This window comes from Serratia montpellierensis (genome assembly GCF_020858655.1).
In the GTDB taxonomy this organism is placed as follows: Bacteria; Pseudomonadota; Gammaproteobacteria; order Enterobacterales; family Enterobacteriaceae; genus Serratia; species Serratia montpellierensis.
Genome location: NZ_VOSN01000005.1, coordinates 328,451 through 386,121, shown reverse-complemented (window position 1 = coordinate 386,121; position 57,671 = coordinate 328,451). Strand labels below are relative to the sequence as shown.

Genomic DNA, 57,671 nt, shown 5'->3' with positions numbered 1-57,671 from the left:
CTCGCCGGAAATGCGCGGATGGCGCCAGCCCATGTACAGCGGATCGTTGAGGCGCTGCGGGTTGTTGGTGCCGACGTCCAGCACCACCGGCAGGGTGTAGGCCGGGCTGATGCCGCCGCAGGCGGTGTACAGCGACAGCTTGCCGATGGGGATACCCATGCCGCCGATGCCCTGGTCACCCAGGCCGAGGATACGCTCGCCGTCGGTGACAACGATCACTTTGACGTTCTGCTTGGTGGCGTTTTGCAGCATGTCATCGATGCGATCGCGGTTCGGGTAGGAAATGAACAGCCCGCGCGCGCGGCGATAGATATCGGAGAAGTGTTCGCAGGCCTCGCCGACGGTCGGGGTGTAGATGATCGGCATCATCTCGCTCAGGTGCGAGTCCAGCAAGCGATAGAACAGGGTTTCGTTGGTGTCCTGAATGTTGCGCAGATAGATGTGCTTGTCGTTATCGTTCTTGAAATCCTGGTACTGGCGGTAGGCGCGTTCCACCTGTTCTTCGATGGTTTCCACCGCTTCCGGCAGCAGGCCGTGCAGGTTGAAGTGGCTACGTTCTTCCTCGGTGAAAGCGCTGCCTTTGTTCAGCAGCGGAAATTCCAGCAGAATCGGGCCGGCGTAAGGGATGTAGAGCGGGCGTTTGCTTTCGTATTCTAGTTCCATCAGTTTTACTCTTCACGTATCAGATAACTTTATTGCCGACGATCCTAAGAGATAAAGAGAAGATGTACAGCATTTGTTGCCAGATGATGAACCAGGTTGGCGTAATTATCGACAATCAAATGATTTTTTAACTAAAGAAAGTTTCTCTGGCGGCGTTGGGGCATTGTATTTGGCGGGCGGGGCTGTTAACGGCGGAACCGGATGGCCCCGCCGTGGTGCGCTTAGAAAGCGGCGCGGCTGACGTTCTGGCAGCCCAGCGACGCCAGGGTCGCGCGGGTGGCGTCCCACTGGCTGACGATCGCGTCCTGCGGTTCGGCCAGCACGGCGCGGCGGATGTTCAGGCAATCGCCACCGGAGAGGTTCAGCAAGATCAGCGCGGCCTGCAGCGGCGGCAGGCTAGGGTTGAAGGCGGCGTTTTCCGCATAGCGGCCGGCATAGATAATGCCGTCTGTCGTTTCCAGCGCCACGCCGCTGTGGGCGTTGCTGTAAGGCGCGTGACTCCGGTTGGCCGCCGCCAGCGCCGCCTGCGTCAGCGCATCGTTCAGCGCCAGCTGGTGGCCGTGATTGACTTCATCCATCAGCAGCGAAGCGACATCCAGATCTTTCGGGCCGAAGGCGTCCGGCAGATAGTCCGCCAGCGTGGCCGGCGCGCGGCCCGGCAAACGGATTTGCAGCTCGCCGCCGCTGTTCAGCTCATTCATAAACTGGCGGCAGTGGCCGCACGGCGTGTAGTTGACGGTGACCGAGGCCAGCGCTTTTTCGCCGCGCAGCCAGGCGTGCGTCACCGCACTTTGTTCCGCATGCACGGATTGCTGCAGCGGCGCGCCGCTGAATTCCATATTGGCGCCAAAATAGAGGTTGCCGCTTTGCCCGCGTGCGATGGCGCCGACGTGGAAGTGTGATATTGGGGTTAACGAGCAGGCCGCCGCCAGCGGCAGCAGCGCGAATGCCAGCGCGTCATCGTCCAACTCGCAGCCTGAGCGGATCGCCGCCGCTTGCTCGGCCGTGAACATTGCCGGGAAGTCAGGCGCGTCCAGATAGGGCAGCAGGGCGGATTGCAGTGTCGCGGGCAGTGCGCTGAAAGCGGTGTGAAAACGCGGATGCATAGAAGGTCTCTCTACAGGTTAACGGGATGACATTCTAGGCAGGCCAGAGACATTAAATTGTGACTTATGTCTCTTAATTGATGAAATTAATGCAATGAGATACATAAATGCGAGATGTATCGCAAGTTTCACCCTGTTCAACCGAACAGGTGCAGCAGCACCGGGAACAGGAAAGGTGCCAGCAGCGAGGTGATGATGCCGCAGATTACCAGCGCCAGCGAGCCGAAAGCGCCTTCCTGGTAGTCCATCTCCGCGCAGCGTGCGGTGCCCAGCGCGTGGGATGCGGTGCCCATCGCCAGGCCACGCGCCGAGTGGGTGGTGATTTTCAGCAGGTTGAACAACGTATGGCCGAACACGGCGCCGAGGATACCGACGAAAATGACGCAGACCGCGCTGATCGCCGGAATACCGCCGAGCGAGTCCGCGACGGCCATGGCGATTGGCGTAGTGACCGATTTCGGCAGGATAGAGGCGGCGATTTCCGGCGTGGCGCCCAGCCACAGGGCGATGGCGCCGCCGCTGATCATGGCGGTCAGGCTGCCGATGAAGCACACCGCGATAATCGACTTCCAGCGCGCGCGGATCTGGTGCAGCTGTTCATACAGCGGGAAGGCCAGCGCGACGACCGCCGGCTGCAGCAGATCGTTGAGGATTTTGCTGCCCTGAAAGTAGCGCTCATAGGGGATGCCGGTGAGCAGCAGCAGCGGGATGATCACCGCCATGGAAACCAGCAGCGGATTGAGCAGCGGCATGTTCAGCTTGCGCGCCAGCCAGCGCGCGGCGAAATAGACCGCCAGCGTCAGCGGCAGCGACCACCAGATTTCATGGATCATGGGTTGCCCTCCGTGTCGTCGGGCTTACCGGCGATGCGGCGCTCGCGGTGAAAATAGTGTGAGGTATAGCCGACTACCACCAGCACCATCAGCGTGCTGATGAGGCAAGAGATGACCAGCGGGCCAAGATGCGCGACGATCTGATCGTAGTATTTCATCACCCCGACGCCGATAGGCACGAACAGCAGCACCATATAGCGGATCAGCAAATGGCAGCCGGGTTTAACCCATTTGGCCGGCATAATCTGGGTCGAGAGCAGGGCGAACAGCAGCAGCATGCCGAGAATGCTGCCGGGAATGGCGAACGGCAGCAGCGCCGCCACTGCATTGCCGACGAACAGACACAGGTAGATGAGGAGCAGGGCTCTCAGGTATTTCCAGCACAGTGTGAGCACGTTGGCCATTGTCTTTCCCCGTTTAATTGCTGCATTCATCATACAATTAAACTGTGAGCCATGCCACAGATCGCACCATGAATTATCGCTATGGGTGCCATACCCGATCGGCGGGTTGACAGCCCGCAATGGCTGCCACGCGCGGGTTCAGCGCGTGTCTTCGGCCGCTGCCGCCGCGTGTTCTGCCAGCCGGTGGCCGAGGAAGAAAAACAGCAGGCTGAGCAGTGCGGCGACGATCAGCATCACGAACATCAGCGGCGGCGCGGCATAGCTGAGCAGCACCCCGCACAGCACCGGGTTGATGGCACCGCCCAGCGCGCTGAGGTTCTGTACCCCATAGTAGCTGCCTTTCAGGTGCGGCGGCGCGATAAAGTCGATGAACATGTATTCCACCGGGATCACGATGATTTCGCCGAGGGTAAACACCGCCATCGCCGCCAGCCACAGCCAGACCGCCTGGCCGGCCATCATAAAACCGAGCAGCCCGACGATGAAAAACAGCGTGCCCAGCGCCAGCCAGCGCAGCATGTTTTCCTGACGCATGCCGCGGCTGAGCAGGTATTGCAGAGCGATGACGATGCTGGCGTTGACGATCATCACCAGCCCGATGATTTTGTAGGCGAACTCGGCGCTGGAGACGGTGATCAGGTATTGCGACAGATAGCCGGTGAACTGACCGAACACGACGGCGCCCAGGGTGCTGCCGAGGGTGAAGTAAATCAGCCGCCGATCGCTGCGCAGGATAGTCACCGTCTGGCGGAAGTTGGGGAGCGCTGTGGGGGCGGCGGCTGGCGTTGCGCGCTGTTCCCGACCGCGCAAGCGCAGGCTTAGCGTCGCCACCGTCACCAGCGCCAACCCGCCCGACAGGTAAAACGGCAGCAGCGGGCTAAGCCCGGCCACCAGAACGCCGAGTGCAGAACCGATCGCCCAGCCGACGTTGACCAGCGTGTAGTTGATTGAAAAAGCCTTGATGCGCTGCTCAACCGGCAGCCAGTCGGCGAAGCAGGCTTTAATGGTGATGCTCAGCACCGAATAACAGGTATGCAGGATCGCCAGCACCACGATCACGCCGCCGGGGCGCGGGATCCAGGGAAGGGCGAAGAAGCTCAGCGCAAACAATAAAATCGACAGCAGGATCAGGCGGTTCTTGCTGAATTTGTCCACCAGATAGCCGCCGTACAGGCTGGCAAGGATGCCGAGGGTCAGGCTGACGCCCAGGATCACGCCCACGCTCTTCGGCAGCAGATGGAAATGCTCGGTGAGATAGATGGTAATGAACGGCAGCGTCACGCCGCGGCCGATGGTCAACACCAGCGAACTGGCCAGCAGCGTGTTAATCAGCGAGGGGAATCCCTTCATTCGAAGCCTGTTTATGCATACAGTTATTGGGCAATGCAGATAACATAGCGTATTTTGGCGAGGACGGAAGGGGGAAGCCGAAAATTAGTTTAAAAACAGAGGCTGCGTCGGCAGCCTCGTCAAAAACAGCATTATTTACCGTGTTCGGCCTGCAGCGTGGCGAACCACGGCTGCACGAAGTCGCTGCTGCTGCCCCAGCCGGGGATGATCTTCGCCAGCCCGGCGACGTTGACCGGCCCCGGCTGCGCCAGCAACAGCGCCTGCGGAATGACCGTCGCTTTGAACTGATAGCTGTCCGGCGTACTTTCCCCGGCGATCTTGTTGGCCACCAGGCGCAGGTTGACTGCGCCGATAAGCTTCGGATCCACCGCCACGCTGACCTGCCACGGGCTGCCGGCTTCGCGCATCAGCTGCAAGTCCTGGTTGGAGATATCGATGCTGTACAGTTTGATTTCGGTGCGGCCGTTCTCTTTCAACGCTTTGTAAGCGCCTTGGGTGAAGGCGTCCCAGGTGCCCCAGATGGCGTCTATCTTGCCTTTCGGGTATTTAGCCAGCACCGCGCCCACCTTGTTGGCGGTATCGCCCTGTACGTCGGATGAGACCGCGCCGATCGATTCCAGCTCATGAATGCCCGGATGCTGTTTCAGCAGCTGCTGATAGGCGGCCTGGCGGCGTTCCATCGGCGGGAAGCCGGCCACCCAGAGTTTGATGATGTTGGCCTGGCCGTTGAAATCCTTCACCAGCTGGCCGAAGGAGGCGTTGGCCAGTGAAGCGTCGTCCTGCTGCGAGACGGTAACGCCGGGAATGCTGCCGCTGACGTCGGTATCGAAAGCCGCGACGGCGATGCCGGCCGCCGCGATGCGTTTGACCAGATCGGTGGAATAGGGGGCTCGCCCCTGCGAAAGAATGATGCCGTCATATTTCTGGCTGATAGCCTGGTTGACGAAGTCCTGGAAGCGCGCGTCGGCGCCGTTGCTGAGGAAGGTGTCCACCTTGAAGCCCAGCTTGCGCCCTTCCTGAATGGCGCCCGCTAAAAATTGCGTGGTGTTGTCGTCGGATCCGAGGTTACGGATCACCGCGATACGCACCGGCCCCTGATGCTGAGCGATGGCGGCCGGCACGGCGGCGTTTTCCGCCGCCTGCAGCGGCAGGGCGGCCAGCAGGCTGAGGGCGAGCAGCGAAGTCTTGAAGTTTTTCATTATTATAGGCTCCAAAAAAGCAGGGAAACGATCCCGGTGAAGGTCTGTTATAGCAGTCTTTCTGTCTGGACGTCTATTTGTTGTTGCGGAGCATCATAGCGAGATGCGGCGGGCGAGGGAATCAGAGCGGTTATGACTTTTTCTTACTGCTTATAACGCCGGGTTTGAGGCATTAAAAAAGGGCCGAGCAAGCTCGACCCTCGATGTGACACGCCGGCGCAGTTACTTGACCTGCATGCCAGGCTGCGCGCCGCTATCCGGGCTCAGCAGGAAGATTTCTTTCCCGCCAGGGCCCGCCGCCATCACCATGCCTTCCGAAACGCCGAAACGCATTTTGCGCGGCGCCAGGTTGGCGACCATGATGGTCAGTCGGCCTTCCAGCGCTTTCGGATCCGGGTAAGCGGAGCGAATGCCGGAGAAGATCTGGCGCGATTCGCCGCCCAGATCCAGCTGCAGTTTCAGCAGCTTGTCGGAGCCTTCGACAAAGTCGGCGCTTTTTATCAGGGCGATGCGCATGTCTACCTTGGCGAAGTCGTCGAAGGTGATGGTTTCCTGAATAGGATCATCGGCCAATGGACCGGTCACCGGCTTGGCGGCGGCCATGTCTTCCTTCGAGGCGTTGACCATTTCGCTGACCTTGTCCAGATCGATGCGGTTGAACAGCGCTTTGAATGCGTTCACCTGGTGGCCCAGCAGCGGTTGCGGGATCGCGTCCCAGCTCAGCTCGGCGTTGAGGAACGCTTCGGCGCGTTCGGTCAGCGAAGGCAGCACCGGCTTCAGGTAAGTCATCAGCACACGGAACAGGTTGATGCCCATCGAGCAGATGGCCTGCAGGTCGGCATCGCGGCCTTCTTCCTTCGCCACCACCCACGGTGCCTGCTCATCCACGTAACGGTTGGCCAAATCGGCCAGCGCCATGATTTCGCGGATCGCGCGGCTGAACTCGCGGCCGGCGTAAGCTTCGGCGATGCTCTGCGCCGCGTCGACGAAGGTCTGGTACAGCGCCGGATCGGCCAGGCTGTCGGCCAGCTTGCCGCCGAAGCGTTTGTTGATAAAGCCGGCGTTGCGCGACGCCAGGTTCACCACCTTGTTGACGATGTCGGCGTTTACGCGCTGCACGAAGTCTTCCAGGTTGAGATCGATGTCATCAATGCGTGAAGAGAGCTTGGCGGCGTAGTAATAGCGCAGGCAGTCGGCATCCAGATGCTGCAGGTAGGTGCCGGCCTTGATGAAGGTGCCGCGCGACTTGGACATTTTAGCGCCGTTCACCGTCACGTAGCCGTGCACGAACAGGTTGGTCGGTTTGCGGAAGTTGCTGCCTTCCAGCATCGCCGGCCAGAACAGGCTGTGGAAGTAGACGATGTCCTTACCGATGAAGTGATACAGCTCGGTGGTGGAGTCTTTGCGCCAGAATTCGTCGAAGTCCAGATCGCCGCGCTTGTCGCACAGGTTCTTGAAGGAGCCCATGTAGCCGATCGGCGCGTCCAGCCAGACGTAGAAGTACTTGCCCGGCGCATCCGGGATCTCGAAGCCGAAGTAAGGCGCATCGCGGGAGATGTCCCACTGCTGCAGGCCGGATTCGAACCACTCCTGCATCTTGTTCGCCACCTGCTCTTGCAGCGCGCCGGAGCGCGTCCACGCCTGCAGCATTTCGCTGAAGGCCGGCAGGTCGAAGAAGAAGTGTTCGGAGTCGCGCATCACCGGCGTCGCGCCTGAAACCACGGACTTCGGATCGATCAGTTCCGTCGGGCTGTAGGTGGCGCCGCACACTTCGCAGTTGTCGCCGTACTGATCCGGTGATTTGCATTTCGGGCAGGTGCCCTTCACGAAACGGTCCGGCAGGAACATGCCTTTCTCCGGATCGTACAGCTGGGAAATGGTGCGGTTCTTGATAAAACCGTTTTCTTTCAGGCGGCTATAAATCAGGGTGGACAGCTCACGGTTTTCATCGCTATGGGTCGAATGGTAGTTGTCATAGCTGATGCCAAAGCCGGCGAAATCCTGTTGGTGCTCCTGGCTCATCTCCGCGATCATTTCTTCCGGTTTCACGCCCAGTTGCTGCGCTTTCAGCATGATCGGCGTGCCGTGCGCGTCGTCCGCGCAGATGAAATGCACTTCGTGGCCGCGCATTCGTTGGTAACGCACCCAGATATCCGCCTGGATGTGCTCGAGCATGTGGCCGAGATGGATGGAACCATTTGCGTACGGTAGCGCGCACGTCACCAATAATTTTTTCGCGACTTGAGCCATAGTGAGAACTTGCTTTCTGTAATGAATAAAAGGGCCTTCGATGTTAACCGATCGCGCCCTTCGCTGCTAGGGCGGTTTCTTGCAGGTTATACGCGCCAGCCGCCGGGCAGTTCTGATATGCTTAGCCGGAAGCTACCCATTCAAAATCAAGGAGCCGGGATGAACGCAAAATCCCCTGAGCAGACCAACCCCGAAGTTCTGCGCGCCCTGGTGACCGGTGTACTGGCCGCCTTTGAACACCCGACGTTGAAAAACAACCTGACCGCATTGAAGGCCATTCATCACTGCGCGTTACTGGACGATGTACTGCATATCGAACTGGCGATGCCGTTTGCCTGGCAGAGCGGTTTTGAGGCGCTGCAGGCGAGCGTCGGCCCCGAGCTGTTGCGCGTGACCGGTGCCGCGGCCATCGATTGGAAGCTGAAACACGATATTACGACGCTGAAGCGTGCCAACGGCCAGGCCGGTATCAAAGGCGTGCGCAATATCATTGCCGTCAGCTCCGGCAAAGGCGGGGTGGGGAAATCCACCACCGCCGTCAACCTGGCGCTGGCGTTGGCCGCCGAAGGGGCCAAGGTCGGCATTCTGGACGCCGACATTTACGGCCCGTCGATCCCCAATATGCTGGGCACCGAACATGAGCGGCCGACTTCGCCGGACGGTCAGCATATGGCGCCAATCATGGCGCATGGCCTGGCGACCAACTCCATCGGCTATCTGGTGACCGACGACAATGCCATGGTGTGGCGCGGCCCGATGGCCAGCAAGGCGCTGATGCAGCTGTTGCAGGATACGCTGTGGCCGGATCTGGATTATCTGGTGCTGGACATGCCACCGGGCACCGGCGACATTCAGCTGACGCTGTCGCAGAACATTCCGGTGACCGGCGCGCTGGTGGTTACCACCCCGCAGGATATCGCTTTGCTGGATGCCGCCAAGGGCATCGTGATGTTCGAGAAAGTGCATGTGCCGGTGCTGGGCATCGTGGAGAACATGAGCGTGCACATCTGCAGCAACTGCGGTCACCATGAGCCGATCTTCGGCACCGGCGGCGCCGAGAAGCTGGTGCAGAAATACCACAGCCGTCTGCTGGGGCAGATGCCGCTGCATATCTCGCTGCGCGAAGATCTGGATCGCGGTACGCCGACGGTGATCAGCCGCCCGGACAGCGAATTTGCCGAGATGTATCGCCAGCTCGCCGGCCGCGTGACCGCGCAGATGTATTGGCAGGGCGAGACGATCCCGACGGAGATTGCGTTCCGCGCGCTGTAATCGGCCTATGGCAATGCAAGAACCCGGCTTAAACGCCGGGTTTTTTTATGGGATACGGGCAGGGTTATGCAAATCCGCGCGGGTATAAGGACGTTCGATTTGCGCCAGCGTTTTGGCGATATGTTCCAGCAACCCCTGGGTGGGGGCCGGCTGCCGCTGCCCCATCAGTGCCAGCGGCAAGGCCAGCGCGATGGCCAAGTGTGGCCAGGAAAGGCGTGGACGAGCCTTAGCGCGTTGCAGCCACAGGAACAGGGCGCTGGCCAGGTAGCCTAAAATCAGCCCGCTGATCACCTCGGATACCGAATGAACGCGAATTTCCAGCCGTGACACGCCGATGGTGAAAGGCAATATCCATCCGGTCAGCAGCGCGAGGCTACGCACTGGATGGGAAAAACGGCCGGTCAACGCCCAGAGTAACGGCGGCCAGATGCTGGCGGCGAGGGCCGAATGGCCGCTGAATCCGGTGAAATCATAACTTGCGTTACCAATACCCCAGCCCATAAAGGCCAGTTTGGACAGGCAGACCAGCCCGCCGGTGAATCCGAAGATCAGCGCCCACTGCCAGCCTGCCGCGCGGGTGGTGGAAGACGTGAGCAGCAATAAAAACAGAATCAGCGCGCAGGGCAGCAGCAGCATGCTGTCGCCGAAAAAAGTCAAAAAATACCAATCCAGCACATCAATCTCCGATGAAGGGGCATGGGGGAGCATAAGTCAGCGCAGGAGTGTATCTTGTTAGCGCGCGTTGCCCTAGCCGTGAGATTCTTAAAATACGGCAGTACCGATAAGACGAGATAGCCCGAATTCGCCCGCCGTCGCGCAATATACAGTGGCGCAAACCCTGACGACTCCCTATAATTGTCGCGTTTTAGTTCCCCCCTTCACACTATGAAATCAGGTCTTTAATTTTATGACTGACAATCCGCATCAGTGCGTCATTATTGGTATAGCTGGCGCATCTGCCTCCGGAAAAAGCCTTATTGCCAGCACGTTGTACCGCGAACTCCGCGAGCAGGTCGGCGATGAGCACATCGGCGTTATTCCAGAAGACAGTTACTACAAAGACCAGACTCACCTGACCATGGAAGAACGGGTCAAAACCAACTATGACCACCCGAGCGCCATGGACCACAACCTGCTGTTTCAGCATCTGCAAATGCTGAAGGCCGGCAAGGCGATCGAGCTGCCGCTGTACAGCTACACCGAACACACGCGCAAGAAAGAAACCATCCATCTCGAACCTAAAAAAGTGATCATTCTGGAAGGGATCTTGCTGCTGACGGATATCCGCCTGCGCCAGGAAATGAACTTCTCTATCTTTGTCGATACGCCGCTCGATATCTGCCTGATGCGCCGCATGAAGCGCGACGTCAACGAGCGCGGCCGCTCGATGGATTCGGTGATGGCGCAATACCAGAAGACCGTGCGCCCGATGTTCCTACAGTTTATCGAACCTTCCAAACAATACGCCGATATCATCGTCCCGCGCGGTGGCAAAAACCGCATCGCGATCGATATTCTGAAAGCCAAAATCAGCCAATTCTTTGAATAATGCCGCTTAATGGCCGGAAATGTGTATTTCCGGCCGGTGGCCAACTATTTGCACCCCGGCGTAGACCTTTCGCCCGTTGTGTGGCAATTTTTGTTTAGTTATGCGTTTTGATGGAGAAGAAAGACATGAGACTGTGCGACCGCGATATAGAAGCCTGGCTGGATAGCGAGAAACTGGTGATTTCCCCGCGCCCGCCGCTCGAACGCATCAACGGGGCCACAGTAGATGTCCGTTTGGGCAATCAGTTCCGCGTGTTCAGTGGCCATACCGCGCCTTTTATCGATCTTAGCGGGCCGAAAGACGAAGTCAGCGCCGCGCTGGATCGCGTGATGAGCGACGAGATTGTCCTGCCGGAAGGCGAGGCGTTCTTCCTTCATCCTGGCGAGCTGGCCCTGGCGGTGACGTTCGAATCCGTGACGCTGCCGGACGATCTGGTGGGTTGGCTCGACGGCCGTTCTTCTTTGGCGCGCCTGGGGCTGATGGTGCACGTCACTGCGCACCGTATCGATCCGGGTTGGCACGGCCGCATCGTGCTGGAATTTTACAACTCCGGCAAGCTGCCGCTGGCGCTGCGGCCGGGGATGCTGATCGGAGCCTTGAGCTTTGAGCCATTGTCCGGCCCGGCGGCCCGGCCATACAACAGCCGCCAGGACGCAAAATATCGCGATCAGCAGGGCGCAGTAGCCAGTCGAATCGACAAGGACTAACGGCGCGGAATGCACCGTCGGTGTGGCGCTGACAAGAGGGTGGCATGAGAAGATTACTGACGACATTGGCGATTTTACTGGTGGTCGTGGTGGCGGGGATGTCCGCGCTGGTACTGCTGGTCAATCCGAATGATTTTCGCGGCTACATGGTCAAAAAGGTCGAGCAGAAGAGCGGCTACCAGCTGACGCTCGAAGGCGACCTGCGGTGGCATATCTGGCCGCAGCTCAGCATCCTGGCCGGCCGCATGACGCTAACTGCACCGGGTGCCAAAGCGCCGGTGGTGAGTGCGGAAAACATGCGCCTCGATGTCAAACTGTTGCCGCTGCTGTCGCATCAGCTGTTTGTGAAGCAGGTGATGTTGAAAAACGCGGTTATTCGCCTCACGCCCGACAGCGAAGAGCACTCGCAGGTGGACGCCCCGATCGCACCCGCCGGTAGCGGTACTGACGCGGCAGACGCGGCCTGGAAGTTCGATATCGATAACCTTCGGGTGGTGGACAGCCTGCTGATTTGGCAGCGTGCCGATAACGAACAAATCAATGTCCGGGATATCAATCTCACCCTGCAACAAACGGAGAAACGCCAGGCGCAGCTGGAACTTTCCAGCCGGGTCAACCGCGATCAGCGTGACCTGACCTTCAGCATGGCGGCCGATGTCGATCTGCAGCAGTTCCCACGCCAGATTGGCGCCAAAGTGACCCAGTTCAATTACCAACTGGCGGGCGCGGATATTCTGAACGGCGGTATTCAGGGAGAGGGTAATGCGCAGGTGGTCTATCAGCAGACGCCGGCGCAGATTGCCGTCAGTCAGCTGAACGTCAGCGCCAATAACAGTCAGTTGACCGGCGATATCAGCGCCACGCTGGGACCAGTGCCCGGCTATGTGGTGAACCTCAATTCGGCTAACCTCGATCTCGACGCGCTTTCCGGCTGGCAATCCAGCACCACTACCGCCGAGCAGCCCGCCGTGACTTCCGCGCCGGTGATCGCCAGCCAGGTTGACGATCGGCAGCAAAACCTGGAGGCGCTGCGCGATTTCACTGCACAGTTGAACCTGCAGGCGGCACAGGTAACCTATCGCGGTATGAACGTTACCCAGTTGGCCGTTGCGGCGGATAACCAACGCGGCCTGCTGACGTTGCGCAAGCTTGCCGGGCAACTGGCCGGCGGAGATTTCTCCTTGCCGGGAACGCTCGACGCGCGCGGCAATAAACCGGTGATAAGCGTGCAACCGGTGCTGAATCAGGTTGAGCTTGGCACGGTGCTCAAGGCATTCGATATGCCGCAGATGCTCACCGGCAAGTTCAGCATGAACGGGGATCTGACCGGCGATCGCCTCTCTTCACAGGCATTTGAGCGCCGCTGGCGCGGTACGGCGCAGCTGGCGATGCAGGATGCCCAGCTGCACGGTTTGAATATTCAGCAGCTGATACAGCAGGCGGTGGCGCGTAATGATAACAGCGTGCGCGGGCAAGATAGCTATCAGCGCTATACCGAAGTCAAAAGCGTCTCGGCGCAGGCCAGCCTGAATCAGGGCACGGTCAAACTCAGCGGCCTGACGGCGGATTCGCCATTGCTGGCGCTGACCGGCGCCGGTAGCATCAATATGCCGGGCAAACAGTGCGACATGGCACTCAACGTGCGCGTCACCGGCGGTTGGCAAGGGCGCGGCGAGCTGATTGAGCAACTGCAAAAAACGCCGATCCCGCTGCGGGTCTATGGGCCTTGGCAACAGCTGAATTATCAACTGCAGGTCGATCAAGTGCTGCGCAAAACGCTGCAGGATCGCGCAAAAGATGCGTTGAACAAATGGGCTGAAAAGAACAAGGATTCGCGCGAAGGCCAGGATCTGAAGAAGTTGCTCGACAAGCTGTAATTCCTCCTGACGCGGGCCGCATTGGGGCCCGCGTCAATATCGATGTTTCCCACGATAATTTCTCTCCGTTACCTTGATGAAGGTCATGAAGACTCGCGCGCAGTTTGTGCAGAGTAAGAGCCTGTTCTGCTAAGGCTATGCGCCTGAGCGCGAAAACATGACGAGTTGAGGAAACATGATAGAGCTTCTTATTGGCGCCGTAGTAGCGGCGGGCGTGGGCCGTTACATCATCAAGGGGTATTCCGCCACCGGCGTTTTGATGGTGGGCGGGTTACTGCTGCTCGGTATTAGCGCCCTGATGGGGAAAACGCTGTTGCCATCCGGCGCGGCGTCTACCGGCTGGCGCGCGACCGACATGATCGAGTACGTCAAGATCTTGCTGATGAGCCGCGGTGGCGATCTCGGCATGATGATCATGATGCTGTGCGGCTTTGCCGCCTATATGACGCATATCGGCGCCAACGACGTGGTCGTCAAGCTGGCCTCGCGCCCTTTGCAGATGATCAACTCGCCTTATCTGCTGATGGTGGCGGCCTATTTTGTCGCTTGCCTGATGTCATTGGCGGTCTCTTCCGCCACCGGCCTCGGCGTATTGCTGATGGCGACGCTGTTCCCGTTGATGGTGAACGTTGGCATCAGCCGTGGTGCGGCGGCAGCCATTTGCGCTTCGCCGGCGGCGATTATTCTGGCGCCGACCTCCGGCGACGTGGTGTTGGCGGCCAAGGCGGCGGAGATGCCGCTGGTGGACTTCGCGTTCAAAACCACGCTGCCGATCTCGATTGCCGCCATCGTCTGCATGGCCGTGGCGCACTTTTTCTGGCAGCGCTATCTCGACAAAAAGAACAATGAACAGCATCACATCATGGACGTCAGCGAAATCAACACCCACGCGCCGGGGTTCTATGCGATTTTGCCGTTTACGCCGATCCTCGGCGTGCTGATTTTCGACGGAAAATGGGGGCCGGAGCTGCACATCATTACCGTACTGGTCGGGTGCATACTGTTGGCGGCCGTGATCGAGTTTGTGCGCAGCTTCAGCGCCAAACAGGTGTTCAGCGGCCTGGAAGTGGCCTATCGCGGCATGGCGGACGCTTTCGCCAGCGTGGTGATGTTGCTGGTGGCCGCGGGTGTGTTCGCGCAGGGGTTGAGCACCGTCGGCTTTATCAGCGGATTGATCGGGCTGGCGCAGTCGTTCGGCACCGGCGGTTTGATCATGATGTTGGTGCTGGTGGTGATCACCATGCTGGCGGCCATGACCACCGGTTCCGGCAATGCGCCGTTCTATGCGTTTGTCGAACTGATCCCGAAACTGGCGGCGCAGATGGGCGTGAATCCGGCCTATCTGGTGATCCCGATGCTGCAGGCGTCTAACCTCGGCCGCACGCTGTCGCCGGTCTCCGGCGTGGTGGTGGCGGTTTCCGGCATGGCGAAAATCTCGCCGTTCGACGTGGTGAAACGCACGTCGGTGCCGGTGATTGTCGGGTTGGTAGTCGTGATCGTGGCGACCGAGCTGTTGGTTCCCCAGTAAAAGAAAGGCCGGGCGATGCCCGGCCTCAATGCTAAACCTCGTAGTCCTCCGGTGGGGGAGGCGGGGTGATCTTCACTTTCAGGATGCGGTGGCTGTTGACCTCCAGCGGTTCGAACAGATAGTCACCGATCTTGATTTGCTCGCCTTCTTGCGGCACACGCTGGCTGTGCTCCATCAGCAGCCCCGCCAGCGTGTGGTATTCGCGCTTGTCTTCCAGCGGCATCGGCAGGTACAGCACCAGATCTTCCAGCGGCATATAGCCGTTGGCAATCCAGCTACCGTCTTCGTTTTGCTGAATGTCATGGCGTGCGTCCACCTCTTCGCCAGCCTCCGGCAGATTGCCGGCGATGGTTTCCATCACGTCCGTCAGGGTGACGATACCTTCGACGGAGCCGAACTCGTCGACCACAAAGGCAAAGTGTGTCTGCGCCTGGCGGAACTGCTCCAGGGCGCTTAACAGCGTGAGCTGTTCCGGGAAGATCAGCGGTTGGCGTATCAGCGCGCGCAGATCCAGCGGCGCCTGCGCCAACTGCTGTTTGAGGACGTCGATAGTATGGATAACGCCCAGCGGTTCGTCGCTGGCGCTGCTTTCCACCACCACGATACGCGTGTGCTGATTACGCTCCAGCAATTGCGTCAGTTTCTCCTGCGGATCGTTCAGCTCGAGGTATTCGACGTCGTGACGCGAAGTCATGATGCTGCTGACCGTGCGCTGAGCCATGCCCAGCACGCGTTCGATCATGCGCCGTTCTTGCTGATTGAAGATCTCGCCGTTTTCGCTGTCGCTGTCCGCCAGCAGGTTGGCGGAGTGGCTGTCGACCTCCGCTTCTTCGTGTTTACCGCTCAGCATGCGCAACACCGCCTCGGCGGTACGTTCACGCAGCGGCCGCACCTTCGACAGGAAGCGGCGGCGGTTGAACTGCGCCAGTTGGTTCAAGGCTTCGATCATCACCGAGAAGCCGATCGCCGCGTAGAGGTAGCCTTTCGGAATGTGATAGCCGAAGCCCTCCGCCACCAGGCTGAAGCCGATCATCAGCAGGAAGCTCAGGCACAGGATGACGATAGTCGGGTGAGCATTGACGAAGCGCGTCAACGGCTTGCTGGCCAGCAGCATCAGACCGATGGCGATACAGACCGCGATCATCATCACCGCCAGGTGGTCGACCATGCCGACTGCGGTGATCACCGAGTCGAGCGAGAAGACGGCGTCCAGCACCACGATCTGCGCCACTACCGGCCAGAAACGCGCGCCTTTGCGTGTGCCGTGCTGCTCTTCATCCTTGCCTTCCAGCCGCTCGTTCAGCTCCATGGTGGCTTTGAACAGCAGGAATATCCCGCCGACCAGCATGATCAGATCGCGGCCGCTGAAGGGGTGCTCCGCAACGATGAACATCGGCTTGGTCAGCGTCGCCAGCCACGAGATGGAGGCGAGCAGCGCCAGACGCATCACCAACGCCAGCAACAGACCGACGACTCGAGCCTTATCTCTTTGTTGTTTTGGTAGTTTATCCGCCAGAATGGCGATGAAGACAAGGTTGTCTATACCCAGAACGATTTCCAGCACGACCAATGTGGCCAGGCCGGCCCAAATTGTTGGATCAGCGATCCATTCCATACGCCCAATTTCACCTGTAAGTTCTACGGCTTATGCCGCACGGGAATGATGGGCGCTGAGGCGGCAAAATTCAACTTTAATCAGAGGAAGTGAATGAAAACGGGGTATTTCGGCAGAAAAAGCATCCAATAATTTAAAGCACATTCAGGTGTATCTGGCATCACGGGGAAACGGTGTATGAGAATGCCAACTGGGCTGTTCATAAAAGACACATGCCTTAAACATCAATAATATCAACGTATTGAAATAGGTTTCTTATGCTATTATTTGCATGGCTCCAGCACGTTAGTAGTCTTATTCTGAAAACACCTAGCCATGGGTATCTAAGGCTTGTATCAGCAAGTCAATAGTATAAGAATCTTAGCCATATAAGCGAAGATAACTCGCGTTTTTTGGTTATAAGGGCATAGGTTCTCCTTGTTCTTCAAGCTGCGAAATACCAACGTGTGATGCGGGCTCTTTGTCATGTACAGAAGCGTGCTTAGCGTTCATTGGATTGCGTACAGGAATTTTTCATAACAGCGTTTTGGCAGCTATAAGCCAAGGGCGGTAGCGTGTCTGATAGCATTGCTTGCGCTGCCATGCTTTGCCTGAAATTCGCTGTTTATACTATATAAATCAGTTAATTGATTGTGGAAGTAGAAATGCAAAAAAGACTGAAAGCTGTGATCCCAGTGGCGGGTTTGGGCACTCGTATGTTGCCGGCAACCAAGGCGATTCCTAAAGAAATGTTGCCGGTGGTCGATAAGCCACTTATCCAATACATTGTCGGTGAGTGTGTCGCCGCCGGCATTAAGGATATCGTGCTGGTCACCCACTCTTCGAAGAATGCGATTGAAAATCATTTTGACACTTCTTTCGAGTTGGAAGCCGTGCTGGAAGCGCGTGTAAAACGCCAGCTGCTGGCTGAAGTGCAAAACATTTGTCCGCCGGATGTGACCGTGATGCAGGTGCGTCAGGGGCAAGCGAAAGGGCTCGGGCATGCGGTATTGTGCGCGAAACCCATGGTAGGGGATTCCCCTTTTGTCGTCTTGCTGCCAGATGTGTTGTTGGATGATGCAACCGCGGATCTTCGTACAGAAAACCTGGCTAAAATGATCCAACGCTTTGAGGCAACAGGGTGCAGCCAAATCATGGTTGAACCGGTGCCAGAGCAGGATGTGTCAAAATACGGCGTGGTTGACTGTGCAGGTGCGACGATTGCTGCGGGAGAAAGTGCACCGATGTCTGCCGTGGTTGAAAAACCCTCACGCGAGGAAGCGCCTTCTAACCTGGCGGTAGTGGGGCGCTACGTGCTTTCCGCCGCTATTTGGCCGTTGCTCGAGAAGACGCCTCCAGGCGCGGGCGATGAGATCCAGTTGACCGACGCTATCGCCATGCTGATGGATGAGCAAAGAGTGGAAGCCTTCCATATGAGCGGTAAATCACACGACTGCGGCGATAAACTTGGTTATATGAAGGCCTTTGTGCAATACGGTCTACGCCATGCCACAGAAGGTGAAGATTTCTCGCGATGGTTGAAGCTGGCCTTGAATAACAACTAACATGTGGCTGAGTACGTTCACGAGATTGAAGAGGACGAGCATGACGAAGTTGAAAGCTGTCATTCCTGTCGCTGGCCTTGGCATGCATATGCTACCGGCGACCAAAGCGATTCCTAAAGAGATGTTGCCGATCGTCGATAAGCCTTTGATTCAATATATTGTTAATGAGTGCGTAGCGGCAGGTATCAAAGAGATCATTCTGGTTACGCATTCATCTAAAAATGCAATAGAAAACCATTTCGATACGTCCTTTGAATTGGAAGCGATGCTCGAGGCACGCGTTAAGCGCCAGTTGTTGGATGAAGTCCAATCGATAACGCCGAAAGGCGTAACGTTGATGCATATTAGGCAAGGGCAACCTAAAGGGCTGGGTCATGCGGTACTTTGTGCCAAACCATTGATCGGAGACTCTCCTTTCGTGGTGCTGTTGCCGGATGTGCTGCTTGACGATGCCAAAGCTGATCTGAAAAAAGATAACCTGGCTCACCTCATTTCCCGCTTCGAAGAGACGGGTTTGAGTCAGGTATTGATCCAACCCGTGGATGAGCATGTTTTGCGCGACTATTCTGTTGTGGAGTGCCAGAACAATGCGTTGCGACAAGGTGAATCCTCACCCATTACCGCGATTATCGAAAAACCGGACAGCGGTGTTCAACTGAAATCCAACTATTCAGCCGTTGGGCGCTACGTGCTTTCAGCCGCTATCTGGCCCATTTTGGAAAAAACCGAGCCGGGTGCCTGGGGGCGCATTCAGTTGACGGACGCGATTGCCGAATTGCTGAAACATCAGACGGTAGAGGCCACTGAGTTGGTTGGCGAGTCGTTTAACTGCGGTGAGAAGATGGGCTACTTGCGGGCATTCGTGACGTATGGCTTACGCCATCCAACGCAGGGGAAGGCCTTCCGTGAGTGGGCGGAGCAACTCTCTCTGTAGAGTTCATCAATTGCCCCTATGAGTCTGGTTTGGAGCGATACGCGGCCGGCCTCCGCCATGTATAGGCAAAAACGACGGTGCTGATGTTGCTCTTTTTATTTAAGAACTATGCAATAATACTCCTAGGCCTTAAGTCTAACAAATTTGCATTCAACGCTTGCTCAATGACCGCGCATTTTAGGATGTATTCATGGGAGCATTGATAACTCATTTCGCTAAGTACCGCGGTAGGCGCCATGGTTGGCCTGGGGCTTGGCATTACATGCATTTTTTACTTTGAAAGTGATGATAACTCGATGGCAAAAAGACAATGGAAATTGATACCGCTTCTGGTATCTATCAGTGTGGTTAGCGGCTGTACTATCGTACCGGGCTCTCATCTTTCAACCAGTGGTAAAGACGTCGTAAAACAGCAAGATAGCGATTTCGACATCGATAAGCTGGTGAATATCTATCCACTGACCCCTAGTCTGGTTGAGAAAATGCGCCCCAAACCTGTGGTTGCACAACCTAACTCCTCTTTAGAACGCGAACTGCAGAACTATGAATACCGTATCGGTATTGGTGATGTCTTGATGGTAACCGTTTGGGATCATCCTGAGCTGACTACGCCGGCCGGCCAATATCGCAGCGCTAGCGACACGGGTAACTGGGTAAATTCCGATGGAACCATTTTCTATCCTTATATCGGTAAAGTGAAAGTTGTCGGCAAAACCATGGCACAGGTTCGGAGCGAAATAGCCAACAGGTTGGCACAATATATCGAAAGCCCGCAGGTTGATGTCAGCATCGCTGCTTTCCGTTCGCAAAAAACGTATATCACTGGTGAAGTAGCAAAATCCGGTCAGCAACCTATTACGAACGTACCATTGACTATCATGGATGCGATTAACGCTGCAGGTGGGCTTTCCGAAAATGCGGACTGGCGCAACGTGGTGTTAACGCACAATGGTAGAGAACAGCGTATTTCTTTGCAGGCGTTGATGCAGCGTGGTGATTTGACACAAAACCATCTGCTTTATCCGGGGGATATTCTTTATGTTCCGCGAAATGACGATCTTAAAGTTTTCGTTATGGGGGAGGTGAAGAAGCAAGCTACCTTAAAAATGGATCGTAGCGGTATGACTTTAACGGAAGCACTTGGTAATGCTGAAGGCATGGATCAGAATTTTGCCGATGCAACAGGAGTCTTTGTTATCCGTCCACTGCGTGGTGCTGAAGGCAAAAAGCTGGCGAACATTTATCAGTTAAATGCCTCAGATGCAACGGCTATGGTTATGGGGACCGAATTCCAGCTGCAACCTTACGATATTGTTTACGTCACTACCGCGCCGATCGCACGCTGGAACCGCGTAGTCACTCAGTTACTGCCGACTATCTCTGGTTATAATAATCTTACCGAAGGTACTCAGCGTATTCATAACTGGTAGTTGAGGCTAACCAAGATGTTTGATTCAATTTTAGTGGTTTGCGTAGGTAATATATGCCGTTCTCCTACGGGTGAACGGATGTTGAAGCAGCTGCTGCCAGGAAAGAAATTAGATTCTGCGGGGTTGGGGGCTTTGGTTGGAAAATCGGCCGACAACATGGCGGTTGAGGTTGCTCGGCAGAACGGTTTATCGTTAGAAGGGCATTTAGGGAAACAATTGACAGCATCTATGTGCCGTGACTATGACTTAATTCTGGTTATGGAAAAAGGGCACATAGATGCGGTTTGTCGATTAGCTCCAGAGGTAAGAGGGAAAACAATGCTGTTTGGTCATTGGCTTGGACAGCGGGAAATTGCAGATCCCTATCGTCAAAGCCGTGAAGCATTCGAGTTTGTCTACCACACCCTTGCAGAAGCCTCCCAGAAATGGGCACAAGCCTTAAGCCGATAATCAGTCAGGACTACCAATGTCAGAGAAAAATAGGATAAGCAATTCAGGAAGTGATAAGTCAGATGAGATCGATCTGGGACGCCTGCTAGGTGAGTTAATCGATAACCGCTGGTTGATCATTGGAATAACGACATTAACCCTAACCATAGGCATTTTGTATTGCTTATTTGCAACGCCAATCTACCGTGCTGATGCTATGGTGCAGGTTGAACAAAATGTTGGGAATGCACTGCTTGATAATATCAGTCAGATTTTACCCAATGGGCAACCTGAGTCGGGGCCTGAAATAGAGTTATTGAAGTCCCGAATGATTCTAAACAAAACAGTAGAAGATCTTAATCTACAAACGGTTGTTGAACAGAAATACTTCCCACTATTTGGTAAAGGATTTGCTCGATTGACCAAGCAGATTCCAGGAAAGATAGTGGTTTCCAAGTTTGAACTACCGGGGACTTCGGCAGAAGATTCTTCGGTGACATTAATAGTTGATGACGGGAAAAACTTTTCCATCACCTATGATGGTAAAGATATTGCCAAGGGTAGTGTCGGGCATTTGCTGGAGAGCAAAGGTATAACTATCTTGGTGAGTGATATCGAAGCGCCGCAAGGAACAAAGTTTAAAATTACTAAGGTCAGTGAGATACAAGCTACGAACAATCTGCTGGAAAAATTTGACGTCGCTGATAAAGGTAAAAATACTGGTGTGCTGGGATTGGGGTTGACAGGAGAAGATCCGGTTCTTATCAGATCGATTTTGGACTCCATATCAAGAAATTACCTTGAGCAAAATATTGTAAGAAAATCGGAAGAAGATGCGAAAAGCCTGAGCTTCCTGAAGGAGCAATTGCCTAAGATTCGTAATTCACTTGACTCGGCTGAAAATAAACTTAATCAATACCGGCAACAAAAAGATTCCGTTGATTTAACGCTTGAAGCGAAATCAGTGTTGGATTCGATTGTTGCTGTTGACTCTCAATTAAATGAGTTAACCTTTAAAGAAGCGGAGATTTCAAAGCTTTATACTAAACAGCACCCGTCATATCGAGCATTGCTTGAGAAACGTAAAACACTTGAAACCGAGCGAGATAAACTTAATAAACGTGTTAGCTCTATGCCGAAAACACAGCAAGAGATTGTGCGTTTAAGTCGCGATGTACAGTCAGGCCAAGAAGTTTATATGCAACTGTTGAATAAAGAGCAAGAGCTTGGTATTTCAAAGGCCAGTACTGTGGGCAACGTTAGGATTATCGATCGTGCTATCACTCAGTCAAAACCTGTAGAGCCGAAGAGTAGTATCATTATTCTCTTAAGCATTATGATTGGCGGGATGTTGTCTATAGGTTATGTCTTGTTGCGCTCTTTCCTGCATCGGGGCATTGAAAGCGCAGAGCAACTGGAAGTATTGGGTATCAACGTATATGCCAGCGTTCCACTTTCAGAGTGGCAGAGGAAGAAAGACCAAGAATTTGTTTTGAGCAATAAAGGACGTAAGTTGAGTAGTGATTCTAATTCTCTACTTGCCGACGGTAATCCTGCAGATCTGGCTGTTGAAGCGATTCGCAGTCTGCGAACCAGCCTTCATTTTGCCATGATGGAAGCTAAAAATAATGTATTGATGATCTCCGGCTCCAGCCCGGGTATTGGTAAGACCTTTATCAGTGCTAACCTGGCTGCTGTTGTAGCACAGGCTGGTCAACGTGTGTTGTTCATTGACAGCGATATGCGTAAAGGGTATATGCATGACGTGATGGGGGTGTCACCCAAGGATGGTTTGTCGGATATTCTTTCTGGCCGAATTGATGCTGTTGCTGCAGTGAAGACCACGAAGCATGGTAGTTTTGATTTCATTTCACGTGGACAAATCCCACCGAATCCGTCGGAGTTACTGATGCATTGCAGGTTCTCAGAGCTTCTGAACTGGGCATCAGAGAATTACGATCTGGTATTGGTCGATACTCCGCCAATTCTGGCCGTTACTGATGCTGCAATTATTGGTAAGCATGTGGGCACATCTTTAGTTGTTGCTCGCTTTGAATTGAGTACCCCGAAAGAGGTTGAGGTTAGTATCAGACGTTTTGCGCAAAATGGGATTGAGATAAAAGGCGTCATTTTGAACGCAGTGGTGAAGAAAGCCTCTAATTATTATAACTACGGTTATGATTATTACGAGTATAGCTATAAAACTGAAAAATAAAATCAGACCAAGAGGCCATTAATAGCTTCTTGGTCTATTATCACGATTTCTAATTAGTTAAGTTCACTGCTATTGATAGCTTAGCATTACTTGGTGTTTTCACTGAATTAATCCTTTGCAAGGCAGTTGATTACTGCTGGATGCATTCAAGTGTATTTTTAGTAGGTTTTTCACCATAGCTACTGATTTAAAAAATCAGGGGATTCCCACTCTTACTGCCCGACGGTAACTACAATTAATTAGATGGTAGTTCGAACGTGATTTTATAGGATGCAATATCCTTTTTATAAATCATTAATATATTTGTACTTAGAATTTCTATGGTTTTCTGAGGTAAGGTTACTATTAATAAAGGAAAGAACATGAGTGCGTTAGCTTACTCAAAAAAAATTAACTTAATAAAGTTGTTGCTGGCTTTGTCTGATTTTATCTTTTTCACGCTATCGTTGAATATAGCAATCTATCTTATTAGCCTCTTTGGTTGGGATATCAATGATTTCATTCCTAAATCGGAGATGTCAGCACGTTTCTTTACTCATATTACGCTAGCTTCAATATGCGTGGGTTGGTTCTGGATTCGCTTACGTCATTACACGTACAGAAAACCTTTTTGGTTTGAACTCAAGGAAATACTCCGCACATTACTTATCTTCGCTGTCATGGATTTGGCATTGGTTGCATTCTCAAAGTGGCAGTTTTCACGTTATATCTGGGTATTAACTTGGGGGATTGCACTATTACTAGTGCCATTAGCTCGGGCAACGACAAAGCGAGCTTTAAACAAATTAAACTTGTGGAAAAAACATACGATAATCATCGGTTCGGGTAATAATGCACGCGATGCATATGCCGCGCTGCAAAGCGAAGAGTTCTTGGGATTAGCGATCTGTGGATTCTTTTCTATTGATAAGTCAGACGATGATATGTTGTTTGGAGAACCGGTTATTTCCGATGAGGCCGAGCTATGGAAGCAATGTGATCCTGGAACCACACAGTTCATCATTGCACTGGAATTTGGGCAGAATGTACTACGCGATGAGTGGTTAAAAAAATTGGCCAAACATCACTGTCGATCGGTATCTGTGATACCTACGCTACGTGGTGTTCCACTATATGGAACCGACATGTCGTTTATTTTTAGCCATGAAGTAATGATATTGAGAGTTAATAATAATCTGGCGAAAAGAACATCCCGTTTTTTAAAACGAATGTTTGATATTGTAGGTTCGGCATGCATTATTACTTTAATATCACCTGTCTTAATTACTCTTATTTACTTAGTAGGTAAAGACGGTGGAAATGTTATTTATGGCCATGAGCGAATTGGGCGGAATGGACATAAGTTTAAATGTCTAAAATTTCGCTCTATGGTAACTAACTCGCAGGAAGTTTTACAAAATTTGTTAAAAAATGATTCTGAAGCCAGGGAGAAGTGGAATAAAGATTTTAAATTGAAAAATGATCCGAGAATTACCCGTATTGGTCATTTTATCAGAAAAACTAGTCTTGATGAGTTACCTCAGTTATTCAATGTATTACGGGGCGAAATGAGTCTTGTCGGGCCTCGCCCAGTCATAGAAGCTGAGTTGGAACGTTATGCAGGTGATGTGGATTATTACCTGATGGTTAAGCCTGGAATGACAGGGTTGTGGCAAGTGAGTGGAAGGAATGACGTAGATTATGACAAACGTGTTTACTTTGATGCGTGGTATGTCAAGAATTGGTCATTATGGAATGATATAGCAATTCTTTTTAAAACTATAAATGTAGTTTTAAAAAGGGATGGAGCATATTAAGTTTTATTGCTAGGTGTAAATTCTGGTTTGGATTTATGCTAGGGTTCGATTCTATATTTAATGTATAATGGGATAAAAATGAAACGAATTGTTATTGATAACCGCTGGAGTGGTACGGGAGGGATAGGAACATTTTCAGCGAGAGTAAATGCTATTAATAACTATCCAGATGCCGGTTTTCATGGTGCGCCATACAGTCCCCTAGATTGCATTAAAACAACATTAACGTTGCTTTTAAAAAAGAAACGGGTGGTGTTTTTCCCAGGCTACATTCCACCGATATTTTCACGCGAGCCTTATGCATTCACTATTCATGACTTAAATCATATAGATAGACCGGAGAACTCCAGTTTTATTAAAAGGATTTTTTATCGGTTTGTTATATTAAATGGTTGTAGAAGAGCAAGGTATATTTTTACTGTTTCAGAGTTTTCTAAGAAAAGAATTGTGGAATGGTCCGGTGTTGATATAAACAAGGTTATTAATGTAGGCAATGGAGTATCGGAAGATTTCACTCCGGTAGGGCATACTATGGATCTTCCATTTGATTATTTTCTTTGTGTCAGTAATCGCAAGGCCCACAAAAATGAGTTTGGTACCATTGAGGCGTTTAAGAGGGCGAACCTTACGAAAAATGTCAAGTTGCTCTTTACTGGAAAGATCTCTCCCGAGATCGAACAGAGAATTATAAATCTGGGACTAAGAGAACAGGTCGTTTTCACTGGGTATATCAAGGATGAGGATCTACCAAAACTCTATCGCGGGGCTCGGGCACTGCTTTTTGTTTCGTTCTACGAGGGTTTTGGGCTTCCGGTTATTGAGGCAATGGCAAGCGGCGTACCAGTAATTACATCGAATAATACCTCTTTGGGGGAGGTTGCGGGTGACGCAGCGCAATTGGTTGATCCATCAAATATTGATGAGATAGCTAATGCTATTGTTAATGTAAACAGTAATGAAAGTTTGCGGGCTCAAATGAAAGACAATGGCCTGGAGCGAGTTAAAAAATACTCATGGGATATAACAGCTAAACGAATTGATGATGTTTTGAATAGAGTATCATAACTTAACTATCAGTAATTATCACCTAAAATAATAACTGTGTTGAGTTAAATTTTCATTCGGAGGATTATTACATTCAATGTACGGAATCAATAGTTCTCTAGAGCAGTAGTAGCGGTAACTATAGCTATGATAGGGTCTGGAAACCAGAAGCTATACATTAAAACATATGTAGAGTATGGTATTGTCGGCAAAATACGTATATGCTAGGTGAGGGATATAATGGAGAAGGTTTTAATTTTAAGTCACACTCAAGGATATTCTGATTTTAAAATTGGAAGCCATCACTATGCAAATGGTTTATCAAAAATTGGATGTGATGTTTTTTACTCCGGAATACCAAGAACGATATTTCATAAGTTATTGAGAAAAAAAAATAGTAGCCCATATAAGTTGAATGAAACGGTGTCTAACATTCAATTATCAGCAATATTTCCATTAACTATGCCTATGGGTTTTTTTACGTCAGTCGTGAACCCATTTATTTTCTCTTTTTTTGAAGCGAATAGAATGGTTAAAGGAATGAGATATCGGGCCGTAATATGTGATAGTCCATTTTTTTACCCATTACTGAAAAATATTAAATTTGAAAATCTTTATTATAGACCGACTGATAACTATGTGGCAATGGTTGGTGAAAAAGCTATTGCTTACGAGAAAAGAATGTGTGGTGAAAGTAAAATGGTAATATGCACATCACAGGCGGTTTCCGATAATATAGTAAGAAGTTACGGTGTTTGTAGGAGTAGAGTAAAAACCATAACGAATGGATATGATTCAGAACACTTTTTTAAAATTAACGACAGCGACGAAAATAGAAAGAATGCAATATATATCGGCGCCTTGGATTACAGGTTTGATTTTGATGCACTTATGGTACTTGCTGAGGGAAATAAAGGAATTATATTCGACATCTATGGGCCAGTAGAAAGAAGATATAAAGCGGAGATTTTAAAGTTTCGAGATGTTGGAAATGTATTCTTTCATGGGAAAATAAATTATTCGGTAACTAATGAGTTGATGAATAAATATAAGGTGGGTTTGCTATTATTAAAGAAAACAAATTCAAACTTTGGTCGAAGCCCAATGAAGCTGTGGGAGTATTTAGCAAGTGGATTAAATGTCCTCTATGCGAATATAGACAATGTAGAATTGAGCGAGATGTTATTTAGGTACGATACTCATGCGGACATGATATCAAAATTTAAGCTCGCTAATGAAGTTACTAGTGAAATAAAAAAAGATATTTTAGAAAATAACTCATGGAGAGGAAAGGTTATAGAATTGAGTAATCTGATTTTTTAAATGCTATTTAGGGTTTATTTCAATTAAGGGAACCTGTCGCTGCAACTTCTGATAAATTATGGCAGGAAGCAAGTGGCCGGTCGGTGATGATACCTGGGCAAGTGGTATGATAAAAACATCGTGATAAGTTCAAAAGGTGACGCTCTTGTACCATCTCCTGATTTGAGGGAGAAAGAGGGTGAGGTTATGAGTATGCTATTTCCCCTTACATTATTGTTTGGAGTGAAATTCTATTAGGATAAACTATTGATTTTCATGATTTAATTTTTTAGGGGCGATATGTATATTACGCGAAAAAATTTTACGCCACAAAATGTTTTTCTCTTCACTAGCTGTGTTTCATTTCTGGCTTGGGTATTCCCCAGTCTAGATTTTTTAAGGAAAGGGTTCTCTGAGCCATACCCACTTCTGTCATTAAGTGGGTTAGCTTATCCAGTGATTATATTTTTTTTCTATGGTGTGATATGGGTTGGTTATCATATTATTCCCGTTGTAAATGATAATCAAAAAGACACTAGTAGCGCCCTATTGGTTAATTATAATGTATATTTCGCTAGCGCGATTATTTCATTCTTTGGTATTCTTGCAACGACTTTCATTATTTCAAAATCAATATCGGTATCTGATATAATAAGTATTTATTCTGCGGGTAAGGCAAATGCGATTAAAGAGGGATTATACGAGGATTATTCGTTAGGACTGGTTAGTCTACGATATTGTGTCATATTATCAGGAAGCTTTGCTATTTATAGACGCTTAATGGGTGAGAAAAACTTGGGTATTGATATTTTCTCGCTGTCATCGCTAATTGTTGTATCTATGATATCAAGTAGACTAACATTGATTGCGGGTGTTTTTGGTGGGCTGTATTTATACATATACACCAAGAAAACTATTCGCATCAAGAGCTTTAAGATCATATTTATTGGGGGGGTAGTGTTCTTAGTACTTTCTGCATTAAATTGGAGTAGGAATTCTAACTTTTATGAGGAGAAGGGATTGGGGTTTATGTCTGCTGGATTTTCTGAAATACTGGCTTATGTAGGCACTCCTGTTCAAGGCGCTCTTTATGCAATATCCAATCCTGATGTTGGCAAACAAAGCTACATGCAGTTTTATAACGAAAGTACTATTGAGTCTGCATTGACAACAAACTCCGCTATTTTAGATGTGATTCGGATGTTCGGAGTACAAGGATTGCTCTTTGCCGCAGTAATATTGTTTTTTTCTGGGTTGTATATTTCTTTCTTTGAAAAACTCAAATCTGGAAAATATATATACTGTAATATTGCTGTTTTTTATTCAATTGCTGAGTTTTGGCGTATTTTCCTTTTCTTTCAGGGGATAATCATCACGCTAATATCAGTTTCTCTATTACTAGCTTTTTTTTCTAGAGTCAGATTCAGGAAGGTATTAGGATAAAATGAGTGAGATGAATTTTTACAGTTTCTCTCGGTAGAACTAAGGTTCCTTCCCCTGAAAAAAGTTACAGAGGAAACGGTTATTTTCCCTGACTGTAAGGGAAAATTGCCGTTTGAGCCTGAGTTGTGATGACGGAAGCAGCAAAGTCAGCGACTGTAAAAGCGGGATGCTGCTGCGGGAGATACTGAAACAACAATTCTCAGCTTGTCTCAGAAGCGGTAGGCGTCAGACGGAATCCTTTCCCTTGGGTTAAACCGTGTCAATACTTTGGTGGGGGACTGTTGATGCAGAGTCGAGCTAGTGGGGCGTGAGCATATCTGGTGTATGCAACACAATATGACAGTGAGCCTATTGGGATAGTTCTTGTCATAGGGTTGAAGAGGCTGCTAGATAATACTGGTATGAGGGCTTCTTCCGCTCACTGCAGGTGGTACACGGTGACGGGCACCTTATTAGCAGATGCAGATATAGTGGAACAGAAGCATTTAAGGATATCGTTCGAGATGGTACTGAAATTCGGTAAGGGGCATTTATGACGTATCCAATAGGTATCTCGCGAAGAGTTTTTTTAAAATTTGCCATGTTCCCATTTTTTCTTAAAACAACTAATACATTAGCTAGTCACAATAAAACCTTAGTTAATTTCAATGCTCGTAATTGTGTTAAGCCTGAGGAATTCTATCAAAATAGCGATGGGAATGATTATACGCGATGTATAAATGCTGCTTTAAATAGTGCCAAAATAAAAGGCTTGGGAGTTTACCTGTCTCGGAATTATGTAATTTCAAAAACTATTGAACTGTCTAGCAATTGTACTATTATTGGTGGGAAAGGATCCTCATTAACATGTGATAAAAATAATCCAATCACTCTGATTAAAGCAGAAGGTTGTAATAATATTTCTATCCAAGGTGTTAATTTTGATGGTAATGTATTTGACATTTTGGAAAAAAATTATACAAGGGTGATTAGATTTATAAATTGTAAGAAGGTTTTATTGGATTCGATCTCTGCTGGTAATAATGCAGATTGGTGCGTGTCCTTTGAGCAATGTTCAGATGTTCTTGTGAAAGATATTAATATTTATGGCGGCGGACGTGGTCTGCCTGGTGGGCGTGATGGTATTCACTTCTTGGATTGTAATTATTTTACGGTTGATAAGGCCAATATAAACTCTGGAGATGATTGCATAGGAATTACAACTGAAAATGATGATTCATATAATGGCTATATTGGGAACATTGTTGGTTCATCTGAGATCGGAAGTATTGTCATCTGTAATGAGGAAAAGTTGGCAAGTGGAGGTTACTCCTTTCATAATATGAGAGATATTATCGTTGAAAACATTTCTACAATAGAAAGCCGAGCTCCCAAAAATATTGTCAGAATATTTAAGTATAATGAGTCAAGTAATATTTCAAATATTACGATAAAAAATGTATCAGGAACGGCCGTGAACCACGGGGTATTCGTTTCGGGTGTCAAGGGACTTAATCTTACAGATATAAATGTGAGCTCAATTCAGCAACATGGAGTATATATCGTTAATTCATCAAATATTGTTGGCTTTTCCGTGTTTGGTAAGGCAAATACAAAAAGGTTTTTCGGTGTCGATATTTTTAAATGTGATAATATTAAAGGAGAGTTTAAATCTTCAAATACAGGCGTTTTAAATGTGACAAATATCCAAGAGAGTACTGCGGTTAAAGTAAAATAAAAATAGTGACTAAAAACATATAACTGCTTGAAATGTGATCTATTTTGGGATGTATGTGGGGGAATAGCCCATTATTTTCTGGGTTTATAATAAGACGTCGGCTAGGACACTCGATGACTCTAATTTTCGCAAGGGATGTTATCATTTTCGAATATTAACAGAGCATCGTCTCATTACGTAACGGTACATGAAGATAATTAAAACTGCGGTTACATGTGCAAGCCAAGTTTCGTTGACTTTTAAACGCTGAGAAAATTAAGGAAGACTGTCTACTATTCGCTTTAAAGATAAACCCGGCTAAAATGGCGGGCTAACGTATAAATGATTAAATTAGGTTGATTGTATGAAAATTGTACACATATGTTCGTTGGACAAATTTATTCCTCCATTTATAAAACATGTGGATGAAAATTTCGATTCGAAACAGCATGTTTACTGGATCCTCGGTGAAAGGAAAGATAAAGAATTAGACACATATAATAATATAAACTTTTTGGGGAAGAGTAAGGTAAGTAAGGCAAAAAATATTTTTCACCTTATTAAAGACATTCATTATTGTGACAAAATTATACTTCATAGTTTTCTTGGGCTTCAATTAGCCTTACTTTTTTTCTTTACACCATGGGTGTTGAAAAAATGTTACTGGTTTATTTGGGGAGGGGATTTATATAGTTATAAAGGGCGACGGAACTTAAAGTGGTATGTTAGAGAGTTTTTTAGACGACCAGTTATTAAGCGATTTGGGTATCTCGTTACATATATTAAGGGAGACTATGAATTAGCTAAAATATGGTATGGCTGCTTAGGTAACTATCTAGAATGCTTAATGTATACAAGCAATATATATAATGAGTTGCATTTAGACGATAGAAATGATGATTACATTACAATCCTACTAGGAAATTCCGCAGACCCAAGTAATAACCATATTAGTGCTTTTGATAGGATAGCGAAATTTAAAAACTCAAAAATTAAAATAATTTCACCGCTTTCATATGGAAAAAAAGAATATGCTGAAGAAGTTATAGAAAAGGGAGTGGCTATTTTTGGTGATAGCTTCATTCCCATCACTGATTTCATGCCTAGAGAACAATATTTTGATATTCTATCCAAAGTAGATATAGCTGTTTTTAACCATGATAGGCAACAAGCAATGGGGAATACCATTTCTCTTTTAGGCCTAAAGAAAACAGTTTTTATAAATAAAAAAACAACTCAGTGGGAATTATTTGAAGATAAAAATATAAAGGTGTTTGATGTTGATGATTTCTCCATAAAGTTCATAAGTGAGGAGGAAAAAGAAAATAACCATGTTAACATAAAGAATAATTTCTCATATGAGCAATTAACCAACCAATTGAGGATTGTTTTTGGATGTGAGTTTGCTAGTTAATTATGGTTTCTTTTTCTGTTGCTGGCGACGTTTTCTGATTTTTTGATATTTAAGATTTTTTGTGATAATTCCAGGTGAATATTATTTCTCTTATAAGTTTTTTTGAGTTTCTCGGTGTTTTTAATTAGCGCATCATCCCCTTTAAGCTTGATGTGCGGAATTAATGGTAATTTCTTGATGCTGAGTTTGCATCTTAAAATCAACTGAATATGGATTTAAGGTTTTTTATGTCAAGAAATTTAAATGTTGGTATTGTTGCCGATTGGTTGGTAAGTTATGCCGGTGCTGAAAAGGTTATTTCAGAGTTTATTGATGTGTTTCCAGATTCTGAACTTTATTCTGTTGTCGACTTTCTTTCAAGTTCGTCGAGAGAGTTTTTTAATAATAAAAAGGCTAAAACAACTTTTATTCAAAATCTGCCTTTCGCGAGAAAAAAATATCAAAGTTATTTACCGCTAATGCCGGTTGCTATTGAACAATTAGATGTTTCTTCACATGATGTAATTTTATCTAGCAGTCATGCTGTTTCCAAAGGAGTACTGACTGGGCCAGATCAGTTACATATCAGTTATGTCCATTCACCAATTCGTTATGCTTGGGATCTTCAACATCAGTATTTAAGGGAGTCTGGTTTGAGCAGCGGCGTTAAAGGTATGCTCGCTCGCTTTCTTCTACATAAAATAAGGTTGTGGGACTATCGAACAGCGAATGGAGTTGATCATTTCATTGCCAACTCTCACTTCATTGCAAGGAGAATTAAAAAGGTCTACGGGCGTGAAGCTGATGTTATATATCCGCCGGTAGATGTAGAGCGTTTCTCTTTGGTGAGCCAGAAAGATGACTACTACTTCACTGCTTCTCGTATGGTGCCGTATAAGCGTATGGATCTCATTGTTGAAGCCTTTAGCCATATGCCGGATAAAAAATTAGTTGTTATTGGTGATGGCTCAGAGATGAGAAAAGTGAAGTCTAAGGCGAGTAGTAATGTTGAAATTTTGGGGTACCAAAGCAATGCCGTTATGCAAGAATATATGCAGAATGCTAAAGCATTTGTTTTTGCTGCAGAGGAAGACTTTGGCATTACACCGGTTGAGGCCCAAGCGTGCGGTACGCCTGTGATAGCTTATGGAAAAGGCGGAGCGCTAGAAACAATCCGTCCTTATGGTGTCGAGAATGCTACAGGTTATTTCTTCAAAGAACAAACCGTTGAGTCTATTGTTGGCGCTGTTTTATTTTTTGAGAATAACAGTGACTCTCTCACTCCTGATGCTTGCAGAAACAATGCCCTAAGGTTCTCTTCGTCTAGGTTTAAAAAAGAAATTGAGCAATATGTAGATAATAAATACTCTCTATTTAAAGAAAAGAAAAGTGTTGTTTATTAATAGGTTAAGCTCATATCACTTGTTGCATAGTATTAAACTGGGTTTTATTATGGCGATTTTTCGTAACATCCTGGACTGACCCCACGACCGTAGACATATCCTGTCCTCACGACGAGGCCCGTTCAAAGGCCTCCGGACTGACGCCGCCAAGGTGACTGTGACGCCGGGCCCGGTTGTAGAACACTTCAATGTAATCGAAGATATCCGCCCGGGCCAGATCCCGGGTTTTGTATATTCTCTTCCTGATGCGTTCTTTTTTCAGTGAACTGAAGAACGATTCGGCCACCGCATTATCCCAACAGTTGCCACGCCGGCTCATACTGGGTGCCAGGTTATTGGCCCGACAGAACCGTTGCCAGTCGTCGCTGCCGTACTGGCTGCCCTGGTCTGAGTGCACGATGACCTCGCTGTCCGGTTTACGTCGCCAGACTGCCATCATCAGCGCATCCAGTGCCAGTTCGCGTGAGAGGGTCGGCTTCATCGACCAACCCACCACGTTACGGGCAAAGAGGTCGATAACCACCGCCAGATACAACCATCCCTGCCAGGTCCGGATATAAGTGATGTCGGTGACCCAGACCTGATTGGCCCGGACAACGGTAAACTGTCGCTGTACGCGATTAGGGGCAACCACCGAAGGTCGGCCGGCGATACGCCGTGGTGCTTTATAGCCCCGCACGGCTTTAATCCGGTTCAGTTGCATAATACGGCCCACCCGGTTTTTGCCGCAGGTTTCCCCGATTTCGTTCAGATCGCCATGAACCCGCCGGTAACCGTATACGCCTCCGCTCAGTGAATATGAATCACGGATAAGCGTCAGCAGACGCTGGTTATCTTTATCACGCGCCGAAACCGGGTTGTGCAGCCACGCGTAGAACCCGGCCCGGGCGACATGCAGTACCCGACACATCGTCATCACACCCCATACAGTGCGGTGCTCATTGATAAAGCGGTACTTCAGTCGGGCTCCCTTGCAAAGTACCGCGCGGCCTTTTTCAGGATATCCCGTTCTTCTTCGGTACGTTTTAGCTGTGCCCGTAGTTTCAGGATCTCGCTTTTGGCTTCCAGTAAATCCCTAACATGCTGTTCGCTGTTATCAGGTTTGATAGCCCGTAGCCACTTGTAGAGGCTGTGTGCAGAAACACCCAGACGGTCAGATACTTCGGCAACGGAATAACCGCGTTCCGTTATCTGACGGACGGCTTCTTCCTTAAATTCAGGTGTAAATCGTGGTGTGCCCATACGCTCCTCCTATGCTCAAACTATAGGGCAGGATCGTCTACCGGGGTGGGGTCAGTCCAACTATAGGGCAGGATCGTCTACCGGGGTGGGGTCAGTCCAAATGAACGAGTTTTATCAAGTGACGTTCCGCAAAAAGTTATATGGCGATCTTGATACATTACAATCGGATCTTGATGAATGGCTGGCTCACTATAATAATGAGCGAACTCATCAGGGGGAATGTACTGTGGCCGGACATCGATGGAAACATTACTTGATGGAAAACGCATCTGGGCTGAGAGGAATATAAACCAGATGTAATCTGACAGATGCCTTTATAAATAATCGGTAACTGTCAGGTCAGGTCTGAGCTAATACGGCTTAACTCACGATTCACATGTATTATCTCTGCAGTTCGTTCTGTTCTTGGAAATGAAGTTGCTATTAGATCTAAAAATGAGGCTTTCTTGATTAATAAATCAAAAGGTCTTTATGCTAAGATTATTAATGATGGTTCTGGCTGGGTTCTATTAAACCAAGGAGGATAATACGTTGCTAATCGATGTTTGATGCTTACCCTTTAATTTCGATTTACCCTTGCCACATCGCCAACCCTCTACCATAGTTGATCCCAGTTCTTGCACGCCTACTTTCAGGTGATTCTACTACCTGATAAGGAAGTCGCTGCCGGTTTAAACCAATAACCGCAGGTTTAGAGGGATTAACGTGACCCCATTACTACCACATAATGAGATCGCTGCAGTGGTCCGTGCACGTAGTAAAGTGTTCTGGACCTTAGGCATCTTCACCGCTTTTATCAACCTGTTAATGCTGGTGCCTTCCATTTACATGCTCCAGGTTTATGACCGGGTGCTTCCTTCGCGCAATGAAATCACGCTGTTAATGCTGACGCTGATCATGCTGGGTATGTTCGGCATGATGTCTTTGCTGGAATACGTGCGCAGCATGGTGGTGATCCGCATCGGCAGCCAGCTGGATATGCGCCTCAATACGCGTATCTATACGGCGGCTTACGAGGCGAATTTAAAGAACGGCTCTTCCGATGCCGGCCAGATGCTGAGCGATCTGACCAACGTGCGTCAATTCCTGACCGGCAGTGCGCTGTTCGCCTTCTTCGATGCGCCCTGGTTCCCTATTTATCTGCTGGTGATTTTCCTGTTTAACCCTTGGCTGGGGTTGTTCGCACTGGTGGGCTCCTTGCTGTTGATCGCCCTGGCGGTGATCAACGAAGTGGTGTCGAAGAAACCGTTGGCGGATGCCAGCCGGCTTTCAATCATGTCGGGCAATCTGGCCAGCACCAACTTGCGCAATGCCGAAGTGATTGAAGCGTTGGGGATGTTACCCAACCTGAAGGGGCGCTGGTTCAGTTTGCATCAGCGCTTCCTGAACAGCCAACGCATCGCCAGCGAACGGGCATCGCGGGTGACGTCGATCACGAAGTTTGTGCGTCTGTCGCTCCAGTCGCTGGTTTTGGGCCTAGGGGGCTGGCTGGCGATCGATGGGCACATCACGCCGGGCATGATGATCGCCGGTTCCATTTTGATGGGGCGCACTTTGGCACCTATCGAGCAGGTGATCAACGTTTGGAAAAGCTGGAGCTCCGCCAAACTGGCTTACCAGCGCCTGGTGCGTTTGTTGGAGCAGCATCCGCCGCGCGGTACCGCCATGTCGCTGCCGCGCCCGGAAGGGGTGATTTCCGTTGAAGGGGTGACCGCGACGCCGCCCGGCTCGAAGGGGAGCGCGGTGTTGCATAACGTCAGCTTCGCCATTCAGCCGGGAGACGTGCTGGGGATTATCGGGCCAAGCGCCTCCGGCAAGTCGACGTTGGCGCGCCTGCTGGTCGGCATCTGGCCGGTCAGCGAAGGCATCGTGCGGCTGGACAATGCCGACATCTACCAGTGGAACAAGGACGAACTGGGGCCTTACATCGGCTATCTGCCGCAGGATATTGAGCTGTTCGCCGGCAGCATCGCGGAGAACATCGCCCGCTTCAACGAGCTGGACTCGGAGAAAGTGATCGAGGCCGCCAAGTTGGCCGGGGTGCATGAGCTGATTCTGCGCTTCCCCAATGGCTATGATTCGGTTATTGGCAGCGGAGGCGCCGGGCTTTCCGGCGGACAGAAACAGCGTATCGGTTTGGCGCGCGCGCTGTATGGCGATCCCTCTCTTATCGTGCTGGATGAACCCAACTCCAATCTGGACGATGCCGGCGAGCGGGCGTTGAACCAGGCCATTACGTTCCTTAAACAGCGGAATAAGACGGTGATCCTGATTACGCACCGCACCAATCTGCTGGCGATGACCAACAAGCTGTTGCTGCTGGTTAACGGGAACGTCAATGCGTTTGGCCCAACGCAGCAGGTGCTGCAGGCCTTGGCGAATGCGCAAAAAGCGCAGGTGCCTACGCAGGCGGTGCGTGCGGTGAACTCCGAGCCGGATGAAGGCGATGTTCCTAAAACTCAAATTAATTAAGCCGTGAACTGGCCTGGCGGCGCCGTTGCGCCGCCGGCAGTCAAAGGAGTTGGTATGTCTACGCATATTGGCGAGCCGAATGACTCGTACTCAGAACAGATCCCGCTGGATGAGCGCCGTTATACCCGTCTCGGGTGGTTGGCGCTGGGTGTGGGCGTGTTCGGTTTCTTGGCCTGGGCGGCGTTTGCACCTTTGGACAAAGGGGTCGCGTCGCCGGGATCGGTAACCGTTTCCGGCAACCGTAAAACGGTGCAGGCACCGGCCAGCGGCATCATCAAAAATATCGTGGTGAAAGACGGCGACAAGGTGAAAGCCGGCGAAGTCCTGGTGCAGCTGAGCCAGGTGCAGGCACAGGCGCAGGTCGATTCGCTGCGCGATCAGTATTACACCACGCTGGCGACCGAAGGGCGCTTACTGGCTGAACGGGACGGTCTGAGCAAGGTCACTTTTTCCCCTGTTTTCGCTCAGGTTAAGGATCAGCCGCGTGTTGCGGAGATCATTGCGCTGCAGACGCAGCTGTTCGCCTCCCGTCGCCAAGGGCTGCAAAGTGAAATTGACGGTTATAAGCAGTCGATGGACGGGATCCGTTTCCAATTGAAAGGCCTGCAGGACTCACGCGCCAACAAACAGATCCAGCTCTCCAGCCTGCGTGAGCAGATGAACAGCATGAAACAGCTGGCGGCGGACGGTTACCTGCCGCGCAACCGCTATCTGGAAATTCAGCGCCAGTTCGCCGAGGTGAACAGCAGCATCGATGAAACCGTCGGGCGGATTGGCCAACTGCAAAAGCAGCTGCAGGAATCTCAGCAACGCATCGATCAACGCTTCGCCGACTATCAGCGCGAGGTCAGAACGCAGCTGGCGCAAACCCAAATGGACGCCAGCGAGTTCCGCAACAAGCTGCAAATGGCCGATTTCGATCTGGGCAACACCGCCATCACCTCACCGGTGGACGGCACCGTGGTCGGATTGAATATCTTCACTCAGGGGGGCGTCGTGGGAGCGGGTGACCACCTGATGGACGTGGTACCCAGCCAGGCGACATTGGTGGTGGATTCTCGCCTCAAAGTCGACCTGATCGATAAGGTGTACAACGGGTTGCCGGTGGATCTGATGTTTACCGCCTTCAACCAAAACAAAACCCCGAAAATTCCGGGAACGGTCACGCTGGTTTCCGCCGATCGTCTGGTCGACAAAACCAATGGCGAACCTTATTACCAGATGCAGGTCACGGTCTCGCCGGAGGGCATGAAAATGCTCAGTGGCGAGGACATCAAGCCGGGGATGCCGGTGGAGGTGTTCGTGAAAACGGGGTCACGCTCGCTGCTGAGCTATCTGTTTAAACCTATTTTGGATCGCGCTCATACTTCATTAACCGAGGAATAATTTTGATTCATTCAAAACGACAGGCTGCCGGTCTGGTTATCGGCACCCTTTTGTTTGCGATGTCTGCGCCGGTTTATTCGATAGGGATTTTAGACGCATATTCGCTGGCATTAGAAAAGGACCCGACCTTCCGGGCGGCTATAAAAGAAAAAGACGCGGGAGATGAGAACGAAAATATCGGCAGGGCGGGGCTGCTGCCGAAGGTATCGCTGAACTACCAGAATTCGCCGCGCAACTGGCAAACGCAGAAATACCCGCAAAGCGATTTCTTTGGCAACATTACGGAAGCGACGCGGCGTCAGCAGTACCGCAGCTACTCCAGCTCGGTGACGTTGACGCAGCCGCTGTTCGATTATGAGGCCTATGCGCGCTACAAAGGCGGCGTGGCGCAGACGATGATGTCGGATGAACGCTATCGCGGCAAACTGCTCGACCTGGCGGTGAGGGTGATCAGCGCCTATGTCGAAGTGGCCTATTCCAAAGATCAAATCGCCCTGGCCGAGGCGCAAAAAACAGCCTATAAAGAGCAGCTGGCGTTGAACGATCGGCTGATGAGCGCGGGTGAGGGGACGTTGACCGACGTTTCCGAAACGCAGGCGCGCTACAGCCTGGCCGAGGCACAGGTAATAGAGGCGCGCGACGCGCTGGATGCCGCGCAGCGCGAGCTGGAGGTGATCATCGGCGTGCCGTTGAATCAACTGGATGAGCTGCAGGTCTTACGGCCGGGCAAGTTTCAGGTGGCGCCGCTGATCCCGTCGAAGTTCGAAGAGTGGCAAAAGATTGCCCTGGAGAATAACCCGGTGCTGGCCGCCTCGCGCCACGGCGTCGATGCGGCGAAATACGAGGTGGAGAGAAACCGCGCCGGCTTTATGCCGAACGTGCAGCTCTATGCTTCGCATTCGGAGAACGATTCTAGCAGCGACAACACGGTTAACCAGAAATACCGCACCGACAGTATCGGGGTGCAGGTGAGTTTGCCGATTTATTCCGGCGGCGGCGTGGCGGCCTCAACGCGGCAGGCGGCGGCACGTTACGGCCAGGCGATGGCTGAGATGGACACGCAGGTTGGCTCGACGCTGAACGATTTGCGCAAACAGTTCAATCTGTGCATCAGCAGCCGCGCCAAGCTGGCGGCCTACGAGCTGGCGGTGAAGTCGGCGACCACGCAGGTGACGGCGACCCGGCAGAGCGTCTTGGCGGGGCAGCGCGTCAACGTCGATGTGCTCAACGCCGAACAGCAGCTCTATAGCGCCCAGCGGGATCTGGCTTCTGCCAAGTACACCTACATCAAGTCCTGGATTACCCTGCTGAGCGACTCCGGCACGTTGGACGAGAAGGATGTGCTGCGCGTAGCGCAGTATTTCGCCCACAGTCGCTAACAGCATATTCACTATGAGCATTAATCTGAAAGAGCAGCACTGCGCTGCTCTTTTTTGCGTTAATACGTTATGTTATCGGCCGGTGCTTCCTTCAGTATTTATACTTGCCTGGTTTATTTCTATACATAAATTTCTTTTAAGGAACGGTAAGTTAGAGGGATGCATACTTTTCGTAAAATGCAATAATTGGTTAATTAACGTACGAAGTTTAGAATAATGCTGCTGATGTGTGGTGTTATCCTTATCAGAACGATGGCTGAGTAAAGGGTAGATAATGTCCAAACTAATTCCTGTGGTTATGGCCGGCGGTACTGGGAGTCGTCTATGGCCGATGTCGCGAGAATCGTTTCCTAAACAGTTTTTGTCTATTGATGACAGTGGCGTAAGCCTACTGCAACAGACGTTACAGCGTTTGTCAGGCCTGGCAGGCATTGAAGTTGCCGCCCCTCTGGTCATCTGCAACGAGGAACATCGTTTTTTAGTTGCTGAACAATTACGCGAAATTGGACAATTAGCGACCAATATTATTTTAGAGCCCGTAGGGCGTAATACCGCACCGGCAGTGGCGTTAGCCGCTCATCTTGCTGCTGAGGAAGACGAAGACAGTATGCTTCTGGTGTTGGCAGCAGACCATCTGATCACCAAAGTGGATAATTTTCACGCGGCTATCCAGACAGCTATCTCATTTGCAGACAATAATCAACTGGTGACGTTTGGCATTATTCCGGAGCATCCTGAAACAGGCTACGGCTACATTAAGCGTGGCGAGCACCTTTCCGATGCGTGTTTCAAAGTTGATTCGTTCGTTGAAAAGCCGCGTTTGGAGAAAGCGGTCGAATACCTCGCCAGCGGTGATTACAGCTGGAACAGCGGTATGTTTATGTTCAAGACCGCTAAGTTCCTGCAGGAACTGCGGCAGTTCAGTCCTGAAATTTTCAGCACAACGCAGCAGTCTGTGATCAATAGTCAGCGCGACATGAATTTTATCCGGGTTGAGCAAGACATCTTCAAACATTGTCCGAGTGACTCCATCGACTATGCGGTGATGGAAAAGACGCATGATGCGGTGGTTATTCCTATCGATGCGGGTTGGAGCGACGTCGGCTCTTGGTCCTCATTGTGGGAAGTGTCAAAGAAGGATCATTTGGGTAATGTCAACGTGGGTGAAATTATCTCGATCGATTCTAATGACAACTACATTTCCTCTGAGTCTGCGTTGGTGGCGACCATAGGGTTGGAAAACCTTGTTGTGGTTAACACCAGTGATGCTCTACTGATTGCTCATAAAGACAAAGTGCAGGATGTTAAGAAAGTCGTTGATGAGCTTAAAAAGCGAAATCTTCACCATTTCCGCCAGCATTCAGCCTCTTATCGCCCCTGGGGAAAAATCTGCGACATCGACAGCGGCTCGCATTTCCAGGTGAAAAAGATCATTGTTCGCCCAGGTGAAGGTTTGTCAGTACAACGCCATCTCCACCGTGCTGAACATTGGGTGGTCGTGAGCGGGACAGCAAAAGTTAACGTTGATGATAAAGAGTTCTTCTTATCGGAAAATCAGTCCACCTTTATTCCTGCGGGGAGTGTCCATACGTTGGAAAACCCCGGCAAAATCGATTTGGAAATGATTGAGGTCAGATCAGGCCGCTATTTGGAAGAAGATGATATTGAACGCTTACAAGATCGCTATGGCAGAGTTTAAAAAAGGGTTGGGCAATGCAAAAGTTGACGTGTTTTAAGGCGTACGACATCCGGGGGAAATTGGGCGAAGAGCTTAACGATGACATCGCGTACCGTATTGGGCGCGCCTACGGCGAGTTTTTGCAGCCTAAAACTATCGTATTGGGCAGTGACGTGCGGTTGACCAGCGAAAGTTTGAAGCTGGCGTTGGCGAGAGGCTTGCAGGATGCGGGTACCGACGTGATCGACATCGGCTTAACCGGTACCGAAGAAATCTATTTCGCCACGACTTATTTGAAAACGGATGGTGGCGTGGAGGTGACCGCCAGCCATAACCCTATCGATTACAATGGCATGAAGCTGGTGCGCGAAGGATCTCGCCCGATTAGCGGCGATACCGGATTACGGGCTATTCAAGAACTGGCGGAGAACAACCAATTTGATGCACCAGCAGCAACGCGCGGCAGCTATGCCCGCCAGGATGTGTTGGGGGCTTACGTTGAGCATATTCTCTCCTATGTCGATGTAAAAAACTTCAAACCGTTAAAGTTGGTGATCAACTCGGGCAACGGGGCGGCGGGGCATGTGATCGATGCCATTGAAGCAACACTGAAGGCGCAGGGTATCCCGCTGGAGTTTATCAAGGTGCATCACCAGCCGGACGGCACTTTCCCTAACGGTATTCCTAACCCATTGCTGCCTGAGTGTCGTGCGGATACCGCCGATGCGGTGCGTGAGCATGGCGCTGATATGGGCATTGCGTTCGACGGCGATTTCGATCGCTGCTTCCTGTTTGATGAAAAAGGCGATTTCATTGAGGGCTATTATATCGTCGGCCTGCTGGCGGAGGCCTTCTTGCAGAAACAACCGGGCGCGAAGATCATTCACGATCCGCGTCTGAGCTGGAACACCATCGATGTGGTTACCGATGCGGGGGGGGTGCCTGTGATGTCGAAAACCGGCCATGCCTTCATTAAGGAACGCATGCGTGCGGAAGACGCCATTTATGGCGGCGAGATGAGCGCCCACCACTATTTCCGCGATTTTGCTTATTGTGACAGCGGCATGATCCCGTGGTTATTGGTCGCTGAATTGGTCTGTGTGAAAGGACAAACTCTGGGGCAGCTGGTACAGGATCGCATTGCCGCCTATCCGTCTTCCGGTGAGATCAATATTAAACTGGCTCAGCCGGCCGTGTCTATCGAAAGCGTTAAGCAACACTATTTAGCGCATGCCGACGAGGTGGACTATACCGATGGCATCAGCATGACGTTTGCAAACTGGCGTTTCAATCTGCGTTCCTCCAATACGGAACCGGTGGTGCGTCTTAATGTCGAATCGCGTGCTGATGTTGCGCTGATGCAAGAGAAAACTGATGAAATTCTTGCGCTGCTCGCTGCAAAAATTTAACGTTTAGCATATTGAAGAGTCCAGGATGAGGGCGGCTTTTGCCGCTCTCTCTTCATGGTGCGCTCAGAAGGTTGTACGATACATCCATTATCAATGGGGTGTTTTTGGCAAACCAAGGGTGTTGCCGAAGTATAAGGGGTTGATATGGCAATTCTAGTTACCGGTGGTGCCGGTTACATTGGGTCTCACACCGTTTTATCTCTGTTGGAACGTGGCGAAGACGTGGTGGTATTGGACAATTTGTCGAACTCTTCTGCCGAGTCATTAAGCCGCGTGGAAAAGCTTACGGGGAAATCCGCCGTGTTCTATCAGGGGGACGTCCAGGATGCTGAATGCCTGCATCGCATCTTTGGTGCGCATGAGATCACTGCCGTGATCCACTTCGCCGGCCTCAAGGCCGTCGGGGAGTCAACGCGCAAACCTCTCGAATATTATCAGAATAACGTCACCGGCACGCTGGTGCTGTTGGATGCGATGCGCCGTGCCGGCGTACATGATTTCATCTTCAGTTCCTCCGCCACCGTTTATGGGGCCAATTCGCCGGTGCCTTACGTCGAGACGACACCGATCGGCGGCACGACCAGCCCTTATGGTACGTCCAAGCTGATGGTAGAGCAGATCCTGCAAGATTTCGCTAAGGCAGAACCGCAATTTTCGATCATTGCCTTGCGTTACTTTAACCCGGTGGGTGCCCATGAATCGGGTTTGATTGGTGAAGACCCCAACGGTATTCCCAATAACCTACTGCCGTACATCTCTCAGGTGGCGATCGGCAAGCTGGAGAGGCTGGGCATTTTCGGCGGGGATTACCCGACGAACGATGGGACGGGAGAGCGTGATTACATTCATGTCATGGATCTGGCCGAGGGCCATCTGAAAGCGATGGACCATTTGGCGAAGATCAACGGATTTAAAGCTTATAATCTGGGGGCCGGTGTAGGGCATTCGGTGCTGGCGATGGTTCAGGCATTTGAAAAAGCGTCCGGCGTAACGATCCCTTACCAGATACTGCCTCGCCGCGACGGCGATCTGCCTGCTTTCTGGGCGAACGCCGATCTGGCTTATCAGGAGTTGGGCTGGAAAGTTCGTCGGGGTATCGATGACATGATGCGCGACACCTGGAACTGGCAGAAAAAAAATCCGCAAGGGTATAAGTAAGAATACTGATATAAAGTTAAACAATGAAAAGCCCACATTAAGCTGTGGGCTTTTTCGTTGTTATCTGTGGCGAAAGAGGGAAACGTAGCTTTAGTAATTAGCAATCATTCTCAATAACTTGATGTTTTTGTTAGTGTGCTAATTATATTTTCCTTTTGTGGTCCCCTCCAACCCTGCAGGTGCAAAAAGTGCCAAGGGCCAGAAGACTCTTAGGGTTAGTGAGAAAGCGTGCAGGATTTCGCTTTTTTTATTGTTATTCAATGCATTGAGATTTTTCTTGGTGACTGGCGGTTACTGCGTAGACAAATGACGTTTTGTCTATGTGGCGTTAATGTATTAACTTCCCACATGGGTGTATAATTCAGCCCGAAGAAAATAGAGGCCCCTTGGTTGCATAACAGAGGGCGGTGATAACGTTGAGTGTTATCGCGATAATTTTGACATGTTGCATTAATGAAACTGAAGTCGTTGGGAGCCCCCACAGATATGCTGAAAGCTGTCATCCCAGTTGCCGGTCTTGGTACCCGCATGTTACCGGCCACAAAGGCAATTCCTAAGGAAATGCTGCCGGTTGTAGACAAACCTCTTATCCAATACATCGTAAATGAATGCGTTGCTGCTGGTATTAAAGAGATTATTCTTGTCACGCACTCGTCAAAAAATGCGATTGAAAACCACTTTGACACCTCGTTTGAATTGGAAAGCATGCTGGAGTCACGCGTTAAGCGCCAACTGCTGGAAGAGGTTCAGTCTATCTGTCCGAAAGGCGTGACCCTGATGCATGTACGGCAGGGGCAATCTAAAGGATTGGGCCATGCGGTACTCTGTGCCAGACCCCTGATCGGTGATGCGCCTTTTGCCGTATTGCTGCCGGACGTGCTGATGGACGATATTGCCTCTGATCTGACGAAAGATAACCTCGCCTGCATGATTGCCCAATTCGAAGCGCACGGTCGCAGCCAGATCATGGTAGAACCTGTGCCAGAAAAGGACGTGTCCAAATACGGCGTGGTCGATTGTCGCGGTGTGACCGTGGCGCCAGGCCAAAGCGTGCCGATGCATGCGATCGTCGAAAAACCTTCTCAAGAAGAGGCTCCTTCAAATTTGGCCGTCGTTGGCCGCTATGTTTTAGCTGAGGATATCTGGCCGCTGCTGGAAAAAACGCCTTATGGCGCAGGCGGTGAGATCCAGCTTACCGATGCCATCGCCATGCTGATGGAGCAAAAACCGGTTGAGGCTTTCGCCATGGTTGGGCGTTCGCATGACTGTGGCGATAAATTAGGTTACATGAAGGCCTTTGTTGAGTATGGTCTTCGTCATCCAACGCAGGGTGAAGCATTTTCTGAGTGGTTAAAGGGGATGTTGCAGGCTTAAGCGCCTGCTGTACCTGACGAATCCAGCCGATTCCTAAAGTAAAATGGACCGGCTGGATGTAGCTTGAGGGCAGGCTACACGGGCTCACCGAGGTGTGTAGCGAACTGGGGGCAGGAAGTTTTCCCGGTTATGAAGTAAAATCAACAGGTTGTTTTAAGTGTGCTCTGGTTGCCACAACGCCAGGGGCGGTAGCGTGGTTGCGATTAGTTGAGAAACGCATTCTACCCGTCTTGCTACCCAGGCTAGGTTAGACCTGAAGACGTGCGGCCATGTTTCATCTGTCAGGGAATTTCAATCTTAAATCGAGTTTTTATATGAAGTATAGCTTAGGTTATCTTTGGGATTTGGCTTCGGTCATCACAGAGAAAGAATTAAAAGTAAGATATAAAAGCAGCTTCTTTGGCTATTTATGGTCAATTGCTAATCCATTACTCTTTGCTATGATCTACTATTTTATTTTTAAATTGGTCATGCGGGTTCAAATACCAAACTATACCGTTTTTATTATTACAGGTCTGTTCCCTTGGCAGTGGTTTGCCAGTTCAACGACTAACTCTTTATATTCGTTTATTGCTAACGCGCAGATTATCAAAAAAACCGTATTTCCACGCTCGGTCATTCCTTTTAGTAATGTTCTGATGGAGTGCCTGCATTTCCTTTGTACGATTCCGGTTATTATTGTTTTCCTCTATGTTTATGATATGCGTCCATCGATTGATTGGCTGTGGGGAGTCCCACTTATCGGTATTGCGCAGATGATGATGACTTTCGGGATCGCGATGATGCTGTCAACGCTGAACCTTTTCTTCCGCGATCTGGAGCGTTTCATTACGCTGGGTATCATGTTGATGTTTTATTGCACGCCAATTCTGTACTCCGGTGATATGATTCCCCAAGAATATCGCTTTATGGTTGATTACAATCCGTTGGCTAACATGATACTGAGTTGGCGCGATCTGTTTATGAATGGGGTTATTGATTATCAACAAATCGGTATGCTCTACGGATATGCGCTGCTGTTCATTATCGTTGGTGTCAGCATTTTCAATAAGTTGAAGTACAGATTTGCAGAGATATTATAATGAGCGTAGCTATAGAATTTAAAAATGTCACTAAGCGCTATCCATTATACCATCATATTGGATCTGGCATTAAGGAGCTGATTTTTAATCCTCGTCGGGCGCTGAGTTTGCTCAGTGGGCGCAGTTATTTGGCGATCGAGGATATCTGTTTCCAGGTGCAAAAAGGAGAGTCCGTTGCTCTCATTGGCCGAAACGGCGCGGGGAAAAGTACGTCGCTTGGTTTGGTCGCTGGCGTGATGAAACCGTCTTCCGGTTCTGTTCATGTCGTTGGCCGGGTGGCTTCCATGCTGGAATTGGGCGGTGGGTTCCATCCGGAACTGACCGGCAGAGAGAATATCCGATTGAATGCCACGCTGTTGGGCCTTCGTCGTAAAGAATTAAAACAACGCCTGGATAAGATTATCGAGTTCTCCGAGTTGGGGGAATTTATCGATGAACCAATCCGAGTATACTCCAGCGGTATGCTGGCGAAGCTGGGGTTCTCAGTCATTACGCAAGTTGATCCGGATATCCTGATTATTGATGAAGTGTTGGCTGTAGGGGATATTGCGTTTCAACGCAAATGTATAAAAACGATCAACGAATTTAAGAGCAAGGGCGTTACTATTCTTTTTGTTAGCCACAATCTTGAAGATGTCGAGAAAATTTGTGATAAGGTCATTTGGATTGAAAACCATAAAATGAAAGCCATGGGTGATGCTCACTCTATTATCTCTCAGTATAAGACAGCAATGGCCTAAATTTATAAATATGACTACTAGGTAATTCAAATGAAAAGTATTAAGATATACACTTGTCACCATAAACCAAGTGCTTTTCTTGACTCCACGTTGGTTCAGCCCATCCATGTTGGAAAAGCGAATAGTCTCAATGAAATTGGCTGTCCAGGTGACGATACTGGCGATAACATCTCGTTCAAGAATCCATTTTATTGCGAACTGACTGCACATTATTGGGCGTGGAAAAATGCAGAACCGGCTGATTATGTTGGGTTTATGCATTATCGCCGCCATTTTAATTTCTCAAAAGATCAAAACCTCCAAGAAGATAATTGGGGGGTTGTCAACTATGAGAAAATTGACGAAACTTATCATAAACAGTTTGGTCTGAATGATGAGGATATCGCTCAGTGTTTAACTGATGTTGATATTATCTTGCCAAAAAAATGGGATGTCAGTGCGGCAGGTAGCAAAAATAACTATCAGCATTACAAAGTATCTAATTATTTGCATATTGAAGATTACGATGCAGCTTTAAAAATTATTGATGAATTCTATCCAGAGTATAAAGCTGCAGCTGATAAATTTAATAATGCATCGGATGGTTATTATACAAATATGTTCGTGATGAAAAAGGACATGTTTGATGACTACTCCTCTTGGTTGTTTTCTATTTTAGAGAAGCTTGAGTCGAAACTTAGGTTCAAAAACTACAATGCTCAAGAGAAACGGGTGGTTGGGCATATTTCCGAACGCTTACTGAACATTTATGTTGAATATCAAGCTAGTAAACGCAACTTCAAAATAAAAGAATTACAGCGAACCTTCATTCAACAAGAAACTTTTACCGCCACACTGAAACCGGCCTTTGCCGAGAACAATGTGCCGGTAGTCATCTGCTTTGATGATAACTACGCAATTAGTGGCGCAGCATTGATTAACTCTATTATCAAGCATGCCAATCCAGAGCTGAATTATGACGTGGTAGTGTTAGAGAACGGCGTTTCGCTGGCGAGCAAAAAACGCTTCTTCTCGATGGTATCTGAGCATAATAATATTAAGCTTCGCTTCTTTGATGTTAATGCGTTTTCCGAGATAAAAAGCGTCTTTACACGAGCACATTTCAGTGCAGCGACCTATGCACGCCTGTTTATTCCTAAGCTTTTTGCCGAGTTTGACAAAGTTATTTTTATCGACTCGGATACCGTAGTGGAAAGTGATCTCTCCGAATTGCTGGCTGTACCGCTAGGCGATAACCTGGTCGCGGCGGTTAAAGACATCGTGATGGAAGGATTTGTCTTGTTTGGCGCAATGTCGCAGTCCAGCGATGGCGTGATGCCGGCGAAGGAATATCTGTCAACTTCATTGGGAATGACGGATCCGAACGGTTATTTCCAGGCGGGCATCTTAGTGTTTAACATTAAGCAGATGAACCAGGAGAAGACGTTCTCCAGCCTGATGGATGCAATGAAAAGCAAAACCTATTGGTTCCTCGACCAAGACATAATGAATAAAGTCTTCCATGGTCGTGTCCATTATTTGCCACTGGAGTGGAATGTTTATCATGGCAATGGAAATACAGATGATTTCTTCCCGAACTTGCCATTTTCGACCTATATGCGTTTTCTCGATGCGCGCAGCAAGCCTAAAATGATCCATTTCGCAGGTGAGAACAAACCATGGAACACGCGTCATGTGGATTTCTTCGATAATTACCACAAAAATGTCGTAGAAACACCTTGGGCTCTGGAGGCTTATGAGCGTTTGGTTGGTTCGAGCATCTCCTCGCGTACTGTGCCGCAAGTTGTAAGTGCACCGGTCGTGCTGTTTCAAACCAAAGTGAAACGAGCCTTGATGCCCATGGTTAACAAGATGGCACCTAAAGGCACTTCACGTCGCAATTTTATGACTAAGTATTATTACAAAGTTAGACGTGCAATTATTGGATGATTTGATGATGAAAAGTAGAAAAATTTTAATTGTAGGTGCAGGTTTTTCCGGTGCGGTCATCGGGCGGAAATTGGCTGAGCAAGGTCATCAAATTCATATCATCGATCGTCGTACTCATATCGCAGGCAACTGCTACGACGCTCGGGACGAAAAGACAGACGTGATGGTGCATACCTATGGTCCGCATATTTTCCACACAGACAACGAGCAAGTATGGAACTTTGTGAATCAGTACGCCACGATGATGCCATATGTTAACCGTGTAAAAGCGACGGTGAATGGCCAGGTTTTCTCGCTGCCGATTAATCTGCACACCATTAACCAGTTCTTCAAAAAGACCTGCTCGCCAACGGAGGCGAAAGCCTTGATCGCCGAGAAAGGCGATTCCAGTATTACTGACCCGCAATCGTTCGAAGAGCAGGCGCTACGCTTTGTCGGCAAAGAGCTGTATGAAGCCTTCTTCAAAGGCTATACTATCAAGCAGTGGGGAATGTCCCCGGCACAGTTGCCGGCTTCTATTCTCAAACGCCTGCCTATCCGCTTTAATTATGATGATAACTATTTCAATCATAAGTTCCAGGGGATGCCGAAAGACGGGTATACCAAAATGGTGGAAGGTATTTTAGATCACCCGAATATCTCGGTGGCGTTGGATACCCAATTCCAAATGCAGGATCGTGAAGGCTACGATCATGTGTTTTACAGTGGTCCATTGGATGCGTTTTATGATTTCCAGTATGGGCGCCTGGGATACCGCACTCTGGACTTTGAAAAATTCACCGTGGAAGGGGATTATCAAGGTTGCGCGGTGATGAACTATTGTGAACAGTCGGTACCATATACCCGTATCACCGAACATAAGTACTTCTCCCCGTGGGAGCAACACGAAGGGTCGGTTTGTTATAAAGAGTACAGTCGCGCCTGTGAAGAAAACGATATTCCTTATTACCCGATTCGCCAGGTCGGCGAAATGGCGTTGTTGGAGAAGTATGTCGATTTGGCTGAAAAAGAGCATGACATTACTTTCATCGGCCGCTTAGGAACGTATCGCTACCTGGATATGGATGTGACCATCGCCGAAGCGCTGAAAACGGCTGAAACCTACCTGGCAGGCCTGGAACAAGAAAACGCCATGCCGGTATTTACGGTCAGCATCAGATGAAAAGCTCGGCGTTAATTGTTACATTCAATCGCCTGGAAAAATTGAAACAATGTTGGGCGACAACCTCTGCGTTGCCGTTTGAAGAGATTATCATTGTTGATAATGCATCGACCGACGAAACTCAGCCGTGGCTGAATAGCATCGAAGATAGCCGTTTGCACGTCATACGCGCTACGCAAAACGATGGTGGTGCAGGTGGTTTCAGGCTCGGTGCAGAGTATATTGCGAGCAAGATAGATACCGACTGGGTGTTTATGTTCGATGACGATGCCTATCCTGATAGCGCATTGCTGACGCGTTTTTGCGATTTGGCGCAACGGTTCGACTATGCGGCCTACTGTAGTCGGGTACTGGACAAGCAAGGGGCGTTATGCAAAATGAACGTGCCTTTCAGCAAGATGCCAACGTCGCTGTTACAAACATTGGACTACATAACTGAGCCCGGACGTTACACCCCCGCGGAGCATAAACCCGCGGATGTTGTTACTCTCTCATTTGTTGGCGCAATAATACGCAAAGACGTTTTAGCCGCTAACATCGAGTACATCTGGCCAGAGCTTTTTATTTATTATGATGATCTTTACTTCTCTTACAGGTTGAGTCAACAAGGGTATCGGTTCCGATACTCACCGGAGCTGATGTTTCTGCATGATGTACCTGCTAGCCAGGGTGAGATAACGCCGCCCTGGAAAGTGTACTATCTGGTCAGAAACTTGCTCCTTTCAAGGATGCTTTTCGAAAAACATGAAAGACCCTACTCACTCGGAGCTATCGTGTTACGTATTGCTAAATATTTACTTTCTTTTACCTCTCAAGGCAGAAAAGGCGAATATATTAAATACGTAGTGCGCGGTATTGTTGACGGTATATCACGTAAAAATGGTAAACAACATTAGCCGGTAAGAGTTAAATGAAAAAGATTTGTTATTTTATCAACTCAGATTGGTACTTTGAACTGCACTGGGTTGAAAGAGCGCTGGCGGCTCAGGCCGCAGGCTATGAGATCCACGTTGTTAGTCACTTTGTGGGCGACGACATTCAGCAAAAGCTGGCGGATAAGGGTTTTATCTGCCATGACTCATCTGTATCTGAATTGTCTATCAATCCGATTAACTTCTTTGGTTCACTGGCCAAAGTTTGGACGTTACTCAAAAAAATCAACCCTGACGTACTGCATTGCATCACTATCAAACCTTGCTTGATGGGCGGGTTCTTTGCGCGTTTTTACAACAAGCCGATTATTCTCGGCTTTGTCGGGCTTGGGCGCGTCTTTATGGAGGATAAATTGTCAATGAACGTCATTCGTTATCTGACGTTACATTCGTACAATCATATCTTTAAGAACAAAAAATGCTTGCTGGCCTTTGAGCATGAACACGACCGCGATCGACTTCTGGCGCTGACTGAAGCGAAAAAAAGCCAAACGGTTGTGATCGATGGTGCTGGCATTAACCCCGATATTTATCACTACTCGCTAGAAATCAACCGCGAAAAACCGGTCGTCTTGTTCGCCAGCCGTTTGCTGTGGAGCAAAGGATTGGGCGATCTGGTTGAGGTGAAAAAACGGTTGGCGAGTAAAGGTGTGGATTTTGTGCTTAATGTGGCTGGGATTTCGATTGTTGACGATCCAGATGCCATCCCGCTGTCGCAAATAGAAGAATGGCACCAGCAAGGGCTTATTAACTGGCTGGGCCGCTGCAGCGATGTTTACAGTCTGATTGAGGCCTCTAACGTTGTCGCTCTGCCTTCTACGTATTCGGAAGGCATCCCGCGTATTTTGCTTGAAGCGTCCTCGGTTGGGCGTGCTTGCATCGCTTACGACGTGGGCGGGTGCCAAAGTCTGATTATTGATGAATATACCGGCAGCTTGGTTGAGATGCGCAATATCGAAGTCTTGGCAGAGAAGTTGGAACAGCTGCTCACCAGCCCTACCAAGCGTGTCGAGATGGGGGTGCGCAGCCGAGAGCGCATCGAAAGCAAATTCGCCTCATCATTAGTTATCGATGACACGTTGAAACTCTATCAACGCGCCATTGCTAATGGAACGTATTGATTTTTAGGGGGTTATTTTGACTTTCTTCGCGAAACTATGGACGAGAAAATGTGAAAAGGACGTTCCGGTTCCGCCAGTGAAAGTATTCTATTTAGTGTCTGCTGCAGGTATGCCTAATTTTGGCGATGATATGCTGACGCGATTTTGGGTCACTGAATTGCAACGGCGGTTCCCGGGCTGCACCATTTATCTGGATGCAGTTGACGCCGTCGTTGCTTCACGGTTATTTCCCGGAGTGCGATGCGTGGATTATCTGTGGCGATTGGTTCAAGCACTGGGCAATGATGGCTCTTTGGAAGAAAAGCTTGCCGATCCTTACACGCTACCGTTTCGTGAGCGTTTGATGTCCAAGGCATTTATCTCCGCCGAAAGTATTCATCTACTGGGTGGGGGATACATCAATGAGCTCTGGGGCGCCAACTCGCGGCTAATTGAAGTGGTTGCCTCTTTTGCCCAAAAATACCAGCTCGCTTGTTATGCTACAGGGCTGGGATTGCAGCCGCTCTCTTCTGAAAAGGCCGAGCAACTAGCACCTTATATTCGCCAGTTTGACCAGTTTGATGTCCGGGATCAGGCGAGTTACGACGTTTTAGCGCCGTTTGAACTGCCACCGCTCGGTTTTACAGGAGACGATTATTTTGCTTTTTCGTCTTATCCTGTAGGATACATTGCTGAGAATGAGCAGTTCACTTTACACCTGTGCATTCATACCGAGTTATCGGAAGATGATGTTCTCACTGAGAGTTTATTGGGGTTGTTGGGGCAAACAACAGCGCTATTCCTGGAAAAGCATCCGAACGCGATAATCAAGTTTTATGAGTTTCGCCCTGGCTCAGATGGTGTTTTCTTCCGTCAAATCCTCGAGTTTTTCCCCCAGGCTGAGTTTGTGTCATTTGAGCAGGTTTGGCATGATGGCTTGAAATTTGCACCACATGATTTTTGTATCAGCTCGCGTTTCCATTTTCAGGTTATCGCAGCCAGCCTTGGCATTCCAGGGGTCGCGCTTTCGTGGTCCGATTACTACGACAACAAGTTCTCCAGTCTGCAACGCATGTCAGACTGGCCAATGATTCGACCGGATATCAACCAGGAAGAGTTACGGGCTATCTTATTGTCATTTTCGCGTGGCGACCGCCAACAGGGTCTGGAACAAATTCAACAGGCTAAGCAGCTGTTATTGGCGCAGCTGTACAATTTTTAACGCTTTGTAATCTGTTGCAAAGCCTATCGCACCAATCACTACCCACCCGGCTCAATCCTGAGTTAACATGTGTGCCACATCACAAAACCTGCTGGCCGACGTTGCTGGCAGGGTCATCCTCAGACAGGAGTTCCTAAATGTCCAAGCAACAAATCGGCGTTGTCGGCATGGCGGTAATGGGCCGCAACCTCGCGCTGAACATCGAGAGCCGTGGTTACACCGTTTCCATTTTCAATCGTTCTGGCGACAAAACTGACGAAGTGATCGCTGAGAACCCGGGCAAGAATCTGGCGCCGTATTACACCGTTGAAGAGTTTGTCGAATCGCTGGAAAAACCGCGCCGCATCCTGCTGATGGTGAAAGCGGGCGAAGCAACGGATAAAACCATTGCCTCGTTGACTCCGCACCTGGACAAGGGCGATATTCTGATCGACGGTGGCAACACCTACTATCAGGACACCATTCGTCGTAATCGTGAACTGTCCGACCAGGGCTTCAACTTCATCGGCACTGGCGTTTCCGGCGGTGAAGAGGGCGCGCTTAAAGGGCCTTCCATCATGCCTGGTGGCCAGAAAGAAGCTTACGAGCTGGTGGCGCCAATCTTGGAGAAAATCGCTGCGGTTGCGGAAGGCGAGCCTTGCGTGACCTATATCGGTGCTGACGGTGCCGGCCACTATGTGAAGATGGTGCACAACGGCATCGAATACGGCGACATGCAGCTGATTGCCGAAGCCTATTCTCTGCTGAAGCAGGCGCTGAACCTGAGCAACGAGCAGTTGGCCGAAACCTTCGCCGAGTGGAACAAGGGCGAACTGAACAGCTACCTGATCGACATCACCAAAGATATCTTCACCAAGAAAGACGAAGAGGGTAAATACCTGGTCGATGTGATCCTGGACGAAGCCGCCAACAAAGGCACCGGCAAGTGGACCAGCCAGAGCTCGCTGGATCTGGGCGAACCGCTGTCGCTGATCACCGAGTCGGTGTTCGCACGCTACCTGTCCTCGCTGAAAGACCAGCGCGTTGCCGCGTCTAAAGTGCTGACCGGCCCGAAAGTGGCGCCGTTCACCGGCGACAAAGCTGAGTTCATCGAGAAAGTGCGTCGCGCGCTGTATTTGGGCAAGATCGTGTCATACGCGCAGGGCTTCTCTCAGCTGAAAGCCGCGTCTAAAGAAAACAACTGGGATCTGCACTATGGCGAAATCGCCAAGATCTTCCGCGCCGGCTGCATCATCCGCGCCCAGTTCCTGCAGAAGATCACCGACGCTTACGCGGCGGATGCCGATATCGCCAACCTGCTGTTGGCGCCATACTTCAAGCAAATCGCCGACGAGTACCAGCAGGCGCTGCGTGACGTGGTGGCTTACGCCGTGCAGAACGGTATTCCTACGCCGACCTTCTCTGCTGCGATCGCCTACTACGACAGCTACCGCTCCGCGGTGCTGCCGGCGAACCTGATCCAGGCGCAGCGCGACTACTTCGGTGCGCACACCTATAAACGTATCGACAAGGAAGGCGTGTTCCATACCGAATGGATGGAATAAATTCATTACACTAAATAGCCGGACTATGTCCGGCTTTACTGTCATAAGTTTTGATTTCTGATTTCTATATTTTTCAGAAAATAAAAAATTATTATAGTAGTTAATATAAGTCAATATTGATTCATTTGCCTGAATAGTATTCATAGAGGAAATATGAAAGGCTCAGTTGCTATTATTTTGAGACACCACGAGACTAGGAAGCGCTTGCTTTTACGAGCCCTTGAGTCCGTGAAGAATCAATCATATAAAAAATATGAAGTTTTTGTCATGATGAGTAAATTTAACATATCGTCTGACATTGAGGACTTGGTTTTAATTTCTGGGTGTGACAATGTTAATGTTGTAGCCTCCCAGGATGAACTTATTAATAAACTACACAGCATCCAATTTGAGTATGTATGTTTTCTTGACGATGATGATACTTGGGCTCCTGAATATTTAACACGCTGCCTTTCTATTTTTGAAAAAAGTAAAGATAAATACCCATCCATTGGTGCTGTGGCATGCCATGTAAATAGGGTTTCTGAAATAGCTGAAGGCAATAGAATAAAAATAGATAAAACAGAGCCGTGGAATCATTATTTTTCTGCGGGGCCAGTTTGCATCGATGCATTGTATTATAGGAACAGTATTCCTATATCATCATGCATCTTTGAATATAGTGCATTTATGCATGATGTTAAGTCCTATAATATTCTAGAGCCGGCATTTTTCTGGGTGTTCTTAATATCATTTATGAGCAGAAATGATGTTTGGTTCATTCCTGAATCGTTATCTTTCTATCACTTTCGTAGGGAAGATGATTTCAATCTGGGTAACTATAGTATTATTCATGCAGAAGACTATGCTTTTTCATCTAAAATTATTCTAAATAGCATGGCTAGAAATGCTTCCGATGACTACACATGTCGGTTTATTTCTAGTTTCATCTTTAATGAGGCTATTTTTCATCGAGTAACCTCGATTGATAACAAAATTTCACGCCTCGTAGATCAATAAATGATTCCTGCTCAGTAGAGGGAACTATGAATTTTAATAATTACGATTTTGTTAGTTTCGACATTTTTGATACGCTTTTAAGTCGAAAAATTGCACGGCCTAAGGATTTGTTTTCGCTGATTCAGGCTAATTTGTCGTATGATAATAAATATGTTGCATGGCCTGAACTAGTCGATAATTTTTCTGTTATCCGAGAAAAAGCAGAGGAAAAAGCTAGAAAAAATAAGGTTGAACTGTACGGCGGTGAGCCTGAGATTTTGATTTCGGATATCTATGATCAAGTAAGAGAGAGGGTTCCCGCATTACCCAGTAATATAATTGACATATTGATTGCTTTAGAAATAGAGATGGAGAAAGCCGTCCTTTTTAAAAGTTCTGCTGCGGAAACCATTTTTGATCAAGCTAGGGCAGCAGGGTGTAAGATTATCGTCATAAGCGATATGTATTTACCATCTAAAGTGTTGCGCGAACTGCTGGAAAACTCTGGTTATAAAGATCTTGATGATGTGGCTATTTTCTCATCAGGCGAGGAGGGCGTATCTAAACACTCGGGGAAATTATACCCTAGGGTTAGAGAAAAACTTGGGCTAACAGGAAAACGTTGGTTGCATATTGGTGATAATAAGCATTCTGATATTGAAATGGCGAAGTGTCATTCGATTGATGGATTACATGCTGATTGGTCACAATATGATGGTGGTGTTTCGCGGCATTGGCAGATTAAGGATGTTATCGGCGAGTCTATTAATCTCTCTGTAACGAATATCCAAGCAAAGCAATTTTTCGCTGATGACCCGCTTACTGAGATTGGTTTCAAAATTTTTGGCCCATTGATGTTGGGCTATACATCTTGGATCTACGCTACGGCAAAAAAACTAAATGTTGAAAAACTCTTGTTTTTAGCTCGTGATGCACATTTAATTCGCGATATTTTCCTGAATTTCTACAATAAAGATCGTCAATTTGACTATCAATATGTTTATCTTTCCCGTGCCTCGACTTACAAAATGGGAATGACTGACTGGCCCATGCATCGTATTTGGCATCTTTTTGGGGGTAAGAATAGGAAAAGTATAAAAAGCATTCTTTCTGTTATTGGATTAAATGCTGAAAACCATCTTTCTGATATTCACGATGTTGGTTTCCCAGACGAAAATTATGTTCCGAGTCATCGCGAGCGCGATAGAGTTCACTGGCTGATTAATAAGTTGTTCACGCATGCATTATTGCAAAATAAGAAGTGTCGAGATGAATTCTCAGATTACTTCAGAGAAGCAGTGGGTGACTATAAGTCAGTTGCGTTAGTTGATATTGGTTGGATGGGCAACATTCAATCTGTATTTAGTCGTGCTCTAGGTGACGTATGGGCAGATAAGAAAATAAGTGGGCTATATCTAGCGACTTTTGAAGGGGCTAAGGATAACAAATCATATTATAATGATATGAAAGGTTGGTTGACCAATTATGGCGAACCAAGAAGTCATCATGACTTGATTCTCTCTGGTGGGGTAGAACTGTTGGAGTTTGCTATGGCAGACAACACGGGTTCGACTAAGGGTTATGAGAAAATTAATGGTAAAACGCAGCCTGTAAAAGAAATTGTCGGTGACGAAGAATTGGAATACCTAAAAAAGGCGCAGCTTTTACAAAAGGGTATTTTGTCCTTCTTTGAATATGTCTCTTCCATTCTTGCGGTCGTACCGGCAGAGGCTATGAGCAGTCGTTTGTTGTCTGAACCTTTCTTTACGCTTGTTTCTGAACCAAGCAGTCACCAGTTGGACGTCTTAGTTGGTATCACTCACTCTGAGGCTGCAGGGGCTAATAGTGGGCGTATTGCTTTGGCGAAAAAGTTAAATCTGAAAGATCGTTTGCTTCAGGGAA

General features: G+C 49.2%; 44 protein-coding genes and 1 pseudogene (2 of these 45 running past the window's edge). 35 read left to right on the top strand and 10 right to left on the bottom strand.

Annotated features, from left to right (window positions below):
- The 7 genes from FUU19_RS07155 to metG form a co-directional block, all read right to left on the bottom strand.
- Positions 1 to 663 carry the start of an NAD-dependent malic enzyme gene (locus tag FUU19_RS07155; RefSeq protein ID WP_230490236.1) on the bottom strand. It extends 1,035 nt beyond the left edge of the window, so the window shows 663 of its 1,698 coding nt (coding positions 1–663); its start codon is at positions 661 to 663; the stop codon falls past the left edge of the window.
- Between the two features lie 221 nt (positions 664 to 884).
- The gene (gene cdd / locus FUU19_RS07150) at positions 885 to 1,769 is read right to left on the bottom strand and encodes a cytidine deaminase (RefSeq protein ID WP_202669203.1); all 885 of its coding nucleotides are present in this window, start codon (positions 1,767 to 1,769) and stop codon (positions 885 to 887) included.
- Positions 1,770 to 1,906: 137 nt separating this feature from the next.
- Positions 1,907 to 2,602: a CidB/LrgB family autolysis modulator gene (locus tag FUU19_RS07145; protein ID WP_019454415.1), complete on the bottom strand. Its 696-nt coding sequence runs from the start codon at positions 2,600 to 2,602 to the stop codon at positions 1,907 to 1,909.
- Complete coding sequence (locus FUU19_RS07140) at positions 2,599 to 3,006, bottom strand: CidA/LrgA family protein (protein WP_025302154.1); 408 nt, start codon at positions 3,004 to 3,006, stop codon at positions 2,599 to 2,601. Before FUU19_RS07140 ends, FUU19_RS07145 begins: the two co-directional genes overlap by 4 nt.
- 138 nt (positions 3,007 to 3,144) lie before the next feature.
- On the bottom strand, positions 3,145 to 4,356 hold the full coding sequence (locus tag FUU19_RS07135; RefSeq protein ID WP_141969956.1) for an MFS transporter: 1,212 nt from the start codon (positions 4,354 to 4,356) through the stop codon (positions 3,145 to 3,147).
- A gap of 131 nt (positions 4,357 to 4,487) precedes the next feature.
- Positions 4,488 to 5,555: a sugar ABC transporter substrate-binding protein gene (locus tag FUU19_RS07130; protein ID WP_230490237.1), complete on the bottom strand. Its 1,068-nt coding sequence runs from the start codon at positions 5,553 to 5,555 to the stop codon at positions 4,488 to 4,490.
- Between the two features lie 222 nt (positions 5,556 to 5,777).
- Complete coding sequence (gene metG / locus FUU19_RS07125; RefSeq protein WP_033637732.1) at positions 5,778 to 7,805, bottom strand: methionine--tRNA ligase; 2,028 nt, start codon at positions 7,803 to 7,805, stop codon at positions 5,778 to 5,780.
- Between the two features lie 159 nt (positions 7,806 to 7,964).
- Here metG and apbC point away from each other — a divergent pair, with 159 nt between their 5' ends.
- Complete coding sequence (apbC, locus tag FUU19_RS07120) at positions 7,965 to 9,077, top strand: iron-sulfur cluster carrier protein ApbC (RefSeq protein WP_230490238.1); 1,113 nt, start codon at positions 7,965 to 7,967, stop codon at positions 9,075 to 9,077.
- Between the two features lie 45 nt (positions 9,078 to 9,122).
- On the opposite strand, the gene FUU19_RS07115 is transcribed toward apbC, so the two are convergent.
- Positions 9,123 to 9,752, bottom strand: coding sequence for a phosphatase PAP2 family protein (locus FUU19_RS07115; RefSeq protein WP_202669206.1), 630 nt, complete (start codon positions 9,750 to 9,752; stop codon positions 9,123 to 9,125).
- Between the two features lie 232 nt (positions 9,753 to 9,984).
- On the opposite strand from FUU19_RS07115, the gene udk reads away from it, so the two are divergent.
- From udk to dcuC, 4 genes are all read left to right on the top strand, one after another.
- Positions 9,985 to 10,626, top strand: coding sequence for a uridine kinase (udk, locus tag FUU19_RS07110; RefSeq protein WP_141969946.1), 642 nt, complete (start codon positions 9,985 to 9,987; stop codon positions 10,624 to 10,626).
- A 125-nt stretch (positions 10,627 to 10,751) separates the two neighbouring features.
- On the top strand, positions 10,752 to 11,333 hold the full coding sequence (gene dcd / locus FUU19_RS07105) for a dCTP deaminase (RefSeq protein ID WP_019454407.1): 582 nt from the start codon (positions 10,752 to 10,754) through the stop codon (positions 11,331 to 11,333).
- 44 nt (positions 11,334 to 11,377) lie between these two features.
- Positions 11,378 to 13,210, top strand: a complete 1,833-nt coding sequence (gene asmA / locus FUU19_RS07100; protein ID WP_202669207.1) for an outer membrane assembly protein AsmA — start codon at positions 11,378 to 11,380, stop codon at positions 13,208 to 13,210.
- A gap of 175 nt (positions 13,211 to 13,385) precedes the next feature.
- Positions 13,386 to 14,738, top strand: a complete 1,353-nt coding sequence (gene dcuC / locus FUU19_RS07095; protein WP_089180705.1) for an anaerobic C4-dicarboxylate transporter DcuC — start codon at positions 13,386 to 13,388, stop codon at positions 14,736 to 14,738.
- Between the two features lie 31 nt (positions 14,739 to 14,769).
- Here dcuC and FUU19_RS07090 read toward each other — a convergent pair whose 3' ends face one another.
- Positions 14,770 to 16,353, bottom strand: coding sequence for a TerC family protein (locus FUU19_RS07090; protein ID WP_197832858.1), 1,584 nt, complete (start codon positions 16,351 to 16,353; stop codon positions 14,770 to 14,772).
- A gap of 644 nt (positions 16,354 to 16,997) precedes the next feature.
- On the opposite strand from FUU19_RS07090, the gene galU (FUU19_RS07085) reads away from it, so the two are divergent.
- The 12 genes from galU (FUU19_RS07085) (at position 16,998) to FUU19_RS07030 (ending at position 32,982) form a co-directional block, all read left to right on the top strand.
- Positions 16,998 to 17,897, top strand: coding sequence for a UTP--glucose-1-phosphate uridylyltransferase GalU (galU, locus tag FUU19_RS07085; RefSeq protein WP_230490239.1), 900 nt, complete (start codon positions 16,998 to 17,000; stop codon positions 17,895 to 17,897).
- A gap of 40 nt (positions 17,898 to 17,937) precedes the next feature.
- Positions 17,938 to 18,831 (top strand): sugar phosphate nucleotidyltransferase, encoded by an 894-nt coding sequence (locus FUU19_RS07080; protein WP_230490240.1) that lies wholly within the window; start codon positions 17,938 to 17,940, stop codon positions 18,829 to 18,831.
- A gap of 296 nt (positions 18,832 to 19,127) precedes the next feature.
- On the top strand, positions 19,128 to 20,261 hold the full coding sequence (locus FUU19_RS07075) for a polysaccharide export protein (protein ID WP_230490355.1): 1,134 nt from the start codon (positions 19,128 to 19,130) through the stop codon (positions 20,259 to 20,261).
- 15 nt (positions 20,262 to 20,276) lie between these two features.
- A complete protein-coding gene (locus FUU19_RS07070) occupies positions 20,277 to 20,711 on the top strand; it encodes an arsenate reductase/protein-tyrosine-phosphatase family protein (protein ID WP_230490241.1) in 435 nt (144 codons plus the stop codon).
- A 16-nt stretch (positions 20,712 to 20,727) separates the two neighbouring features.
- Positions 20,728 to 22,905 carry a tyrosine-protein kinase Wzc gene (gene wzc / locus FUU19_RS07065; RefSeq protein WP_230490242.1) on the top strand — a complete coding sequence of 726 codons (2,178 nt, stop codon included), beginning with the start codon at positions 20,728 to 20,730 and terminating at the stop codon, positions 22,903 to 22,905.
- Between the two features lie 362 nt (positions 22,906 to 23,267).
- The gene (wbaP, locus tag FUU19_RS07060) at positions 23,268 to 24,701 is read left to right on the top strand and encodes an undecaprenyl-phosphate galactose phosphotransferase WbaP (protein ID WP_230490243.1); all 1,434 of its coding nucleotides are present in this window, start codon (positions 23,268 to 23,270) and stop codon (positions 24,699 to 24,701) included.
- A gap of 78 nt (positions 24,702 to 24,779) precedes the next feature.
- On the top strand, positions 24,780 to 25,766 hold the full coding sequence (locus FUU19_RS07055) for a glycosyltransferase family 4 protein (protein WP_230490244.1): 987 nt from the start codon (positions 24,780 to 24,782) through the stop codon (positions 25,764 to 25,766).
- Between the two features lie 219 nt (positions 25,767 to 25,985).
- Positions 25,986 to 27,068, top strand: coding sequence for a glycosyltransferase (locus FUU19_RS07050; protein ID WP_230490245.1), 1,083 nt, complete (start codon positions 25,986 to 25,988; stop codon positions 27,066 to 27,068).
- A 279-nt stretch (positions 27,069 to 27,347) separates the two neighbouring features.
- Positions 27,348 to 28,490 carry a hypothetical protein gene (locus tag FUU19_RS07045; protein WP_230490246.1) on the top strand — a complete coding sequence of 381 codons (1,143 nt, stop codon included), beginning with the start codon at positions 27,348 to 27,350 and terminating at the stop codon, positions 28,488 to 28,490.
- Positions 28,491 to 29,022: 532 nt separating this feature from the next.
- Complete coding sequence (locus FUU19_RS07040; RefSeq protein ID WP_230490247.1) at positions 29,023 to 30,207, top strand: glycosyl hydrolase family 28 protein; 1,185 nt, start codon at positions 29,023 to 29,025, stop codon at positions 30,205 to 30,207.
- Between the two features lie 343 nt (positions 30,208 to 30,550).
- A complete protein-coding gene (locus FUU19_RS07035) occupies positions 30,551 to 31,600 on the top strand; it encodes a TDP-N-acetylfucosamine:lipid II N-acetylfucosaminyltransferase family protein (protein ID WP_230490248.1) in 1,050 nt (349 codons plus the stop codon).
- Positions 31,601 to 31,827: 227 nt separating this feature from the next.
- Complete coding sequence (locus FUU19_RS07030) at positions 31,828 to 32,982, top strand: glycosyltransferase family 4 protein (protein WP_230490249.1); 1,155 nt, start codon at positions 31,828 to 31,830, stop codon at positions 32,980 to 32,982.
- A gap of 106 nt (positions 32,983 to 33,088) precedes the next feature.
- Here FUU19_RS07030 and FUU19_RS07025 read toward each other — a convergent pair.
- A protein-coding gene (locus FUU19_RS07025) for an IS3 family transposase (RefSeq protein ID WP_230507098.1) occupies positions 33,089 to 34,224 on the bottom strand; the annotation gives its coding sequence in 2 pieces (ribosomal slippage) (positions 33,089 to 33,978 and positions 33,978 to 34,224; 1,137 coding nt in all).
- A 100-nt stretch (positions 34,225 to 34,324) separates the two neighbouring features.
- Between FUU19_RS07025 and FUU19_RS07020 the strand changes: the two are divergent.
- The 18 genes and pseudogenes from FUU19_RS07020 to FUU19_RS06935 form a co-directional block, all read left to right on the top strand.
- A pseudogene (locus tag FUU19_RS07020) lies at positions 34,325 to 34,524 on the top strand (IS481 family transposase); the annotation flags it as partial.
- Positions 34,525 to 34,929: 405 nt separating this feature from the next.
- Positions 34,930 to 36,696, top strand: coding sequence for a type I secretion system permease/ATPase (locus tag FUU19_RS07015; protein WP_230490250.1), 1,767 nt, complete (start codon positions 34,930 to 34,932; stop codon positions 36,694 to 36,696).
- 54 nt (positions 36,697 to 36,750) lie between these two features.
- Positions 36,751 to 38,082 carry an HlyD family type I secretion periplasmic adaptor subunit gene (locus tag FUU19_RS07010; RefSeq protein ID WP_038881050.1) on the top strand — a complete coding sequence of 444 codons (1,332 nt, stop codon included), beginning with the start codon at positions 36,751 to 36,753 and terminating at the stop codon, positions 38,080 to 38,082.
- A 2-nt stretch (positions 38,083 to 38,084) separates the two neighbouring features.
- On the top strand, positions 38,085 to 39,461 hold the full coding sequence (locus FUU19_RS07005; RefSeq protein ID WP_230490251.1) for a TolC family outer membrane protein: 1,377 nt from the start codon (positions 38,085 to 38,087) through the stop codon (positions 39,459 to 39,461).
- A 274-nt stretch (positions 39,462 to 39,735) separates the two neighbouring features.
- Entirely contained in the window at positions 39,736 to 41,160 is a 1,425-nt protein-coding gene (locus tag FUU19_RS07000) for a mannose-1-phosphate guanylyltransferase/mannose-6-phosphate isomerase (RefSeq protein WP_202669213.1), read from the top strand.
- A gap of 14 nt (positions 41,161 to 41,174) precedes the next feature.
- Entirely contained in the window at positions 41,175 to 42,548 is a 1,374-nt protein-coding gene (cpsG, locus tag FUU19_RS06995; protein WP_202669214.1) for a phosphomannomutase CpsG, read from the top strand.
- A 144-nt stretch (positions 42,549 to 42,692) separates the two neighbouring features.
- Positions 42,693 to 43,706 (top strand): UDP-glucose 4-epimerase GalE, encoded by a 1,014-nt coding sequence (gene galE / locus FUU19_RS06990; RefSeq protein ID WP_230490252.1) that lies wholly within the window; start codon positions 42,693 to 42,695, stop codon positions 43,704 to 43,706.
- Positions 43,707 to 44,192: 486 nt separating this feature from the next.
- Entirely contained in the window at positions 44,193 to 45,080 is an 888-nt protein-coding gene (gene galU, locus FUU19_RS06985) for a UTP--glucose-1-phosphate uridylyltransferase GalU (RefSeq protein ID WP_197780002.1), read from the top strand.
- A 314-nt stretch (positions 45,081 to 45,394) separates the two neighbouring features.
- A complete protein-coding gene (locus FUU19_RS06980) occupies positions 45,395 to 46,162 on the top strand; it encodes an ABC transporter permease (protein ID WP_197780001.1) in 768 nt (255 codons plus the stop codon).
- Positions 46,162 to 46,902: an ABC transporter ATP-binding protein gene (locus FUU19_RS06975; RefSeq protein ID WP_033640864.1), complete on the top strand. Its 741-nt coding sequence runs from the start codon at positions 46,162 to 46,164 to the stop codon at positions 46,900 to 46,902. The genes FUU19_RS06980 and FUU19_RS06975 overlap by 1 nt, the downstream gene beginning before the upstream one ends.
- Positions 46,903 to 46,932: 30 nt before the next feature.
- Positions 46,933 to 48,831, top strand: coding sequence for a DUF4422 domain-containing protein (locus FUU19_RS06970; RefSeq protein WP_202669216.1), 1,899 nt, complete (start codon positions 46,933 to 46,935; stop codon positions 48,829 to 48,831).
- Between the two features lie 7 nt (positions 48,832 to 48,838).
- The gene (gene glf, locus FUU19_RS06965; protein WP_033640862.1) at positions 48,839 to 49,993 is read left to right on the top strand and encodes a UDP-galactopyranose mutase; all 1,155 of its coding nucleotides are present in this window, start codon (positions 48,839 to 48,841) and stop codon (positions 49,991 to 49,993) included.
- Positions 49,990 to 50,889 carry a glycosyltransferase gene (locus FUU19_RS06960; RefSeq protein WP_230490253.1) on the top strand — a complete coding sequence of 300 codons (900 nt, stop codon included), beginning with the start codon at positions 49,990 to 49,992 and terminating at the stop codon, positions 50,887 to 50,889. Before glf ends, FUU19_RS06960 begins: the two co-directional genes overlap by 4 nt.
- 14 nt (positions 50,890 to 50,903) lie before the next feature.
- A complete protein-coding gene (locus FUU19_RS06955; protein ID WP_033640860.1) occupies positions 50,904 to 52,046 on the top strand; it encodes a glycosyltransferase family 4 protein in 1,143 nt (380 codons plus the stop codon).
- 76 nt (positions 52,047 to 52,122) lie between these two features.
- Positions 52,123 to 53,247 carry a polysaccharide pyruvyl transferase family protein gene (locus FUU19_RS06950; protein WP_230490254.1) on the top strand — a complete coding sequence of 375 codons (1,125 nt, stop codon included), beginning with the start codon at positions 52,123 to 52,125 and terminating at the stop codon, positions 53,245 to 53,247.
- Between the two features lie 137 nt (positions 53,248 to 53,384).
- On the top strand, positions 53,385 to 54,791 hold the full coding sequence (gene gndA / locus FUU19_RS06945; protein WP_004938815.1) for an NADP-dependent phosphogluconate dehydrogenase: 1,407 nt from the start codon (positions 53,385 to 53,387) through the stop codon (positions 54,789 to 54,791).
- Positions 54,792 to 54,944: 153 nt separating this feature from the next.
- Positions 54,945 to 55,790 carry a glycosyltransferase family 2 protein gene (locus tag FUU19_RS06940; RefSeq protein WP_072009678.1) on the top strand — a complete coding sequence of 282 codons (846 nt, stop codon included), beginning with the start codon at positions 54,945 to 54,947 and terminating at the stop codon, positions 55,788 to 55,790.
- A gap of 26 nt (positions 55,791 to 55,816) precedes the next feature.
- Positions 55,817 to 57,671 carry the 5' portion of an HAD-IA family hydrolase gene (locus FUU19_RS06935; RefSeq protein ID WP_230490255.1) on the top strand. Its footprint extends 89 nt past the window's final position, so the window shows 1,855 of its 1,944 coding nt (coding positions 1–1,855); its start codon is at positions 55,817 to 55,819; its stop codon lies beyond the right edge, outside the window.

Excerpts from the sequence above, each read along its gene's own strand:
- cdd (WP_202669203.1), bottom strand. The coding sequence starts at position 1,769 with ATGCATCCGCGTTTTCACACCGCTTTCAGCGCACTGCCCGCGACACTG.
- FUU19_RS07145 (WP_019454415.1), bottom strand. The coding sequence starts at position 2,602 with ATGATCCATGAAATCTGGTGGTCGCTGCCGCTGACGCTGGCGGTCTAT.
- FUU19_RS07140 (WP_025302154.1), bottom strand. The coding sequence starts at position 3,006 with ATGGCCAACGTGCTCACACTGTGCTGGAAATACCTGAGAGCCCTGCTC.
- FUU19_RS07135 (WP_141969956.1), bottom strand. The coding sequence starts at position 4,356 with ATGAAGGGATTCCCCTCGCTGATTAACACGCTGCTGGCCAGTTCGCTG.
- FUU19_RS07130 (WP_230490237.1), bottom strand. The coding sequence starts at position 5,555 with ATGAAAAACTTCAAGACTTCGCTGCTCGCCCTCAGCCTGCTGGCCGCC.
- metG (WP_033637732.1), bottom strand. The coding sequence starts at position 7,805 with ATGGCTCAAGTCGCGAAAAAATTATTGGTGACGTGCGCGCTACCGTAC.
- apbC (WP_230490238.1), top strand. The coding sequence starts at position 7,965 with ATGAACGCAAAATCCCCTGAGCAGACCAACCCCGAAGTTCTGCGCGCC.
- udk (WP_141969946.1), top strand. The coding sequence starts at position 9,985 with ATGACTGACAATCCGCATCAGTGCGTCATTATTGGTATAGCTGGCGCA.
- dcd (WP_019454407.1), top strand. The coding sequence starts at position 10,752 with ATGAGACTGTGCGACCGCGATATAGAAGCCTGGCTGGATAGCGAGAAA.
- asmA (WP_202669207.1), top strand. The coding sequence starts at position 11,378 with ATGAGAAGATTACTGACGACATTGGCGATTTTACTGGTGGTCGTGGTG.
- dcuC (WP_089180705.1), top strand. The coding sequence starts at position 13,386 with ATGATAGAGCTTCTTATTGGCGCCGTAGTAGCGGCGGGCGTGGGCCGT.
- FUU19_RS07090 (WP_197832858.1), bottom strand. The coding sequence starts at position 16,353 with ATGGAATGGATCGCTGATCCAACAATTTGGGCCGGCCTGGCCACATTG.
- galU (WP_230490239.1), top strand. The coding sequence starts at position 16,998 with ATGCAAAAAAGACTGAAAGCTGTGATCCCAGTGGCGGGTTTGGGCACT.
- FUU19_RS07080 (WP_230490240.1), top strand. The coding sequence starts at position 17,938 with ATGACGAAGTTGAAAGCTGTCATTCCTGTCGCTGGCCTTGGCATGCAT.
- FUU19_RS07075 (WP_230490355.1), top strand. The coding sequence starts at position 19,128 with ATGGCAAAAAGACAATGGAAATTGATACCGCTTCTGGTATCTATCAGT.
- FUU19_RS07070 (WP_230490241.1), top strand. The coding sequence starts at position 20,277 with ATGTTTGATTCAATTTTAGTGGTTTGCGTAGGTAATATATGCCGTTCT.
- wzc (WP_230490242.1), top strand. The coding sequence starts at position 20,728 with ATGTCAGAGAAAAATAGGATAAGCAATTCAGGAAGTGATAAGTCAGAT.
- wbaP (WP_230490243.1), top strand. The coding sequence starts at position 23,268 with ATGAGTGCGTTAGCTTACTCAAAAAAAATTAACTTAATAAAGTTGTTG.
- FUU19_RS07055 (WP_230490244.1), top strand. The coding sequence starts at position 24,780 with ATGAAACGAATTGTTATTGATAACCGCTGGAGTGGTACGGGAGGGATA.
- FUU19_RS07050 (WP_230490245.1), top strand. The coding sequence starts at position 25,986 with ATGGAGAAGGTTTTAATTTTAAGTCACACTCAAGGATATTCTGATTTT.
- FUU19_RS07045 (WP_230490246.1), top strand. The coding sequence starts at position 27,348 with ATGTATATTACGCGAAAAAATTTTACGCCACAAAATGTTTTTCTCTTC.
- FUU19_RS07040 (WP_230490247.1), top strand. The coding sequence starts at position 29,023 with ATGACGTATCCAATAGGTATCTCGCGAAGAGTTTTTTTAAAATTTGCC.
- FUU19_RS07035 (WP_230490248.1), top strand. The coding sequence starts at position 30,551 with ATGAAAATTGTACACATATGTTCGTTGGACAAATTTATTCCTCCATTT.
- FUU19_RS07030 (WP_230490249.1), top strand. The coding sequence starts at position 31,828 with ATGTCAAGAAATTTAAATGTTGGTATTGTTGCCGATTGGTTGGTAAGT.
- FUU19_RS07010 (WP_038881050.1), top strand. The coding sequence starts at position 36,751 with ATGTCTACGCATATTGGCGAGCCGAATGACTCGTACTCAGAACAGATC.
- FUU19_RS07000 (WP_202669213.1), top strand. The coding sequence starts at position 39,736 with ATGTCCAAACTAATTCCTGTGGTTATGGCCGGCGGTACTGGGAGTCGT.
- cpsG (WP_202669214.1), top strand. The coding sequence starts at position 41,175 with ATGCAAAAGTTGACGTGTTTTAAGGCGTACGACATCCGGGGGAAATTG.
- galE (WP_230490252.1), top strand. The coding sequence starts at position 42,693 with ATGGCAATTCTAGTTACCGGTGGTGCCGGTTACATTGGGTCTCACACC.
- galU (WP_197780002.1), top strand. The coding sequence starts at position 44,193 with ATGCTGAAAGCTGTCATCCCAGTTGCCGGTCTTGGTACCCGCATGTTA.
- FUU19_RS06980 (WP_197780001.1), top strand. The coding sequence starts at position 45,395 with ATGAAGTATAGCTTAGGTTATCTTTGGGATTTGGCTTCGGTCATCACA.
- FUU19_RS06975 (WP_033640864.1), top strand. The coding sequence starts at position 46,162 with ATGAGCGTAGCTATAGAATTTAAAAATGTCACTAAGCGCTATCCATTA.
- FUU19_RS06970 (WP_202669216.1), top strand. The coding sequence starts at position 46,933 with ATGAAAAGTATTAAGATATACACTTGTCACCATAAACCAAGTGCTTTT.
- glf (WP_033640862.1), top strand. The coding sequence starts at position 48,839 with ATGAAAAGTAGAAAAATTTTAATTGTAGGTGCAGGTTTTTCCGGTGCG.
- FUU19_RS06960 (WP_230490253.1), top strand. The coding sequence starts at position 49,990 with ATGAAAAGCTCGGCGTTAATTGTTACATTCAATCGCCTGGAAAAATTG.
- FUU19_RS06955 (WP_033640860.1), top strand. The coding sequence starts at position 50,904 with ATGAAAAAGATTTGTTATTTTATCAACTCAGATTGGTACTTTGAACTG.
- gndA (WP_004938815.1), top strand. The coding sequence starts at position 53,385 with ATGTCCAAGCAACAAATCGGCGTTGTCGGCATGGCGGTAATGGGCCGC.
- FUU19_RS06940 (WP_072009678.1), top strand. The coding sequence starts at position 54,945 with ATGAAAGGCTCAGTTGCTATTATTTTGAGACACCACGAGACTAGGAAG.